The 55,397-nt window shown below is 61.7% G+C and carries 56 protein-coding genes (1 of these 56 running past the window's edge); 28 read left to right on the top strand and 28 right to left on the bottom strand.

The window, feature by feature from the left end:
* From flhA to HU765_RS10410, 6 genes are all read right to left on the bottom strand, one after another.
* Positions 1-1,832 carry the 5' portion of a flagellar biosynthesis protein FlhA gene (gene flhA / locus HU765_RS10435; protein ID WP_186552037.1) on the bottom strand. Its footprint begins 298 nt before the window's first position, so 1,832 of the gene's 2,130 nt are visible here — the first part of the coding sequence; the start codon lies at positions 1,830-1,832; its stop codon lies beyond the left edge, outside the window.
* 274 nt (positions 1,833-2,106) lie between these two features.
* Positions 2,107-2,358, bottom strand: coding sequence for a YfhL family 4Fe-4S dicluster ferredoxin (locus tag HU765_RS10430; RefSeq protein WP_046487844.1), 252 nt, complete (start codon positions 2,356-2,358; stop codon positions 2,107-2,109).
* Between the two features lie 162 nt (positions 2,359-2,520).
* Positions 2,521-3,000, bottom strand: coding sequence for a pantetheine-phosphate adenylyltransferase (gene coaD / locus HU765_RS10425; protein WP_042606545.1), 480 nt, complete (start codon positions 2,998-3,000; stop codon positions 2,521-2,523).
* A 115-nt stretch (positions 3,001-3,115) separates the two neighbouring features.
* Positions 3,116-4,711 carry a GMC family oxidoreductase gene (locus HU765_RS10420; protein ID WP_186620257.1) on the bottom strand — a complete coding sequence of 532 codons (1,596 nt, stop codon included), beginning with the start codon at positions 4,709-4,711 and terminating at the stop codon, positions 3,116-3,118.
* 123 nt (positions 4,712-4,834) lie between these two features.
* Positions 4,835-5,380, bottom strand: coding sequence for a twin-arginine translocation pathway signal protein (locus HU765_RS10415; RefSeq protein ID WP_186620255.1), 546 nt, complete (start codon positions 5,378-5,380; stop codon positions 4,835-4,837).
* A 30-nt stretch (positions 5,381-5,410) separates the two neighbouring features.
* Entirely contained in the window at positions 5,411-6,841 is a 1,431-nt protein-coding gene (locus HU765_RS10410) for a coniferyl aldehyde dehydrogenase (RefSeq protein WP_186620253.1), read from the bottom strand.
* Between the two features lie 148 nt (positions 6,842-6,989).
* Here HU765_RS10410 and HU765_RS10405 point away from each other — a divergent pair, with 148 nt between their 5' ends.
* Both HU765_RS10405 and HU765_RS10400 read left to right on the top strand, forming a co-directional pair.
* Positions 6,990-7,661: a TetR/AcrR family transcriptional regulator gene (locus tag HU765_RS10405; protein ID WP_186551217.1), complete on the top strand. Its 672-nt coding sequence runs from the start codon at positions 6,990-6,992 to the stop codon at positions 7,659-7,661.
* A gap of 33 nt (positions 7,662-7,694) precedes the next feature.
* The gene (locus tag HU765_RS10400) at positions 7,695-8,549 is read left to right on the top strand and encodes a sulfurtransferase (protein WP_186620251.1); all 855 of its coding nucleotides are present in this window, start codon (positions 7,695-7,697) and stop codon (positions 8,547-8,549) included.
* Positions 8,550-8,802: 253 nt separating this feature from the next.
* On the opposite strand, the gene HU765_RS10395 is transcribed toward HU765_RS10400, so the two are convergent.
* From HU765_RS10395 to HU765_RS10380, 4 genes are all read right to left on the bottom strand, one after another.
* The gene (locus HU765_RS10395) at positions 8,803-9,798 is read right to left on the bottom strand and encodes a hydrolase (protein WP_186620249.1); all 996 of its coding nucleotides are present in this window, start codon (positions 9,796-9,798) and stop codon (positions 8,803-8,805) included.
* A 121-nt stretch (positions 9,799-9,919) separates the two neighbouring features.
* Complete coding sequence (gene rsmD, locus HU765_RS10390) at positions 9,920-10,534, bottom strand: 16S rRNA (guanine(966)-N(2))-methyltransferase RsmD (RefSeq protein ID WP_186620247.1); 615 nt, start codon at positions 10,532-10,534, stop codon at positions 9,920-9,922.
* Positions 10,534-12,021 carry a pitrilysin family protein gene (locus tag HU765_RS10385; protein ID WP_186620243.1) on the bottom strand — a complete coding sequence of 496 codons (1,488 nt, stop codon included), beginning with the start codon at positions 12,019-12,021 and terminating at the stop codon, positions 10,534-10,536. The genes rsmD and HU765_RS10385 overlap by 1 nt, the downstream gene beginning before the upstream one ends.
* Entirely contained in the window at positions 12,014-13,369 is a 1,356-nt protein-coding gene (locus tag HU765_RS10380) for a pitrilysin family protein (protein ID WP_186620242.1), read from the bottom strand. The genes HU765_RS10385 and HU765_RS10380 overlap by 8 nt, the downstream gene beginning before the upstream one ends.
* A 344-nt stretch (positions 13,370-13,713) precedes the next feature.
* Between HU765_RS10380 and ftsY the strand changes: the two genes are divergently transcribed.
* The 4 genes from ftsY to rpoH all read left to right on the top strand — a co-directional run bounded on the left by ftsY (position 13,714) and on the right by rpoH (position 17,867).
* Complete coding sequence (gene ftsY / locus HU765_RS10375) at positions 13,714-15,207, top strand: signal recognition particle-docking protein FtsY (RefSeq protein WP_186620241.1); 1,494 nt, start codon at positions 13,714-13,716, stop codon at positions 15,205-15,207.
* Positions 15,204-15,875: a cell division ATP-binding protein FtsE gene (gene ftsE, locus HU765_RS10370; protein ID WP_003229148.1), complete on the top strand. Its 672-nt coding sequence runs from the start codon at positions 15,204-15,206 to the stop codon at positions 15,873-15,875. The genes ftsY and ftsE overlap by 4 nt, the downstream gene beginning before the upstream one ends.
* A complete protein-coding gene (gene ftsX, locus HU765_RS10365; RefSeq protein ID WP_053124717.1) occupies positions 15,872-16,897 on the top strand; it encodes a permease-like cell division protein FtsX in 1,026 nt (341 codons plus the stop codon). Before ftsE ends, ftsX begins: the two co-directional genes overlap by 4 nt.
* A 115-nt stretch (positions 16,898-17,012) precedes the next feature.
* The gene (gene rpoH / locus HU765_RS10360; RefSeq protein WP_016772717.1) at positions 17,013-17,867 is read left to right on the top strand and encodes an RNA polymerase sigma factor RpoH; all 855 of its coding nucleotides are present in this window, start codon (positions 17,013-17,015) and stop codon (positions 17,865-17,867) included.
* Between the two features lie 180 nt (positions 17,868-18,047).
* Here rpoH and mtgA read toward each other — a convergent pair whose 3' ends face one another.
* A complete protein-coding gene (gene mtgA / locus HU765_RS10355) occupies positions 18,048-18,770 on the bottom strand; it encodes a monofunctional biosynthetic peptidoglycan transglycosylase (protein ID WP_186551210.1) in 723 nt (240 codons plus the stop codon).
* Between the two features lie 74 nt (positions 18,771-18,844).
* Here mtgA and HU765_RS10350 point away from each other — a divergent pair, with 74 nt between their 5' ends.
* The 4 genes from HU765_RS10350 to trmB all read left to right on the top strand — a co-directional run bounded on the left by HU765_RS10350 (position 18,845) and on the right by trmB (position 21,087).
* Positions 18,845-19,225, top strand: coding sequence for a DUF423 domain-containing protein (locus HU765_RS10350; RefSeq protein ID WP_186620239.1), 381 nt, complete (start codon positions 18,845-18,847; stop codon positions 19,223-19,225).
* Positions 19,226-19,296: 71 nt separating this feature from the next.
* Entirely contained in the window at positions 19,297-19,497 is a 201-nt protein-coding gene (thiS, locus tag HU765_RS10345) for a sulfur carrier protein ThiS (RefSeq protein ID WP_186620238.1), read from the top strand.
* Between the two features lie 60 nt (positions 19,498-19,557).
* The gene (locus tag HU765_RS10340) at positions 19,558-20,352 is read left to right on the top strand and encodes a thiazole synthase (RefSeq protein WP_007964131.1); all 795 of its coding nucleotides are present in this window, start codon (positions 19,558-19,560) and stop codon (positions 20,350-20,352) included.
* 9 nt (positions 20,353-20,361) lie between these two features.
* Entirely contained in the window at positions 20,362-21,087 is a 726-nt protein-coding gene (gene trmB, locus HU765_RS10335; protein ID WP_024014663.1) for a tRNA (guanosine(46)-N7)-methyltransferase TrmB, read from the top strand.
* A gap of 131 nt (positions 21,088-21,218) precedes the next feature.
* On the opposite strand, the gene HU765_RS10330 is transcribed toward trmB, so the two are convergent.
* The 9 genes from HU765_RS10330 to HU765_RS10290 form a co-directional block, all read right to left on the bottom strand.
* A complete protein-coding gene (locus HU765_RS10330) occupies positions 21,219-21,542 on the bottom strand; it encodes a DUF3392 domain-containing protein (RefSeq protein ID WP_007913629.1) in 324 nt (107 codons plus the stop codon).
* A gap of 33 nt (positions 21,543-21,575) precedes the next feature.
* A complete protein-coding gene (hemW, locus tag HU765_RS10325) occupies positions 21,576-22,781 on the bottom strand; it encodes a radical SAM family heme chaperone HemW (RefSeq protein WP_238344683.1) in 1,206 nt (401 codons plus the stop codon).
* The gene (rdgB, locus tag HU765_RS10320; protein WP_186620237.1) at positions 22,778-23,374 is read right to left on the bottom strand and encodes an RdgB/HAM1 family non-canonical purine NTP pyrophosphatase; all 597 of its coding nucleotides are present in this window, start codon (positions 23,372-23,374) and stop codon (positions 22,778-22,780) included. Before rdgB ends, hemW begins: the two co-directional genes overlap by 4 nt.
* The gene (locus tag HU765_RS10315) at positions 23,371-23,805 is read right to left on the bottom strand and encodes a DUF4426 domain-containing protein (protein ID WP_186620231.1); all 435 of its coding nucleotides are present in this window, start codon (positions 23,803-23,805) and stop codon (positions 23,371-23,373) included. Before HU765_RS10315 ends, rdgB begins: the two co-directional genes overlap by 4 nt.
* Before the next feature lie 26 nt (positions 23,806-23,831).
* Positions 23,832-24,452 carry a methionine biosynthesis protein MetW gene (metW, locus tag HU765_RS10310; protein WP_034153662.1) on the bottom strand — a complete coding sequence of 207 codons (621 nt, stop codon included), beginning with the start codon at positions 24,450-24,452 and terminating at the stop codon, positions 23,832-23,834.
* A gap of 7 nt (positions 24,453-24,459) precedes the next feature.
* A complete protein-coding gene (locus tag HU765_RS10305) occupies positions 24,460-25,599 on the bottom strand; it encodes a homoserine O-acetyltransferase (protein ID WP_186551063.1) in 1,140 nt (379 codons plus the stop codon).
* A gap of 229 nt (positions 25,600-25,828) precedes the next feature.
* The gene (locus HU765_RS10300; RefSeq protein ID WP_186620229.1) at positions 25,829-26,419 is read right to left on the bottom strand and encodes a YggT family protein; all 591 of its coding nucleotides are present in this window, start codon (positions 26,417-26,419) and stop codon (positions 25,829-25,831) included.
* A 10-nt stretch (positions 26,420-26,429) separates the two neighbouring features.
* A complete protein-coding gene (gene proC, locus HU765_RS10295) occupies positions 26,430-27,248 on the bottom strand; it encodes a pyrroline-5-carboxylate reductase (protein ID WP_186620227.1) in 819 nt (272 codons plus the stop codon).
* A 23-nt stretch (positions 27,249-27,271) separates the two neighbouring features.
* Positions 27,272-27,958, bottom strand: a complete 687-nt coding sequence (locus HU765_RS10290) for a YggS family pyridoxal phosphate-dependent enzyme (protein WP_186620225.1) — start codon at positions 27,956-27,958, stop codon at positions 27,272-27,274.
* Positions 27,959-28,014: 56 nt separating this feature from the next.
* Here HU765_RS10290 and HU765_RS10285 point away from each other — a divergent pair, with 56 nt between their 5' ends.
* A complete protein-coding gene (locus tag HU765_RS10285; protein WP_186552284.1) occupies positions 28,015-29,049 on the top strand; it encodes a type IV pilus twitching motility protein PilT in 1,035 nt (344 codons plus the stop codon).
* A 148-nt stretch (positions 29,050-29,197) separates the two neighbouring features.
* Here the strand turns inward: HU765_RS10285 and HU765_RS10280 are convergent, their stop codons facing one another.
* Positions 29,198-29,815 carry a C40 family peptidase gene (locus HU765_RS10280; RefSeq protein WP_186620223.1) on the bottom strand — a complete coding sequence of 206 codons (618 nt, stop codon included), beginning with the start codon at positions 29,813-29,815 and terminating at the stop codon, positions 29,198-29,200.
* A 248-nt stretch (positions 29,816-30,063) separates the two neighbouring features.
* On the opposite strand from HU765_RS10280, the gene HU765_RS10275 reads away from it, so the two are divergent.
* Entirely contained in the window at positions 30,064-30,498 is a 435-nt protein-coding gene (locus HU765_RS10275; RefSeq protein WP_186620221.1) for a TM2 domain-containing protein, read from the top strand.
* A gap of 151 nt (positions 30,499-30,649) precedes the next feature.
* Here the strand turns inward: HU765_RS10275 and HU765_RS10270 are convergent, their stop codons facing one another.
* The 7 genes from HU765_RS10270 to gshB form a co-directional block, all read right to left on the bottom strand.
* Complete coding sequence (locus HU765_RS10270) at positions 30,650-31,921, bottom strand: dihydroorotase (protein WP_186620219.1); 1,272 nt, start codon at positions 31,919-31,921, stop codon at positions 30,650-30,652.
* Entirely contained in the window at positions 31,918-32,922 is a 1,005-nt protein-coding gene (locus tag HU765_RS10265; protein ID WP_016772736.1) for an aspartate carbamoyltransferase catalytic subunit, read from the bottom strand. Before HU765_RS10265 ends, HU765_RS10270 begins: the two co-directional genes overlap by 4 nt.
* Before the next feature lie 27 nt (positions 32,923-32,949).
* A complete protein-coding gene (gene pyrR, locus HU765_RS10260) occupies positions 32,950-33,456 on the bottom strand; it encodes a bifunctional pyr operon transcriptional regulator/uracil phosphoribosyltransferase PyrR (RefSeq protein ID WP_186552288.1) in 507 nt (168 codons plus the stop codon).
* Positions 33,457-33,537: 81 nt separating this feature from the next.
* Positions 33,538-33,975 carry a Holliday junction resolvase RuvX gene (ruvX, locus tag HU765_RS10255; protein WP_041476809.1) on the bottom strand — a complete coding sequence of 146 codons (438 nt, stop codon included), beginning with the start codon at positions 33,973-33,975 and terminating at the stop codon, positions 33,538-33,540.
* On the bottom strand, positions 33,975-34,547 hold the full coding sequence (locus tag HU765_RS10250) for a YqgE/AlgH family protein (RefSeq protein ID WP_186552289.1): 573 nt from the start codon (positions 34,545-34,547) through the stop codon (positions 33,975-33,977). Before HU765_RS10250 ends, ruvX begins: the two co-directional genes overlap by 1 nt.
* A 171-nt stretch (positions 34,548-34,718) precedes the next feature.
* A complete protein-coding gene (locus HU765_RS10245) occupies positions 34,719-35,618 on the bottom strand; it encodes an energy transducer TonB (RefSeq protein ID WP_186620217.1) in 900 nt (299 codons plus the stop codon).
* 107 nt (positions 35,619-35,725) lie between these two features.
* The gene (gene gshB / locus HU765_RS10240) at positions 35,726-36,697 is read right to left on the bottom strand and encodes a glutathione synthase (RefSeq protein ID WP_186620215.1); all 972 of its coding nucleotides are present in this window, start codon (positions 36,695-36,697) and stop codon (positions 35,726-35,728) included.
* Positions 36,698-36,922: 225 nt separating this feature from the next.
* On the opposite strand from gshB, the gene pilG reads away from it, so the two are divergent.
* The 16 genes from pilG to madM all read left to right on the top strand — a co-directional run bounded on the left by pilG (position 36,923) and on the right by madM (position 55,338).
* Positions 36,923-37,327: a twitching motility response regulator PilG gene (gene pilG, locus HU765_RS10235; RefSeq protein ID WP_016772743.1), complete on the top strand. Its 405-nt coding sequence runs from the start codon at positions 36,923-36,925 to the stop codon at positions 37,325-37,327.
* Positions 37,328-37,387: 60 nt separating this feature from the next.
* Entirely contained in the window at positions 37,388-37,753 is a 366-nt protein-coding gene (gene pilH, locus HU765_RS10230) for a twitching motility response regulator PilH (RefSeq protein ID WP_039757553.1), read from the top strand.
* Between the two features lie 10 nt (positions 37,754-37,763).
* Complete coding sequence (locus tag HU765_RS10225) at positions 37,764-38,303, top strand: chemotaxis protein CheW (protein ID WP_186620213.1); 540 nt, start codon at positions 37,764-37,766, stop codon at positions 38,301-38,303.
* A 225-nt stretch (positions 38,304-38,528) separates the two neighbouring features.
* The gene (locus HU765_RS10220; RefSeq protein WP_186620211.1) at positions 38,529-40,577 is read left to right on the top strand and encodes a methyl-accepting chemotaxis protein; all 2,049 of its coding nucleotides are present in this window, start codon (positions 38,529-38,531) and stop codon (positions 40,575-40,577) included.
* Between the two features lie 11 nt (positions 40,578-40,588).
* Positions 40,589-46,510: an Hpt domain-containing protein gene (locus HU765_RS10215; protein ID WP_186620209.1), complete on the top strand. Its 5,922-nt coding sequence runs from the start codon at positions 40,589-40,591 to the stop codon at positions 46,508-46,510.
* Positions 46,503-46,973: a chemotaxis protein CheW gene (locus HU765_RS10210; protein WP_186620204.1), complete on the top strand. Its 471-nt coding sequence runs from the start codon at positions 46,503-46,505 to the stop codon at positions 46,971-46,973. Before HU765_RS10215 ends, HU765_RS10210 begins: the two co-directional genes overlap by 8 nt.
* A 536-nt stretch (positions 46,974-47,509) precedes the next feature.
* Positions 47,510-47,875: a DUF6124 family protein gene (locus HU765_RS10205; RefSeq protein ID WP_186620203.1), complete on the top strand. Its 366-nt coding sequence runs from the start codon at positions 47,510-47,512 to the stop codon at positions 47,873-47,875.
* 248 nt (positions 47,876-48,123) lie between these two features.
* On the top strand, positions 48,124-49,794 hold the full coding sequence (gene mdcA, locus HU765_RS10200) for a malonate decarboxylase subunit alpha (protein WP_186620202.1): 1,671 nt from the start codon (positions 48,124-48,126) through the stop codon (positions 49,792-49,794).
* Positions 49,794-50,654, top strand: a complete 861-nt coding sequence (locus tag HU765_RS10195) for a triphosphoribosyl-dephospho-CoA synthase (RefSeq protein ID WP_186620199.1) — start codon at positions 49,794-49,796, stop codon at positions 50,652-50,654. The genes mdcA and HU765_RS10195 overlap by 1 nt, the downstream gene beginning before the upstream one ends.
* A complete protein-coding gene (locus tag HU765_RS10190; RefSeq protein WP_056786420.1) occupies positions 50,654-50,953 on the top strand; it encodes a malonate decarboxylase subunit delta in 300 nt (99 codons plus the stop codon). Before HU765_RS10195 ends, HU765_RS10190 begins: the two co-directional genes overlap by 1 nt.
* On the top strand, positions 50,946-51,797 hold the full coding sequence (locus HU765_RS10185) for a biotin-independent malonate decarboxylase subunit beta (protein WP_186552300.1): 852 nt from the start codon (positions 50,946-50,948) through the stop codon (positions 51,795-51,797). The genes HU765_RS10190 and HU765_RS10185 overlap by 8 nt, the downstream gene beginning before the upstream one ends.
* Complete coding sequence (gene mdcE / locus HU765_RS10180) at positions 51,794-52,579, top strand: biotin-independent malonate decarboxylase subunit gamma (RefSeq protein ID WP_186620198.1); 786 nt, start codon at positions 51,794-51,796, stop codon at positions 52,577-52,579. The genes HU765_RS10185 and mdcE overlap by 4 nt, the downstream gene beginning before the upstream one ends.
* The gene (locus HU765_RS10175; RefSeq protein ID WP_186620197.1) at positions 52,573-53,193 is read left to right on the top strand and encodes a malonate decarboxylase holo-ACP synthase; all 621 of its coding nucleotides are present in this window, start codon (positions 52,573-52,575) and stop codon (positions 53,191-53,193) included. Before mdcE ends, HU765_RS10175 begins: the two co-directional genes overlap by 7 nt.
* Positions 53,190-54,110: a malonate decarboxylase subunit epsilon gene (mdcH, locus tag HU765_RS10170; RefSeq protein WP_186620196.1), complete on the top strand. Its 921-nt coding sequence runs from the start codon at positions 53,190-53,192 to the stop codon at positions 54,108-54,110. The genes HU765_RS10175 and mdcH overlap by 4 nt, the downstream gene beginning before the upstream one ends.
* Before the next feature lie 65 nt (positions 54,111-54,175).
* Complete coding sequence (gene madL / locus HU765_RS10165) at positions 54,176-54,568, top strand: malonate transporter subunit MadL (protein WP_016772756.1); 393 nt, start codon at positions 54,176-54,178, stop codon at positions 54,566-54,568.
* A gap of 5 nt (positions 54,569-54,573) precedes the next feature.
* Positions 54,574-55,338 carry a malonate transporter subunit MadM gene (gene madM / locus HU765_RS10160; protein ID WP_186620195.1) on the top strand — a complete coding sequence of 255 codons (765 nt, stop codon included), beginning with the start codon at positions 54,574-54,576 and terminating at the stop codon, positions 55,336-55,338.
* Positions 55,339-55,397 lie beyond the last annotated feature (59 nt).

Genomic DNA, 55,397 nt, shown 5'->3' with positions numbered 1-55,397 from the left:
AATGTGATCACAGGCAGCTCGGACTCAGTGCCTACAATGCTTTGGACGATGGCGCGGGATACGCCAACCCGTACAGCGGCCACCAACGCGGCGGTATCTTGACTCTTGGCGGCGTTGTTGGCGATGGCTTCCGCGATGCTGCGAATGTCGCGCACCGGCACGTGTTCGGCGAGCAGCGCTTGCAGGACTTTGAGCAACTGCGACAGCGAGACCACGCCTGGCACCAGCTCTTCAGCCAGTTTCGGCGAGCTTTTGGCCAGCAACTGCATGAGTTGCTGCACTTCTTCGTGGCCGATCAGCTCACTGGAATGTTTGTACAGAATCTGGTTCAAGTGCGTGGCGACCACGGTGCTGGCGTCGACCACGGTGTAGCCGAGCGATTGCGCCTGGGCGCGCTGGCTGATTTCGATCCACACCGCCTCCAGGCCGAAAGCCGGATCTTTGGCGTTGATGCCGTTGAGCGTGCCGTAGACCTGCCCCGGGTTGATCGCCAGTTCGCGGTCCGGATAGATCTCGGCTTCGGCCAGGATCACACCCATCAGCGTCAGGCGATAGGCGCTTGGCGCCAGGTCGAGGTTGTCGCGGATGTGCACGGTCGGCATCAGGAAGCCCAGATCCTGCGAGAGCTTCTTGCGCACGCCCTTGATCCGCGCGAGCAATTGCCCGCCCTGGTTGCGATCGACCAGCGGGATCAGCCGATAACCGACTTCCAGGCCAATCATGTCGATCGGCGTCACGTCGTCCCAGCCCAGCTCTTTGGTTTCCATGGCGCGGGCCGGCGATGGCAGCAGCTCCTGCTGACGCTTGACCTCTTCCAGCGCAACGACCTTGGCGACGTTCTGCTTTTTCCAGAACAGGTATGCACCACCGGCAGCCAGCGCAGCCATGCTCAGGAAGGAAAAGTGTGGCATGCCCGGCACAAGGCCCATCACCGCCATCAAACCAGCCGCCACCGCCAGCGCTTTGGGCGAGGCGAACATCTGGCGGTTGATCTGTTTGCCCATGTCTTCCGAGCCGGAAGCACGGGTCACCATGATCGCTGCCGCTGTTGATAACAACAGTGATGGCAATTGCGCCACTAAACCGTCACCGATGGTCAACAAGGCGTAAACCCGGCCGGCATCGCCGAAGGTCATGCCGTGCTGGAAGATACCCACGGCCATGCCGCCGATAAGGTTGATGAACAGAATCAACAGACCGGCGATGGCGTCACCACGGACGAACTTGCTGGCACCGTCCATCGAACCGTAGAACTCAGCCTCTTGGGCGACTTCCTGACGGCGCGACTTGGCCTGGTTCTGATCAATCAAACCAGCATTGAGGTCGGCGTCGATCGCCATTTGTTTGCCGGGCATCGCATCGAGGGTGAACCGCGCGCTCACCTCGGAAATTCGCCCGGCGCCCTTGGTGACCACGACGAAGTTGATGATCATCAGAATCGCGAACACCACGATACCGACCACGTAGTTACCGCCGATCACCACCTCACCGAAGGCTTGAATCACCTTACCGGCGGCGGCGTGGCCGTCCTGACCGTGGAGCATTACCACGCGCGTAGACGCTACGTTCAGCGCCAGACGCATCAGCGTTGCCACCAGCAGAATCGTCGGGAACACGGCGAAATCCAGCGGCCGCAGGGCATAGACGCAGACCAGCAATACCACGATCGACAACGCAATGTTGAACGTGAAAAACACGTCCAGCAGGAACGGCGGGATCGGCAACATCATCATCGCCAACATGACCAACAGCAGCAACGGCACGCCCAGATTGCCCCGGCTGAGGTCGGCAACGTTTGTGCGAGCAGTGTTGATTAACTGAGAGCGATCCACCGGTTTTCCCCGTTCCTTTAAAGCAAACTTTTGACGCCCCGAACGGGCGCAGGGCGGCTATTGCAAGAAGCCTTCCAACTTTTGCCGGGGAGATAAAATGGAGAGATGAACACGCCCCTCTGTAGGAGTGAGCCTGCTCGCGATAGCGGTGTATCAGTCAACACACGTTTAGCTGACATACCGCTATCGCGAGCAGGCTCACTCCTACAGTTGAAACCCGTTCCAATGTAGGAGTGAGCCTGCTCGCGATAGCGTCGGTAAAGGCGCTGAAGGCTCAGGCCTTGCCCGTGATCTTGCGGTACTTCGCCATCAACTGCTCTTCCGTCTCCGGATGGGCTTCGTCCAGCGGAATGCAATCCACCGGGCAGACCTGCTGGCACTGCGGTTCGTCGTAGTGGCCGACGCACTGGGTGCACAGGTTCGGGTCGATCACGTAGATCTCTTCGCCTTGGGAGATGGCGGCGTTCGGGCACTCGGGTTCGCAGACGTCGCAGTTGATGCAATCGTCGGTGATGATCAGGGACATGCTAACTCCAGCCGGGGCGGCACGCCCGGGCGCTATAAATCAATGCGCACAATTGTGCCGCATTGGCGCTCGCAGTGCACGCGGGGGCGATCAAGGGCGCTCGGCTGCGATCATTTCAGGATCAAAAGATCGTCTGATCGCAGCCCGAGCCTTCGGCAGCGCTTACTTTTTAAAGCGCAGGGTCAATGCGTCGGCCACGGCCGGGTGAACGAACTTGCTGATATCGCCACCCAGCGCGGCAATTTCCCGCACCAGTGTCGACGAAATGAACGAGTAACGCTCCGACGGGGTGAGGAACAGGCTCTCCACATCCGGGGCCAACTGGCGGTTCATGTTGGCCAGCTGGAACTCGTACTCGAAGTCCGACACCGCGCGCAGGCCGCGCAGGAACACGTTGGCGTTCTGCTCCTTGGCAAAATGCGCGAGCAGCGTCGAGAAACCGACCACTTCCACGTTCGGCAGGTGTCTGGTGACCTCGCGAGCCAGTTCGACCCGTTGTTCCAGCGGGAACAGCGGGTTCTTTTTCGGGCTGGCGGCGACCGCAATGATCACGTGATCGAACAGGCGCGAGGCGCGTTCGACCAGATCGCCATGGCCCTTGGTAATAGGGTCGAAGGTACCTGGGTACAACACTCGGTTCATCGCGTCGTCCTGGCGGGAGTCCGTTGGGGAGTCGGATGGTATCGCAGCCTTCCCGGTCGGCCAAGTCGCCTGTTGGGTAAGAAAGCACTATAGACGATGGCAATATCGCGAAAATTCATGGGTTTTGCAGCCGGTCGACAAGCGCCGTGGCCAGTTGCGCGGTCAGGCCATACACCGACAACTGCGGGTTGGCGCCGATGCTGGTGGGGAACAGCGAGCCGTCGTGAATCGACAGATTACTGAGCTGATGATGGCGACCGAGGCTGTCGGTGACCGCGTTTTTCGGGTCCTCACCCATCGTGCAGCCGCCCATGACGTGGGCGCTGCCCAGTCGCGTGCGGTACAGCTCGAGACTCAGGCCATCGATCAGGGTGCGAGCTTCGCCAAGGGTCTTCACGTAACGCGCATCGGCGTGCATCGGCATGACCGATTGCGCGCCACCGGCGAACTGGATTTCGGCCATGACGTGAAAGGCCCGACGCAGCCCCTCCCAGGCGTAGGGCGAAACCTGATAGTCGAGCACTGGCGAACCGTCGCTGCGCAATTCAACCGAGCCACCAATGCTGTCAGGGTGAAAACCGTCGCGCAGCAACGCGAGCATCGCGTGGGTGTGTGGCAGATCGCCTATGTGTTGTGCGTTTTCCTGACCAAAACCACCGAGTAAGGTGGCCGCGAGCGCCGGGTGCAGCGGCGGTACTTCCAGCTTGAACGCCATCGGTCCGGTGGTGCCGTCCTTCCACTGAAAATGGTCGGAATAAATCGATTGCGGCGCGCCGTAAAACGGATTGACCACATCGGCGAAGCGCGCGGCGGACATGTTCACCGGATGCAGAAAGGTTCGCTTGCCCAGGCATTTATGCGGATCCGGGGCATCTGAGCGCAGCAACAGCGCCGGGCTGTTGATGCCGCCGCCGGCCAGTACGTAGTGCCGCGCCTTGACCGTGATGCGGCGTCCGGTCGGTTCGACGCAGCGTTCGTCCATCGCCACGCAATGCAGGCCGGAGACCTTGTCGCCGCTGATCAGCAGCTTTTCCACCCGCGCCAGATATAGCAGCTCGCCGCCCTTTTCCAGCGTTGCGGGGATGGTCGTGACCATCATCGATTGCTTGGCGTTGCTCGGGCAGCCCATGCCGCAATAACCGAGGTTCCAGCAGCCGCGTACGTTGCGCGGAATCACGTGCCAGCTGTAGCCGAGCTGTTCGCAGCCTTTGCGGATCACGTCATTGTTGGCGTTGGGCGGAACCCTCCACGGGGCCACGCCCAAGCGCTGTTCCATCTTTTCGAACCACGGCGCCATCTCTGCCGGGCTGTGGCCTGTGACGTTGTGTTCTTTGGCCCAGTGTTCGAGGGTCGGCTCGGGCGTGCGGAAACTCGACGTCCAGTTGATCAGCGTCGTGCCGCCGACTGCGCGGCCCTGCAGGATGGTGATCGCGCCGTCCTTGCTCATGCGGCCGATGCCTTCCTGATAGAGGCTGCTGTAGGCCTCGTCTTCGAGCAGTTTGAAGTCGGAACTGGTTTTCAGCGGGCCTTCTTCGATCAACAGGACCTTGTAGCCGGCCGCGCTGAGGATTTCCGCCGTGGTGCCACCGCCGGCGCCGCTGCCGATGATTGCCACATCGGCTTCAAGGCTGAGGTCGTCGGTCAGTTGCGCGCCGTTGTAAGTTTTCCAGCCTCGGGCGAGGCCTTCGCGGAAGGGGTCGGGTACGGGCATCGATCAGGTTCTCTGGTTTTTATTGTTTTTTGAGGGCCTCTTCGCGAGCAGGCTCGCTCCCACATTCTGAAATGCATTTTTCCTGTGGGAGCGAGCCTGCTCGCGAAAGCCGCGACGCGGTTGTCAGACCTTCGGCGGCCCGGGATAACCGCAATGAGCCCAGGATTCGGCGCGGGTATACCAGGCCATCATCACCATTTGCTGTAACGAGCTATGGCCCATGCGCAGCAGGCTCAACGAACTGTTTTCCCAGCGCTCGAGAAAACTGCGCATCGCTTCGGGACTGGCATTTTCCCAACTGCCCCAAATGCCGGTCAGCGGACCACGGGTCACGGCCATGCCCAGCACGTCGAATAGTTGCCGGGTGAGCTTGAGCATTTCCGGCGACAGGCGATCAAGGCTGTAGTCCAGCGACTTGAGCGTACCGTCCACCGCAGCGGGCATGTTCGCCGCGACCACGGCGCCGTCAAGCATCACCGGGATCAGTGCGCGCAAAAACAACAGGTCGCCGTCGCGCAGCGCGACGAAGCCGTTGGCCATAACGCTTGAAGAGCAGCCGCTGAGGCTCGCCCCAAGCCCGGCGGTGGCGAGAAACGCCGTGGCGCCGAGGCTGAATTTCAGCAGGCCACGGCGCGACAGGGCAGGTGTTTCGGTCAGGCTTGGGTGCATTGTTTTTATTACCCGGGCAGTGACAGCTATTTAGCGGATGAACAGCTTCTGGATCAGCTTCTGGATCGATGTGCCGTACGGCGGGTAAATCAATCGCGCCGCGTTGAAGCGCTGTTTGATCAACACACCTTTGGCCTTGCTGAAAGTCAGAAAACCTTCGTGGCCGTGGTAATGCCCCATGCCTGAAGGGCCGATGCCGCCAAACGGCATGTCGTCTTGTGCCACATGCAGCAAGGTGTCGTTGAGGCACACGCCGCCCGAATGGGTTTCGTGCAGCACGCGCTGCTGTTCGCGTTTGTCGTAGCCGAAGTAGTAAAGAGCCAGAGGACGAGGCCGTTGATTGATGTAAGCAAATGCCTGCTCCAGATCCCGATACGGCACGATCGGCAGCAGCGGACCGAAAATTTCGTCCTGCATCACGGTCATCTCGTCGCTGACATTCAACAGCACGCTGTGCGGCATGCGTCGGCCCTGGCCTTGCTCGAACAACGGAATCAACAGCGCACCCTTGCTGGTCGCGTCGCTGACATAGCCGTTGAGGCGCGCCAACTGGCGGTCGTTGATGATCGCGGTGTAATCGGCGTTGTCCGCCAGGCTTGGGTAAAAGCCCTGCACGGCTTGGCGATAGGCCTCGACGAAGGCACCGATGCGGTCTTCCGGCACCAGCACGTAATCGGGGGCGACGCAGGTCTGTCCGGCATTGAGGGTTTTGCCGAAGGCGATACGCTCGGCGGCGTCCTTGAGGGGGACCTCGCGGGACACGATGGCCGGGGACTTGCCGCCCAGCTCCAGGGTGACCGGGGTGAGGTTTTCTGCGGCGGCGCGCATGACATGTTTGCCGACGCTGGTGGAGCCGGTGAACAGCAGGTGATCAAAGGGCAGGCGCGAGAACGCCACGCCGACATCGGCCTCGCCGAGCACTACACAGACCAGGTCTTCGGGGAAGATCCGCGCGAACAGTTGCTTGAGCAGCAGTCCGGTGGTCGGGGTCGATTCGCTGAGCTTGAGCATCACTCGATTGCCCGCCGCCAATGCGCTGGCCATCGGGCCGACGGCCAGGTACAACGGGTAATTCCACGGCACGATCACACCGACCACCCCCAGCGGTTGATACACCACTTTCGCTGAAGCGGGCTGGAAAGCAGCACCGACCTTGCGTCGCGACGGTTTCATCCAGCCCTTGAGGTGGCGGCTGGCGTAGTGAATGCCGTGCAGGCTCGGCATCAGTTCGGCGAGCAGGGTTTCATCGGCGCTGCGATGGCTGAAGTCGGCGCTGATGGCCTCGATCAATGCCTGACGCTCGCTGCTCAACAGTTCGCGCAATGCCTTCAGCCATTGCTGGCGCTGTGCGGCGGGTGGCATCGGGTTGAGTGCATAAGCGGCGCGTTGCGCTTCGAACAACCGATCCAGCTCGTCCAGGGGCTGTTGCAACGTCTGCAGATAAGCAATGTCGGCGGTCATCGAAGGCTCCGGATTTTATTGTAGTGGAGGACTTTTTAGAGTCTATGCTCTAGAAAGTCAAATGACTTCCCGGCGCAGCAGTGTTTTATCCATTTCCGGTTAGGTCGTAAGATGCTCCGTCTACGCACTCTGAATTAAAGCTCAAGCCATGGCCCCACGAATAAAAACCAGCGAGCGCATCGTGCAGAACAGCCTGGAGCTGTTCAATCAACAGGGCGAGCGCAGCATCAGTACCAACCACATCGCCGCGCACATGGAGATTTCTCCGGGCAACCTGTACTACCACTTCCCTAACAAGCAGGCGATCATCGCTGTGCTGTTCAGCGAGTACGAAGCGCTGGTAGACAGCTTCTTGCGTCCGCCGCAGGGGCGCGCGGCAACCGTCGAAGACAAGCGTTTCTATCTCAAGGAATTGCTGTCGGCGATGTGGCGTTACCGTTTTCTGCACCGCGATCTCGAACATCTGCTCGACAGCGACCCGGAACTGGCCGCGCGTTACCGACGCTTTTCCCAGCGCTGCGTGATCCAGGGCGCGGCGATCTACGAAGGTTTCGTCGCCGCCGGGATCCTGAAAATGGATCGCGTGCAGATCGAATCGCTGACCCTCAACGCCTGGATCATCCTGACGTCGTGGGTGCGTTTTCTGTGCACCACCCGGGAGAATTCCAATCACCTCAGCGAACAGGCGGTAAAGCGTGGCGTGTACCAGGTGCTGGTGCTGGAGGCGGGATTCGTCACCGAGCAGGCGCGTGAGCAAGTCAATGCCCTGTTCGACGAGTTCTACGTACCGCTGGCCCAGGCCCTCGAAGACGTGCAGTAAACGGTAGTGTTGAAAGCCACCAGGAGCCCCGTTATGCCGATAGCGCAATTGATCAGCCCGCAAGCCCTCGATGCCCGCAAAGAGCAGCCGGGGCTGGTGATTCTCGATTGTCGTTTCGCCCTCGAAGATCCGGACTACGGCCAACGCAGCTACGCCGAAGGGCACATTGCCGGGGCGAGCTTTGCGGACCTGGAGCGTGACCTCAGCGGTAAGGTCGAGAAGGGCGTAACGGGTCGCCATCCATTGCCGGAGCCGGCAGCCTTGATCGAGCGCCTGCAAGCCTGGGGCATCAGCAATGACAGCGAGGTGGTTTTGTATGACGACGGCCCGGGCGCATATGCCGCGCGGGCGTGGTGGTTGCTGGCGTGGCTGGGCAAGCGTGACGGTGTGTTTATCCTCGATGGCGGGCTCAAGGCCTGGCACGCGGCTGGCCTGCCGCTGAGCCTGGATCCGCCAAGCGTGACGCCGGGCAGTTTCACCGGTCAGCCTGACATGCGCCTGCTGCTCAGCGCCGAACAATTGCAGCAGCGCCTCGGCCAACCGACGCTGACCCTGCTCGACGCCCGGGCCTTGCCGCGCTTCAAAGGCGAAGTGGAACCAATCGATCCGGTTGCCGGACATATTCCCGGTGCGCAATGCGCGGCATTCACCGACAACCTCGGGAGCGACGGGCGATTCCTGCCGACGGATCAGCTCAGACAGCGCTTTGCCGTGAAGCTCGGTGAGCGTTCGCCAGCGGACCTGGTTGCCTATTGCGGTTCCGGAGTAACGGCGTGTCACAACCTGTTCGCGCTGTGCCTGGCGGGCTATCCGCTGGGCGCGCTGTACGCCGGGTCGTGGAGCGAGTGGATCAACGAGCCTTCGCGCGGCATTGCCACCGGCGCATAACCACCACAAACCTCCTGTAGGAGTGAGCCTGCTCGCGATAGCGGTTTGTCTGTGAATTCAGCGCTGATTGACACACCGCTTTCGCGAGCAAGCCCGCTCCCCCATAGTCTTGTGCCACAACGCAAAGTCTGATCAAAGCGCAAATCCGTGTGGGAGCGGGCTTGCCCGCGAAGGCGTCGGCACGTCCAGCATGATTGCTGACGGACACACCGCATTGCGAGCAGGCTCACTCCTACAAGAGGTTACTCGGCGCTCACAGACCAGCGGCGGCCAGCCACTGCGGGATACGCCGCTCCAGGTAATATCCGGGCTGACGAACCGAGCCGTCGACGAAACCGACGTGACCGCCACGCGTTTGCAATTCGAACTGCGTACAGTCCGACAGCTCAGCCGCTTGCGGCAGGCTGTGGGGGAACACGAACGGATCGTCCGCGGCCTGAATGATCAGGGTCGGCGTGCGAATTTCGCCGAGGTAGTAGCGGCTTGACGCGCGGCGGTAGTAATCCTCGGCGTCGGTGAAACCGTGCAGTGGCGCCGTCACCCGGCCGTCGAAGTCCCAGAACGTGCGCATGTTTTCCAGCGAGCCGAGCGCCGCCAGTTTTGCCAGCCCGTCCTCACGCCCGTCGTGCTGGAACTGGCGTTGCTTGTTCTTGATGTAAGCGACCATCTCGCGCATGAAGTGCGCCTGATAGACCCGGGAAAAACCCTGACCGATACGGTCGGCACACTGATCAAGGCGGAACGGCACCGACACCGCCACCGCGCCGAGTACGCCGCTGGCGCTGCCGGTTTCGCCCAGATGTTTGAGCAGCACATTGCCGCCCAGTGAATAGCCAACCGCGTACAGCGGTGCCAGCGGGCGCTTGGCGCGCAGGTGTTGGATGGCTTCGGCGAGGTCTTCGCTGGCGCCGGAATGGTAGCTGCGTGGCAACAGGTTCGGTTCGCCGGAACAACCGCGCCAGTTAAGCGCGACGCTGGCCCAGCCCTGATCGGCCAGTGCCTTTTGAATGCCCGCCACGTAGGGCGAATTGGACGAACCCGTCAGGCCATGCAGCACCAGTACCAGCGGTGCCTCGGCGCTGTGCGGGCCGTGCCAGTCGAGGTCGAGAAAGTCGCCATCTTCGAGCCATAAGCGCTCTCGTTCACGTTCGATGTGCACCGTCTTGCGCCACAGCGGCCCCCACAAGGTTTGCAAGTGTGGATTGCCGAGGCCGAAGGCGGGGATAAACCGTTCTGAAGAGGCGGACACGATGGTTCTCGATGCAGCGATGTGATGAGGCCCACAAGGCCGATAGTCAATTTTCGGAATACACAGGCTCATTGTGGCGAGGGAGCAAGCTCCCTCGCCACAGGTACTTGCTCGCCTTGGACTAATCGGCGATGTCTGCCGTGCGCTGCCACAGCGCGTAGTAAACCCGCCCCGACTTCTGTTCACGGTGCAGGCGCCAGTTGCCCGGCAGGCCCAGAGTCGAGGGCGCTGTCTCGCTTTCAGTGTAGATCCACGAATCCGCCGCCAGCCACTGACGTTCTTCCAGCAATGTGCAAACCGCTGGCAGCAGGTTCTGGTTGAACGGCGGGTCGAGGAACACCAGATCGAACGGCGTCGCGGTCTGGGTTTCCAGATAGCGCAGCGCGTCGGCGGTCTGTACCTGACCGTTGGTGCAGCGCAGGGTGCCAAGGTGTTCTTTGAGACTGGAGACGGCAATGTTGCTGGCATCCAGCGCCTGGCCCATGGCCGCGCCACGGGACAGCGCTTCGAGAAACAGCGCGCCGCTGCCGGCGAACGGATCGAGGACTTTGGCCCCCTCAACATACGGCGCGAGCCAGTTGAACAGGGTTTCACGCACGCGATCCGGCGTCGGGCGCAGGCCCGGTGCGTCAGGGAAGCTGAGTTTGCGGCTGCGCCACTGGCCGCCAATGATGCGCAGCTGATTCACGCCGTTGTGCACGTTTTGCGCAGGTTTTTTCGCTGGTCGAGTGGCCATTAATGCTCCGGAACCCCGAGCGGTTGCTCGGCAGGTTTATCAGATGGGGCCGGTAACGGCTCTTGCGGCACGGTCGGGCCGGCGGTAACGATGACCATTTTATCCGTGCTCAGGTGTTTGTTCAGGGCCTCGCGGACTTGTTCCACGGTCAGGCTCTGGGACTGACGCATGAAGTCGTCCAGATAGCTCAGCGGCAGATTATAGAAGCCCATGGCGCCGAGTTGGCCAACGATATCGGCGTTGCTCGCGGTGGACAGCGGGAAACTGCCGGCCAGCTCGCGTTTGGCGTCGTCGAGCTCTTTCTGCGTCGGCCCGCTTTTCAGGTAATCGGCGAGTACGTCCTGCACCAGTTTCAGCGTGCCTTCGCTCATTTGCGCGCGGGTCTGCAGATTGATCATGAACGGGCCGCGGGCTTGCATCGGGCTGAACGCCGAGTACACGCCGTAGGCCAGGCCGCGTTTCTCGCGCACTTCGCTCATCAGGCGCGTACCGAAACCGCCGCCACCGAGAATCTGGTTGCCCATCGACAGCGCCGCATAATCCGGATCGTCACGGTCGATGCCCAGTTGCGCGAGCATCAGGTTGGTTTGCTTGGACGGGAATTCGATGTGGCTGACGCTGGCCTTCGGTTCCTGCGGCTGAGCGATCGGCGCCAGCGCCGGGCCTTTCGGCAGGGCGGAGGAGACCTGATTGGCGATCGCCTCGGCTTCGGCCCGCGACAGGTCGCCGACCAGAGCGATCACCGCGTTGCCCGCCGCGTAGGCCTTGGCGTGGAACTCGCGTAATTGCGCGAGGCTGATCTTCGGCACGCTCTGCGGGTTGCCGTCGCTCGAATGCGCGTACGGGTGATCGCCATACAAGCGCTTCATCAGCTCCAGGCTGGCCAGTTTGCCGGGGTTCTGCTTCTGGTATTCGAAACCGGCGAGCATCTGGTTCTTGATGCGCGCGAAGGAGTCCGCCGGGAAGGTTGGTTTGCCGACCACTTCGGCGAACAGCTTCAACGCAGGTTCACGTTTATCGGCGGCACTCAGGCTGCGCAGGGAGGCCAGCGCCATGTCCTTGAACGCACCGTTACCGAAATCGGCACCGAGGCCTTCGAAACCCTGAGCGATGGCGCCGACGTCTTTGCCGGCGATGCCTTCGTTGAGCATGGCGTTGGTCAGCACCGCGAGGCCAGGGGCGTTGCCGTCCTGACTGCTGCCGGCGGCGAAAATCAGGCGCATGTCGAACATCGGCAGCTCATGGGCTTCGACGAACAGCACTTTCGCACCTTCGGCGGTGTTCCAGGTCTGCACGTCTAGCTTGCGGCTGGCGGGGGCCTTGCCGTCGAGCTCGGCGAGCGATTGCAGTTTCTGGCTGGTTTTGGCGTTATCCAGTGCTTCGCTGGCATGGCTGTCAGCGCTTGGCGACAGGTACACCGCAGCAGAGCCAATCACGGCCACGCCGATCAGGCCGAGCAACAGGCGTGGGGATGTGCGCTTACTCATGAGTCGTCTCCAGTGGCAGGACGTGGGCGACGCTGAGACGTTCGCGGGTGAAATACTTTTTCGCGGCGTTCTGGATGTCTTGCGGAGTCACGCTTTCCAGATCGGCCAGTTCAGTGTCCATCAGCTTCCACGACAGACCGACCGTTTCCAGTTGACCGATAGCGGTGGCCTGGCTGGTGATCGAATCACGTTCGTAGACCAGACCGGCGATGACCTGGGCGCGCACACGTTCCAGCTCTTCGGCAGACGGCGCGGTGGTTTTCAACTGATCGAGCAGTTTCCACAAGCCGGCCTCAGCCTGAGCGAGGGTCTTTTTCTTCTGCGTATTCGGCGTCGCCGACAAGGTGAACAGGCTGTCGCCACGGGTGTAGGCGTCATAGTCCGACGAGCCGCCGGAGACCAGTTCTTCGCCGCGCTCCAGTTGTGTCGGGATGCGCCCGCTGTAGCCGCCGTCGAGCAGGGCGGAGATCAGGCGCAAGGCGTTCACCGAACGCTTGTCTTCAGCCGTCGCAATGCTCGGCACGTTGAAACCGAGCATCAGGCTTGGCAGCTGGGTTTGCACGCGCAGGGTGATCTGGCGTTCGCCGGGCTCGGCCAGTTCCAGCGGCTTTTTCGCCGCCGGCACGTCGCGCTTGGCGACCGGACCGAAATAGCGCTGGGCGAGGGTTTTCACTTCGTCCGGGGTGACGTCACCGACCACCACCAGCGTGGCGTTGTTCGGCGCGTACCAGGATTGGTACCAGTGGCGCAGCTCTTCGACCTTCATGCGTTCCAGGTCGGCCATCCAGCCGATGGTCGGCGTGTGGTAGCCGCTGGCCGGGTAGGCCATGGCCTTGTAGCGCTCGTAGGCCTTGGACATCGGCTTGTCATCGGTGCGCAGGCGGCGCTCTTCCTTGATGACTTCGATTTCCTTGGCGAACTCGTCGGCGGGCAGGCGCAGATTGGCCATGCGGTCGGCTTCCAGCTCGAAGGCCACGCCGAGGCGGTCGCGGGCCAGCACTTGGTAATACGCCGTGAAGTCGTCGCTGGTGAACGCGTTCTCTTCGGCACCGAGGTCGCGCAGGATCAGCGAGGCTTCGCCGGGGCCGACTTTTTCGCTGCCCTTGAACATCATGTGTTCGAGCGCGTGGGACAGGCCGGTCTGGCCCGGGGTCTCATAGCTGGAGCCAACCTTGTACCAGATCTGCGAAACAACCACCGGCGCACGATGGTCCTCGCGCACGACAACCTTGAGGCCGTTGTCGAGGGTGAATTCATGGGTCGGTTGCGGGTCGGCCGCCAGGGCCGAAAGGGGCAGGCAGACTGCGCTGAGCAGCAGGCCGGCAGCGCGGCGGGCTAGAGCATTCATTCGTTTTTCAACCTGTTGGGCTGCCCGCTTGGTCTTAGCCTAGGCGGGCGAGGAGGTGCTAGGATACTGATCCGTTTTACCGGCGACCACGTCTATCAGGTTCAGCGACCTGACAAGGCTGAATGGGTTTGCGGCACAAAGCAGCGGTTTGGCAACCAGACGCTGCCTTTTCGCCGATTTTCACCGGTATAGACCATCGTTAAAACGATCCTTGAGGTGCTTCGGGTGCCTCGACAAAATGTTGCGCGTGAACAAGCTGGATGAAACACAGTCTGTTCTGCATCGAATATTTATTTGCCGGGGCGCCCTGTTGGCGCGTCGCTACCGTGAGATAGCCGTCCTCCATGTTTGGTTCCAACGACGACAAGAAGACCCCAGCTGCGGCTGGCGAGAAGAAAAGCCTGTTCGGATGGCTGCGGAAGAAACCGCAGGAAACCGTCGTCGAACAGCCGCCCGCGATTCCTGAGCCGGCTCCGGCGCCAGCACCTGTAATAGAAGAAGAGCCGGCACCGATTGTTCTGCCGATCGCCGAGCCGGTGCTGCAACCGCAGGCAGAAGCCGAGCCTGAAACGCCGGCCGCTGCCGAGTTGCCGCTGACGTCCGCCGCCGAGCCGAGGCTGACCTTGCCGGTAGCGGAAGAGCCGGCTGCCTTCGTCGAAGAAGCTGCGCCGCAGGTGACGTCAGTGACTCCAGCGCCGGTTGCCGTGGTTGCTGCGGAGCCTGAGCCTGCACCGGTTGTTGAGCAAGCGCCGGCCATTTCCGAGCCGAACACACGGGTTGCCCAGCCGTCCGAGCCTGAGCCTGCACCGATTGCCGCTGCGTCAGTTACCCCGGTTGCGACTGCAGTCGTGCCGGTTGAAGCCCCCGTAGAAACGCCGGTCGAAACCCCGCGCAGCGAAGAAACCAAGGCCGGTTTCTTCGCCCGCCTCAAGCAGGGTCTGTCGAAGACCAGCGCGAGTATCGGCGAGGGCATGGCCAGCCTGTTCCTTGGGCGCAAGACCATCGACGATGAACTGCTCGACGACCTCGAAACCCGCCTGCTCACCGCTGACGTAGGCGTCGAAGCCACCACGCAAATCATTCAGCGCCTGACCCAGAAGGTTGCGCGCAAGGAGCTGGCTGACGCCGACGCGCTGTACAAATCCCTGCAGGCCGAGCTGGCAGCAATGCTCAAACCAGTCGAACAGCCGCTGAAAATCGCCTCGCAGAACAAGCCGTTCGTGATTCTGGTGGTTGGCGTCAACGGCGCCGGCAAAACCACCACCATTGGCAAGCTGGCGAAGAAGCTGCAACTGGAAGGCAAGAAAGTCATGCTGGCCGCCGGCGATACCTTCCGTGCCGCGGCCGTGGAGCAATTGCAGGTCTGGGGCGAGCGCAACAAGATCCCGGTCATCGCTCAGCACACCGGTGCTGACTCCGCGTCGGTGATCTTCGACGCCGTGCAGGCCGCCAAGGCCCGTGGCATCGACGTACTGATCGCTGACACCGCCGGGCGCCTGCACACCAAAGACAACCTGATGGAAGAGCTGAAAAAGGTTCGCCGGGTCATTGGCAAGCTCGACGCCGACGCGCCGCACGAAGTGCTGCTGGTGCTCGACGCCGGTACTGGCCAGAACGCCATCAACCAGGCCAAGCAATTCAACCAGACCGTCGAACTGACCGGGCTGGCGCTGACCAAGCTCGACGGCACCGCCAAGGGTGGGGTGATTTTCGCCCTGGCCAAGCAGTTCGGCCTGCCGATCCGCTACATCGGTGTCGGCGAAGGCATCGACGATTTGCGTACCTTTGAAGCCGAACCCTTTGTCCAGGCACTGTTTGCCGAGCGGGAGCGTTCATGATTCGTTTCGAACAGGTCGGTAAGCGCTACCCGAACGGTCACGTCGGCTTGCATGAGCTGAGCTTTCGAGTCCGTCGTGGCGAGTTCTTGTTTGTCACCGGCCACTCCGGGGCCGGTAAATCCACGCTGTTGCGCCTGTTGCTGGCGATGGAACGCCCGACCAGCGGCAAACTGCTGCTCGCCGGGCAAGACCTGAGCACCATCAGCAACGCGCAGATCCCGTTTTTGCGCCGGCAAATCGGTGTGGTGTTCCAGAATCATCAGTTGCTGTTTGATCGCACGGTGTTCAACAACGTCGCCTTGCCGCTGCAGATTCTCGGCCTGTCCAAGGCCGAAATCGCCAAGCGCGTCGATTCGGCGCTGGAGCGCGTTGCGCTGTCGGATAAAACTGATCTGTACCCGGGCGACCTGTCCACTGGTCAGCAACAGCGCGTCGGCATTGCCCGCGCCATTGTTCACCGCCCGGCCTTGCTGCTGGCGGATGAGCCGACCGGTAACCTCGACCCGCGTCTGGCCGCCGAAATCATGGGCGTGTTCGAAGACATCAACCGTCTGGGCACCAGCGTGCTGATTGCCAGTCACGACCTGGCGCTGATCGCGCGCATGCGTCATCGCATGCTGACTCTGCAACGCGGCCGCTTGATCGGCGACGGGGAGGCCGGGGTATGAGTGCAACACGCAGTCCGAAGGTTTCCGAGCGCGTGGCCCCGAAGGCCGCCGACCCGCAACCGCAGAAAAAGAAAAAACATGACGATGACGACGGTCCGGACTTTGCCACGCTGTTCCGCGCCTGGATTGAAAGCCATCGCGCCAGCCTGCTCGACAGCCTGCGCCGTCTCGGCAAACAGCCGATCGGCAGCTTCTTCACCTGCATGGTGATGGCCGTTGCGTTGAGTCTGCCGATGGGGCTTTCGCTGTTGCTTAACAACGTCGAGCGTCTCGGTGGCTCCTGGCAGCGCGCGGCACAGATTTCGCTGTACCTGCAACTCGACGCAAGTCCCGAGCAGGGCGAGTCACTGCGTGAGCAGATCAAAGGCATGCCCGGCGTCGCTGATGCCGAATATGTCGGTCGCGATCAGGCACTGGAGGAGTTCCAACAGCAGTCCGGCCTGGGCGAAGCCCTGCGTGAGTTGCCTGAGAACCCTTTGCCGGGTGTGGTTTTAGTCACACCGAACGAAGTCGACAAGCCGACACTCGAAGCATTAAGACAAAAACTTTCCGAGCTGCCCAAGGTACAACAGGCGCAACTTGATCTAGTCTGGGTCGAGCGTCTGGCCGCCATCCTCAAGCTGGGCGACCGCTTTGTCTTCGGTCTGACTGTGCTTTTGGTGTCTGCATTACTTTTGGTGATAGGCAATACCATTCGTCTTCATATTGAAAACCGCCGCACCGAGATAGAAGTGATTAAACTCGTCGGCGGCACTGACAGTTATGTGCGCCGCCCTTTCCTTTATATGGGCGCGTTGTATGGCTTCGGTGCAGGGCTGTTGTCCTGGGGCGTTTTGGCGTTCGGCCTGAACTGGCTGAACGATGCGGTGGTTGGACTGGCCGGCTTGTACGGCAGTGATTTCGCCCTGGCCGGCGTGCCAGTGGCCGACGGTCTGTCGCTCTTGCTTGGCGCGGTGCTGTTGGGTTATATCGGTGCATGGATTGCAGTCGCACGTCATCTCAGGGAGCTGGCGCCGAAGTAGAATCTTTTTTGCGCGTGATTGACCTTGCGGTTTTTATGGGAACTTGTACCTGAGTTCCCGGTCAATTTTTCGCAGTGCCGAGAGGCACGAGTATGTGAGTGGGAGGTTTTTTCGTATGACCAATTCTTTGCAACCTGCGTATGCGTTGGTTCCGGGTGCGAACCTGGAAGCTTACGTGCACACCGTCAACAGCATTCCATTGCTGACGCCGGAGCAGGAGCGTGAACTGGCCGAGAGTCTCTACTATGAGCAGGATTTGGGGGCGGCTCGGCAGATGGTGCTCGCCCACCTGCGTTTTGTCGTACACATTGCCCGTAGCTATTCCGGCTACGGTCTGGCTCAGGCTGACCTGATCCAGGAAGGTAACGTCGGCCTGATGAAGGCCGTGAAGCGTTTCAACCCGGAAATGGGTGTGCGTCTGGTGTCGTTCGCCGTGCACTGGATCAAGGCGGAAATTCACGAGTTCATCCTGCGCAACTGGCGCATTGTGAAAGTCGCGACCACCAAGGCCCAGCGCAAGCTGTTCTTCAACCTGCGCAGCCAGAAGAAACGTCTGGCGTGGCTGAACAACGAGGAAGTCCACCGTGTGGCGGAAAGCCTCGGCGTCGAGCCGCGGGAAGTGCGTGAGATGGAAAGTCGTCTGACCGGCCATGACATGGCCTTCGACCCGGCTGCAGAGGCCGACGATGACAGCGCTTTCCAGTCGCCGGCCAACTATCTGGAAGACCACCGGTACGACCCGGCGCGTCAACTGGAAGATGCCGACTGGAGCGACAACTCGAACACCAACCTGCACGAAGCCCTGGAAGTGCTGGACGAGCGCAGCCGTGACATCCTCTATCAGCGCTGGCTGGCTGAAGAGAAAGCCACGCTGCACGACCTGGCGCAGAAGTACAACGTGTCGGCCGAGCGAATTCGTCAGCTCGAGAAGAGCGCGATGAACAAGCTCAAGTTGTCGATCGCCGCGTAACTGGCGAATCAGTAACAAAAAACGCCCCGATCAGCGATGATCGGGGCGTTTTGATTTCCGGTTCCACACAAAACCCCTGTAGGAGTGAGCCTGCTCGCGATAGCGGTGTATCAGGCAACATCTTCGTTACTGACAAACCGCTATCGCGAGCAGGCTCACTCCTACACTGGATCTTCAGTGTTATTCCGACCAAGGCGCGCGCCGCGAATCATTCAACCCCAGCAAGTAACTGTCCCCACCCAACTGACTCATCTGCTGCCGAATCCAACCAGCCCGGCGAGACACATAACCAGTCGGATGACTCGCGCTCCACACCCGCGGATTGGGCAGCACCGCCGCCAGGTAACTCGCCTGCTGGCGCGACAACGACCTCGCGCTCACGCCAAAGTGATGCCGGGCCGCCGCTTCAGCGCCAAACACGCCGTCATCCCATTCGACGCTGTTCAGGTACACCTCAAGAATTCGCTGCTTGGGCCAGAACACCTCGATCAGCGCGGTGAACCACGCTTCCAGGCCCTTGCGCAGATAGCTGCGGCCAGACCACAGAAACAGGTTTTTCGACACTTGCTGACTCAAGGTGCTGGCGCCGCGAATCGAGCCGCCCAGTTCGTTATGGGCCAGTGCGGCCTGGATCGCGCGCAGATCGAAGCCCCAATGCTCGGGAAATTTCTGGTCCTCGCCGGCTATCACAGCCACCTTGAGGTCGTCGGAGATCTCGTCCCACGGCTTCCAGCTGCGTTGCAGATCGATCGGCTCACCGTCGACCCAGGACTCGATCTTGCGTTCGACCATCAACGCCGTTCCCGGCGGTGGCACAAAGCGAAACACCAACACCAGCAAGACACTGCCACCGGCGAACCAGAGCAGGGCCTTTGTGAGACGACGGAAAATTGAACGCAGCATAGAGATGGCTTGGCCGAACCCGTGGAGCGGGCCATTATACAGACCCTGCCGAACGCGTCTGACTGGAGTTCCCCATGCTGCGTGGCTTTTTGATGCTGGCCGCTTTTTTCGGCTTTACCGGTGTGGCGCTGGGCGCCTTTGCCGCCCATGGCCTTAAAAACCGTCTGACCCCGGAATACCTGGCGATTTTTCACACCGGCGTCACCTACCAACTGGTGCACACACTCGCATTGTTCGGCGTCGCGCTGCTGGCCACGCAGATACCGGGGCGACTGGTGACCTGGGCCGGCGTTTCCTTCACGGTCGGCATTTTGCTTTTCTCCGGCAGCCTGTATCTGCTGACCACCACCGGCATCAGCAAGCTCGGCATCATCACCCCGTTCGGCGGCCTCGCGTTTCTCATCGGTTGGGTTTGCCTCGGCCTCGCCGCTTGGCGCTTGCAGCTAACCGCTTGACGCTTGGTACTGACCTTTAGGTCATGATCGGGCTAGAATGCCAGCCCCTAAAAATGATGGCGGCGTTGTGCATGCACATTCAGTTGAACGGTGAGCCCTTTGAATTGCCCGACGGTGAAACCGTTGCGGGCCTGATCACCCGTCTGGAATTGACCGGACGCCGGGTGGCGGTCGAGCTCAATCTGGACATCGTCCCGCGCAGCCAGCATGCCGATACCCCATTGAACGACGGCGATAATGTCGAAGTCGTCCACGCCATCGGCGGCGGCTGATCGCCCCGGCCCGCAAGGGCAAGCATTCTGCAAGACCCTCACCCTTGAAGAGGATTTCCCATGAGCATCGTTCGTAGCGACAAGCCTTTTGTGCTGGCCGGTCGTACTTACCAGTCGCGTTTGCTGGTTGGTACCGGCAAGTACCGTGACATGGAAGAAACCCGCCAGGCCATCGAAGCCTCGGGCGCCGAGATCGTCACCTTCGCCGTGCGCCGCACCAACCTGGGCCAGATCGAAGGCGAGCCGAACCTGCTCGAAGTGCTGTCGCCGGATCGCTACACCTTCCTGCCGAACACCGCCGGTTGCTACGACGCCATCGAAGCGGTGCGCACCTGCCGCCTCGCTCGTGAGCTGCTCGATGGCCACAACCTGGTGAAGCTGGAAGTGCTGGCCGACCAGAAAACCCTGTTCCCCAACGTGATCGAAACCCTCAAGGCCGCCGAAACGCTGGTCAAGGAAGGCTTCGACGTGATGGTCTACACCAGCGATGACCCGATCATCGCCCGGCAACTGGCGGAAATCGGCTGCATCGCCGTGATGCCGCTGGCCGGTCTGATCGGTTCCGGTCTGGGCATCTGCAATCCGTACAACCTGCAGATCATCCTTGAAGAAGCGAAGATCCCGGTGCTGGTCGATGCCGGCGTCGGCACCGCTTCCGACGCGACCATCGCCATGGAACTGGGTTGCGACGCCGTACTGATGAACTCGGCCATCGCCCACGCCCAGCAGCCGGTAATGATGGCCCAAGCCATGCAACACGCGATCGTCGCGGGCCGTCTGGCGTACCTCGCCGGCCGCATGCCGAAAAAACTCTATGCCAGCGCCTCTTCGCCGCTGGATGGTCTGATCAAGTAAGAGCCATTGATGACTGAATCGAACGACACGCCTGTCCAGCCGGACGAAGGCGACGAGCGCCAACACCGTCGCATCAAGAGTTTCGTGATGCGCGCCGGGCGCATGACCGAAGGCCAGCAACGCGGCCTGGATCAGGGCGCGCCGCTGTACGTGCTGCCGCTGGCCGATGCGCCGGTCGATTACGACCAGGTGTTCGGCCGCTCGGCACCGCGCTCGCTGGAAATCGGTTTCGGCATGGGCCACTCGCTGCTGGAAATGGCCGCGGCGGCGCCGGAGCAGGATTTTATCGGCGTTGAAGTGCACCGTCCGGGTGTCGGCGCGCTGCTCAATGGCGTACTGACCCAAGGTCTGACCAATCTGCGGGTCTACGATTGCGATGCGATCGAAGTGCTCAACCGTTGCATCGCCGACAACAGCCTCGATCGCCTGATGCTGTTCTTCCCCGATCCGTGGCATAAAAGCCGTCACCACAAACGCCGTATCGTCCAGGCCTCGTTTGCCGAACTGGTGCGCAGCAAGTTGAAGGTCGGCGGTATTCTGCACATGGCCACCGACTGGGAACCGTACGCCGAGTACATGCTGGAAGTAATGAACGTCGCCCCGGGCTACCGCAACCTCGCCGAAGACGGCAAGTGCGTGCCGCGCCCGGCCGAACGCCCGATCACCAAGTTCGAACGCCGCGGCGAACGACTGGGGCATGGCGTGTGGGATCTGAAGTTCGAAAAGATCGCTTAAGCATCACGCAACAAAAACTGTGGGAGCGGGCTTGCTCGCGAAGGCGTCGTTTCAGACAACACTAATGTTGAATGATCTACCGCTTTCGCGAGCAAGCCCGCTCCCACAGTTGTTTTGGGGTGTTAGCGGACTCAGCGGCGATCAGCGACTACGCCAATCAACACCAGCACCACCAGCAACACCGGCGCGAGGCTGTAGTTGTTGAACTGGCTCAAACCCTTGATCACCCACGGCGTGGCGTAGATCAGCGCGGCGCCGCTGCCTATCACACATAATAGGGCCATCAATGGCACGCGCAGGGCGCCGGCGATGCTGCCCAGGCGTTGCTCGACCCAGCCTTTGAAATCGGCGCCAAACAGCACCAGCAGGCAACCGACCAGCGCCAGAGCGATTTCCGAGAGGTTGCTGCGGCTCCAGCGGGAGACAGTGGCGAGCAGGTCGAGTATCAAATCCATGGGTTTTCCTTGGGCTGCCGTTCGGGGTTGGGCTCAGTTCAAAAATTGTTGCAGCAAATCATTGAGGAACAACTGGCCGCGTTCGGTGGCCGCCAGACGTGACGGTTCGACCTGCAACAGACCGCTTTGTTCGGCCTCTCGCCGGCCTTCGGCAAGCGTGTCCAGAGACAGACCGGTACGCTCGCTGTACAGGCGCGAGTCCACCCCGGCGGTCAGACGCAGGGCATTCATCAGGAATTCGAACGGCATTTCGTCATTGCTCAGCGATTTCTCGCCGGCCTGAAAGCTTTTCGTCGGATTCAGATAGTCTTTCGGCAGGCGGGTCTTCCAGGTCCGCACAATGCGCCCGTCCGGATGACTCAGCTTGCCATGCGCACCGGCGCCGATGCCGATGAAATCGCCGAAGCTCCAGTAATTGAGGTTATGCCGCGCCGGCCGCCCGGCCTGGGCATACGCCGACACTTCGTATTGCGCGTAACCATGCTCGGCCAGCAGCGCCTGCCCGGCCTCCTGAATGTCCCACAGCGTGTCGTCTTCCGGCAGCACCGGCGGCTGATTCCAGAACACCGTGTTCGGCTCCAGCGTCAGCTGATACCACGAGATATGCGTCGGATTCAGCGCGATGGCCTGACGCAGGTCGCTCAACGCATCGTCCAGCGATTGACCGGGCAAACCGTGCATCAAGTCGAGGTTGAAGTTGTCGAACCCGGCCTGCCGCGCCATGCCGGCAGCGCGCACCGCTTCGTCGCCGTTGTGAATTCGGCCCAGCGCCTCAAGCTTTTCCTGCTGGAAACTCTGGATGCCGATCGACAGGCGATTGATGCCCAACTGACGGTACGCCACGAACTTCTCTTGTTCGAAGGTGCCCGGGTTAGCCTCAAGGGTGATTTCGATATCGCTGGCGAACGGGATGCGCTGCTCGACACCCTTCAGCAAGCGTCCGAGCGCCTCGGCACTGAACAGACTTGGCGTGCCACCACCGAAGAAAATCGAGCTGATTTCACGGCCATAAACAGCGTGCAGATCCTCATCGAGATCGGCCAGCAACGCGTCGACGTATTCCTGCTCCGGCAGCACGGGGCTGGCGGTGTGCGAGTTGAAGTCGCAATAAGGGCATTTGCGCACACACCACGGGATGTGGATGTACAGCGCCAGGGGCGGCAAGGTTGGCAGCGGCGCCCGAGGCGAAGACGCGGCGCCGCCGAAGATCAGCGACGACGCGGAAGAATCAGTGGTCATTTCAGGCCCAGACGCTGGCGCAGCAGATCCATTGCACGGGCGCGGTGGCTGATCTGGTTCTTGTCGGCCGGGCTCAACTCGGCACTGGAGCAGTCGCGCTCCGGCACCCAGAACAACGGGTCATAACCGAAGCCGTGTTCGCCGCTGGCAGCGGTGAGGATGCGCCCGTGCCACAGACCTTCGCAGAGGATCGGCAGCGGATCGTCGGCATGCCGCACCAGCGCCAATACGCAAACGAATTGCGCGCCACGCTCGGCTTGGGGCACGTCTTTCAGCGCATCGAGCAGTTTGGCGTTGTTGGCCGCATCGCCCTTGCCGTCGGCATAACGCGCCGAATAGATCCCCGGCGCGCCGCCGAGGAAATCCACCGCCAGCCCGGAATCGTCGGCCAGTGCCGGCAAGCCGGAGATACGCGCGGCGTTGCGTGCCTTGAGAATGGCGTTCTCGACGAACGACAGACCGGTTTCTTCCGGCTCGACCTTGCTCCACTCGCCAATTGAACGCAGTTGCACCGATTCGCCGAGCATGGCCTGAAGTTCTTTGAGTTTGCCGGCGTTATGGCTGGCCAGTACGAGCTGCTTGATGTTCATCATTCGCCGGGGAAGAGTTCTTGGTTGAAGTGGATAGTGTGGGTCTTGTCGCCGTTCTGCACCTTGATTTCAAAGGTGCGGGTTTCCTGCTGCGGCACCGGGTACTGGGCGATGTAGTAGATCGCGCCCTGCTCGGTGACCTGGCGAAAACTCAGCGGCACGCTTTGGCTGGTCAGGTCTTTGACCGTGCCGGTGACGCTGGCGATCAGCGGTTTGCCGTGCTTCATCACCGAAACGTTGATCACGCCCTGATGCTTGCTGCGGATCAGCTCGGCAGCCTTGGCGATGTCTGGTTGCAGGAACGTCGAATTGAAGGTGTTGTAGTGCACCGTGATGTCGCCAAAGGTTTCCTTGCGTTCACCCTTGATGACGTCCGCCGCGATGGCGCCAGCGCTCAGGCAGGCAGTGAGTAACAACAACGCTAGACGACTCATGTTCGTGCTCCTCGAAATGGCTCGGCTCAGACCGCGACCTTGTGGTCCGCCAGTTGCGGGCTGCTGACGCGGTAGATACCGATTTCACCTAACAGATTAGGCCATAGCTTACTGGCCCACCCGTGGCGGTGCTGTTGATCCACGGCAAGCCGATCAATGACCTTCGCATCACGTTCGCGGCACAGTTCTTCGAAATCCTCGAACGTGCAGAAGTGGATGTTCGGCGTGTTGTACCAGGTGTAAGGCAGAAATTCCGACACCGGCATGCGGCCCTTGCTCGCCAGGTACCAGCGGCAGCGCCAGTGGCCGAAGTTCGGGAAAGTGATGATGCACTGGCGGCCGACGCGAAGCATTTCGTCGAGGATCTTGTCCGGGTAGTGCACGGCTTGCAGGGCCTGGGTCATGACGACGATGTCGAAACTGTTGCTGGCGAAGTTGCCCAGCCCTTTGTCCAGGTCCTGCTCAATGACGTTGATGCCCTTGGCCACGCACTCGGCGATGTTCTCGGCGTCGTTTTCCAGGCCATAACCGGTGACGTTCTTGTTGTCGCGCAGCCAGGTCAGCAGTTCGCCGTCACCGCAACCAAGGTCGAGGACGCGGCTGCCGGCGGGGATCCATTCCTGGATGATTTCCAGATCAGCTCTCATGGCTTTCTCACAACGAAATGCGGTTCATGTAATTGCCGAACGCCTGCAAATAACGCGGGATCGGAATCAGGAAGGCGTCGTGGCCCTGCGGCGCGTCGATTTCCAGGTAGCTGACGTCTTTGCGCGCGGCCATCAGCGCGTCCACCAATTCCCGCGAACGGGCCGGGGAGAAGCGCCAGTCAGTGGTGAATGACATCACGCAGAATTTCGCCGTGGCGTTTTCGAAGGTTTTTGCCAGATCATCGTCGAAGTTCGCCGCCGGATCGAAGTAGTCCAGCGCCTTGGTCATCAGCAAGTAGGTATTGGCATCGAAACGACCGGAGAACTCCTCGCCCTGATAGCGAAGGTAGCTTTCGACCTGGAACTCGACACTGTGGAAGTCGTAGTTAAGCTTTTCGCTCTTCAGGCCCCGGCCGAATTTCTCGCCCATGGAGTCATCGGACAGGTAGGTGATGTGCCCAACCATGCGCGCCAGCATCAGGCCGCGCTTGGGGATCACGCCCGCTTCCTGGAACGAGCCGCCATGGAATTCCGGGTCGGTGAGGATCGCCTGACGCGCGACTTCGTTGAAGGCGATGTTCTGCGCCGACAGCTTCGGCGCCGAAGCGATGGCCAGGCAGTGACGCACGCGATCCGGGTAGGTGATGGTCCATTGCAGCGCCTGCATGCCGCCGAGGCTGCCGCCGATGACCGCCGCCCACTGGCCAATGCCGAGCACGTCAGCGAGACGCGCCTGGCTGTGCACCCAGTCTTCCACGGTGAGCACCGGGAAGTCGGCGCCGAACGGCTTGCCGGTCTCCGGGTTGACGCTGCTCGGGCCGGTGGAGCCGTTGCAGCCGCCGAGGTTGTTCAGGCTGACCACGAAGAACTTGTTGGTGTCGATCGGCTTGCCCGGGCCGATGCAGCTGTCCCACCAACCGGGCTTGCGGTCATCGACGCTGTGATAACCGGCGGCGTGATGATGGCCGGACAGGGCGTGGCAGATCAGCACGGCGTTGCTCGCCTGCGCATTGAGCGTGCCGTAGGTTTCGTAGATCAGGTCATAGGCGGCCAGCGAACGACCACAGGCCAGCGCCAGCGGTTCGCTGAAATGCGCGGTTTGCGGCGTTACCAGACCAACAGAATCGGGGGGAAAGGCAGTTGGCATCGACCCTGCTCTCGTTGAAATGAGGCGTAAGTCTAAAGACCGGGGGGGTTAGCGGCAAGCAACGATCGGGTCTGCGGTTATTCAGCTATATCGAGGTGTGCCCATCGCGAGCAGGCTCACTCCTACAGGGGGAACGCATTCCAAATGTAGGAGTGAGCCTGCTCGCGATGAACGATGACACGGTCAACTCGCCGGACGCTAAAAATCCGGGAGCTTCTACCCAAGCGGTTTACATCAGCAGACGCAGAATCTCCGGCATCATCGTCATCGCCGCCAGATTGTTGATGACCAGCATGTCGATCAATTTCAGCGCGAGGAAAGCGAAGATCGGCGAAAGGTCCAGGCCGCCCAGGTTCGGCAGGAAGCGGCGGAACGGCGCCAGTGCCGGTTCGCAGATCTGGTTGACCAGTTCGGCGCCCGGATTGTGGCTGCCCGGTGCGACCCACGACAGGATCACGCTGATGATCAGGGCGAAGAAGAAAATCTTCAGGAACAGCGCGGTGACACCGATCAGCGACCAGATCAACAGTTGCAGCGGATTGCCGGTGGTGCCATAGGTCAGCAGCAGGGTCAGCGCCATCAGCAGCAGTTGCACCAGGATCGCCAGCACCAGCGACGACATGTCGAGGCCGAACAGGCTCGGGATGATCCGGCGCAGAGGCTTGAGCAGCGGCTGGGTGGCTTTGACGATGAACTGGCACAGCGGGTTATAAAAATTCGCCCGCACCAGTTGCAGGACGAAGCGCATCAGCACGATCAGCAAATACAGGCTGCCGAGGGTTTGCAGCACGTAAACCGCTGCGGTGTTCAATCCGATCATGAAAGGCTCCTTATTTGCCCAGTTGTTCGGCCATTTCGGCCGAGCGGTGCGCGGCGGCGCCGAGTGCGGTTTCGACCAGCGCTTCGAAGCCGCCAGCCTGGAATGATTTGATCGCCGCTTCCGTCGTGCCGTTTGGCGAGGTCACGCGGCGGCGCAGTTCGGCGGCGTCAACGTCGCTGGACACCGCCATGTGCGCGGCGCCCAGCGCGGTTTGCGCGGTCAGCTGTTCAGCGATTGCCTTGGGCAGGCCGAGTTTCACGCCGGCAGCGGTCATGGCTTCGATCAGCAGGAAGAAGTACGCCGGGCCTGAGCCTGAGACCGCCGTGACTGCGTCGAGTTGCTGTTCTTCTTCCAGCCACAGGGCGATGCCAACGGCGGACAGTAGCTCTTCGGCTTGCTGACGCTGCTCGGCGGTTACCTCGTCGGTGGCGTACAAGCCGCTGACGCCCTGACGCAGCAGCGCCGGGGTATTGGGCATGCAGCGCACGATCGGCTGCTCGCCGAGCCACGCGGTCATGCTCGCACAGGTGATGCCGGCGGCAATCGACACCACCAGTTGATGCGGCTTCAGGCTCGGGCGGAGCGCCTCGCACACGGCTTTCATCGCCTGTGGCTTGACCGCCAGCACGATGACATCGACGCCGTCGATGGCCTGGGCATTATCGGCAAAGGTTTCGATGCCGTGTTCGGCGCTGACTTTGGCGCGGGTTTCTTCGCCCGGATCGCTGGCGCGGATCTGCGCCGCTTCCAGACCCTTGGCGCGCAAGCCGCCAATCAGACTGGCCGCCATGTTGCCCGCACCGATAAACGCAATACGTGTGTTGCTCATGTGTGGTCCTTATCTGGAAACGTTCAAGACTGGGAATAATCTCTGGCGCCAAACAGCGCGGTACCGATCCGCACCCAGGTGGCGCCTTGGGCGATGGCCGACTCGAGGTCGTGGCTCATGCCCATGGACAATGTGTCGAGTGGCAGATTGAGGCTCGCCTGCAATGTCTGCACGGCGGCGAAGGCAGCATCTTGCTCGGCGCGCGCTTCGGTCGGCTCGGGAATCGCCATCAAACCGCGCAAGTGCAAACGCGGTAGTTGGCTGATGGCCTCGGCCAGCGCTGGCAGATCGGCCGGGGTGCAGCCGGATTTACTCGCTTCGCCGCTGACATTCACCTGAATGCAGATGTTCAGCGGCGGCAGCTCGGCCGGGCGTTGTTCGGACAGGCGTTGGGCAATTTTCAGGCGATCCACGGAGTGCACCCAGTCGAAATGCTCGGCAATCGCGCGAGTCTTGTTCGATTGAATGGGGCCGATGAAGTGCCAGATCAAGGGCAGGTCGGCCAGTTCCAGCTGTTTGCTCAAGGCCTCCTGCAGGTAGTTCTCACCGAAGTCGCGCAGGCCGGCGGCATAGGCTTCACGCAGGGCCTGGGCAGGTTTGGTCTTGCTCACGGCGAGTAGCTGGACGCTGTTTTCAGGTCGTCCGGCAGCGGCAGTCGCGGCCTGAATGCGTGAACTAACGAGGGCGATGTTGTCTGCTATCGTGGACATCAAGAGGCGCCGGCGGTCTGTAGGTTCGCGGCATTCTACTGGAATTGAGGGACGCTATGGATATCACTGAACTGCTGGCCTTCAGCGCCAAACAGGGCGCTTCCGACCTGCACCTGTCGGCCGGCCTGCCGCCGATGATCCGTGTCGATGGTGATGTGCGGCGGATCAATCTGCCAGCGCTGGACCACAAGCAAGTACACGAATTGATCTACGACATCATGAACGACACCCAGCGGGTCGACTTCGAGAAAAATCTGGAAACCGATTTTTCCTTCGATGTGCCCGGTGTCGCGCGGTTTCGGGTCAACGCGTTCAACCAGAACCGTGGCGCTGGCGCGGTGTTCCGCACCATTCCGTCGAAAGTGCTGAGCATGGAAGACCTCGGCATGGGCGATGTTTTCCGCAAGATCACCGATGCGCCGCGCGGGCTGGTGCTGGTGACCGGGCCGACCGGCTCCGGCAAATCGACTACGTTGGCGGCAATGATCGATTACCTGAACACCCATCGGCATCACCACATTCTGACCATTGAAGATCCGATCGAATTTGTTCATGAATCGCGCAAATGCCTGATCAATCAGCGCGAAGTTCATCGCGATACCCGCAGTTTCGCTACGGCGCTTCGTTCGGCGCTACGTGAAGATCCGGACGTGATTCTGGTTGGCGAGATGCGCGATCTGGAAACCATTCGCCTGGCGCTGACCGCCGCTGAGACCGGACATCTGGTGTTCGGCACGTTGCACACGACCTCGGCGGCCAAGACCATCGACCGCGTGGTCGACGTGTTTCCCGGGGACGAGAAGTCCATGGTCCGTTCGATGCTGTCGGAGTCATTACTGGCGGTGGTGTCGCAGACGCTGATCAAGAAGATCGGCGGCGGGCGGGTGGCGGCGCACGAAATCATGCTGGGGACGTCGGCGATCCGCAATCTGATTCGAGAAGACAAGGTGGCGCAGATGTATTCAGCGATTCAGACCGGTGGGTCGTTGGGCATGCAGACACTGGACATGTGCCTGAAGGATCTGGTGACCAAGGGCTTGATCAGCCGCGAGCACGCGCGGGAAAAGGCGCGTACCCCGGATAATTTCTGAGGGTCTGTGGTGCGGCTGCCGGCCCCTTCGCGAGCAGGCTCGCTCCCACATTAAACCGCATTCCTTCAGCTGGAATGCTGTCACCTGTGGGAGCGAGCCTGCTCGCGAAGAGGCCGGTACTGCTGGAGCTAATCCTGGATCAATCAGATCAGCGCTGAACTACGCGCAACTGCTGTTGCTCTTTCGGCAACACCCGCTTGGCCATGACGTAGTGCTTCTGCCAGTACGGCTTGTTCAGCGTGTCGATGCTTACCGCTTTGCCGCGGCGCGGGGCGTGGATGAAGCGGTCGTTGCCCAGGTAGATGGCAACGTGATTGACCCGACGGCTCTTGATGTTGAAGAAAATCAGGTCGCCCGGCTTCAGATCCTTGCGCTCGACTTTCTCGCCGTGACCGCTGGCCATGGCATTGGAGGTGCGTGGCAGGTCGAAGGTGGCGTCGTTGAACGCGTATTTCACCAGGCCGCTGCAATCAAAGCCTTTACTTGGGCTGCTGCCGCCCCAACGATAAGGTGTACCGAGAACGTTCACCGCACGGCTCAGCACGTTACTGCTTTCCTTGCTCGCCATCGGTGGCACCAGCTTGCTGTGGCTCTTGCTGCTCAGCGTGGTGGTTTTGCTCTTGCTGCTTTTGCTCGAAGGAGCCGAAGCATGGGATTTAGGGGTGAAGCCGTTGACGTTGGGAAGACGTTGCTCACGATTGGTGGCGTGGGCGGCCAGTGGCATTAATAGGCAAATAGTTAGCCATGTCTTGAAAAATGGTCGCATTAGGCGTGGCTCTTGAGTGGTAGCGCGCAACTTTATAACAGCTTTTTTTGCCGCTCCGAGGCCGTTCATCGATTCCTTCGGCTTGCTACGGAACCAAAAAAGCACAAAAAGTACGCAATTGTCCGACAGAAGTCAGGTTCTACAAGGGTTTCGCGCTAGCAACGGTAACATTTGCCATACGTCGGGCACCTGTAAAAAAGTCACAAAGAAATGAAGAATATTTATCTATCGAGTGCAATGAGGTCTTAATGAACAGCTATCAGCTACCCCGTGTGCAGGAAAAAGACACCCACAGCAAAGTCATCGGCTATCTGCTGTGGATTTTCGGCTTCACCGGCGCGCACCGCTTTTATTACGGCAAGCCGGTGACCGGGACGATCTGGTTTTTCACCTTCGGTTTGCTGGGGATTGGCTGGCTGATCGACGTGTTTCTGATCCCGGCGATGGATCGCGAAGCAGACCTGCGCTTTACCGCCGGGCCGATCGAGTACAACGTCGCGTGGATCCTGCTGACCTTCCTCGGTGTGTTCGGCGTGCACCGGATGTATCAGGGCAAATGGATCAGCGGTTTGCTGTATCTGCTGACGGGCGGGTTGTTTTTTCTCGGCGTGCTGTATGACTTCTGGACGCTGAACGATCAGGTGTCGGTGCGTAACGCGCAGAATCGCGGCGCCTTCCAATAAGTTGTGGCGAGGGGATTTATCCCCGTTGGGCCGCGAAGCGGTCCTGAATCTGAGAACGCGGTGGATATGATCCACCGCGCGCGATGGCTTCGCGACTGCTTCGCAGCCGAACGGGGATAAATCCCCTCGCCACAAGTTCCTCAGCAGCAGGTTATGCCTGGTGGGTGATCCGCCCATCCACCAGCGTATAGCGCACCAGCCCCGGCAGACTGTGGCCGATGAACGGGCAGTTCTCGCCTTTCGACAGCCACTGCTCACCCGCCACCGTCGATGCCTTCGGATCGAACAACACGATATCCGCCGCACCGCCCACTGCCAGTTTGCCCGCCGGCAAGCGCAGCGCTTGCGCCGGGCCTGCGCTAAGACGCGCCAGCAGCGTCGGCAGATCGAGCAAACCATCCTCCACCAGCGTCATCGCCAGTGGCAGCAACAGTTCAACACTGCTGATGCCCGGCTCGGTCGCGCCGAACGGTGCCAGTTTGGCGTCGCGCTCGTGGGGCTGGTGATGGCTGGAGATCGCCGAAACCACGCCGGACTTGACCGCCTCGCGCAGGCCATCGCGGTCAGCACGGGTACGCAGCGGCGGTTGCACGTGATAGAGGCTGTTGAAGTCGATCAGCGCTTCGTCAGTCAGGATCAACTGATACAGCGCGACATCGGCGGTGACTTTCAGGCCACGGGCCTGCGCCTGGGCGATCAACGCCACGCCGCGAGCGCTGGTCAGCTGGCTGAAGTGCGCACGCCCGCCGGTTTGCTCGACCAGCAGCAGATCGCGAGCGAGCGCCACGGTTTCGGCGGTTTCCGGGATGCCCGGCAGGCCGAGGAAACTGGCGACGGCGCCTTCATGGGCCAGACCGCCCTCGGCCAGGTCGTGATCCTGCGAGTTGAAAATCACCGTCAGATCGAAGGTCGCCGCGTATTCCAGCGCCCGGCACAGGGTGCGGCTGTTGCGGAAACTCTCCAGACCGTTGCCGAACGCCACGCAACCGGCGTCACGCAAGGCCACCAGTTCGGCCAGTTGCTCGCCGTCCAGGCCTTTGCTGAGTGCGCCTATCGGGAACACCTTGGTGTTGCCGGCTTCGCGGGCGCGGTCGAGGATCAGCTCAGCCACGGCCGAGGTGTCGAGCACCGGTTTGGTCTTCGGCGGGCAGCACAGGCTGGTCACGCCACCGGCAGCGGCGGCGCGGGTTTCGCTGACGATCGAGCCTTTGCGGCTGTAGCCCGGCTCGCGCAGGGCGACGTTGAGGTCGACCAGGCCAGGCGCGGCGACCAAGCCTTTGGCATCGATGGTTTCTACTGCGCTGAAACCGGCCGGCGCGGCGCCAAGGGCGACGATCTTGCAGGCTTCAACGTGGATGTCGGTGATTTGATCCAGGCCGCTGCTTGGATCGATGACGCGTGCGCCGAGGATGCTGAGCTTCACTGGGCGTTCTCCTGCTCGAATTGACGTTGCGCAGTCTGCCCGCTCATGGCCATGGACAGCACGGCCATACGAATCGCGATGCCGTAGGTCACCTGATTGAGGATCACCGAGTGCGGACCATCGGCCACCGCCGATTCGATCTCCACGCCACGGTTGATCGGCCCCGGGTGCATGACGATGCAATCCGGTTTGGCCCCGGCCAGTCGCGCGGTGGTCAGGCCGAACAGGCGGTAGAACTCGCCCTCGCTCGGCAACAGGCCGCCGGTCATACGCTCACGTTGCAGGCGCAGCATGATCACCACGTCGACGTCTTTCAGGCCTTCGGCCATGTCGGTGTAGACCTTGACGCCGTATTGCTCGATGCCGATCGGCAGCAGGGTTTTCGGCGCAATTACGCGGATGTCCGGGCAACCGAGGGTTTTCAGCGCAAGCATGTTCGAGCGCGCCACCCGCGAATGCAGGATGTCGCCAACGATGGCCACCGAGAGATTTTCGAATCCGCCCTTGTGCCGACGGATGGTGAGCATGTCGAGCATGCCTTGCGTCGGGTGCGCATGACGGCCATCGCCGCCGTTGATGATCGCCACTTGCGGGCAGACATGCTCGGCGATGAAGTGCGCAGCGCCGGAATCGCCGTGGCGCACAACGAACATGTCGGCGGCCATGGCTTCAAGGTTGCGCAAGGTATCGAGCAACGTTTCGCCCTTGCTTGCCGACGATGTCGACACGTTCAGGGTGATCACGTCCGCCGACAGCCGTTGGGCTGCCAGTTCAAACGTGGTGCGGGTGCGCGTGGAGTTTTCGAAGAACACGTTGCACACGGTCTTGCCGCGCAGCAACGGGACTTTTTTCACCGCCCGTGCACCGACTTCGAGGAACGAGTCGGCAGTGTCGAGGATTTCCGTCAGCAACTCGCGGCGCAGGCCATCGAGCGAGAGGAAGTGGCGCAGTTGGCCCTGATCATTGAGCTGCAGCGGGCGCTTGGTATCTAGAGGCGTCATCGCGAGGGGGACTCTCAATAGGGCGGATTAAAGGGTGACGTCTTGCAGTTCAAGCGTCAGCGGCTCGGGGCCGGACAGCTTGACCCGCTGGTTGGCGGCCAGTGTCAGGGTGGCGCCGACCACGTTCGGGCGGATCGGCAGCTCACCGGCGTCCAGATCCAGCAGGCAGACCAGGGTGACGCTGGCGGGGCGGCCGTAATCGAACAGTTCATTCATGGCGGCGCGGATGGTCCGACCGCTCATCAGCACGTCGTCGATCAGCACCAGATGCTGGCCTTCGATCTCGAAGGGCAGGGCGGACGGGCGCACTTGCGGGTGCAGGCCGTTCTGGCTGAAGTCGTCGCGGTAGAAGGACACGTCCAGCGTGCCCAGTGGCGCATCGCTGGCCAGCTCTTTGAGCAGTGCCTGCGCGACCCAGATGCCGCCAGTGCGGATGCCGATGTAACGCGGTTCGCTGATGTCACGCTGGGCAAGGTGCGCCTTGAGGCGGGTCGCCATCTGGCTGATCAGATCGGCGGGATTGGGCAGGCTCATGGTTGCTCCTTCGTGAATCCGGGCCGCGTCCTGCCGGACGAAGCTCGGTTTATAACCAAAAGAAAAGCGCCGAAGCGCTTGTCAGGATTCAAACAATGCAGTGTTTTCATCGAGCCAGCCCTGCAACAGCAGAGCGGCGGCGATGGCGTCCACCGGGTTGTCGCGGTAACTGCCTTTCTGCCCGCCACGCACCAGCCGCTCGCCTTTGGCTTCAAAGGTGGTCAGGCGTTCGTCGTGAGTATAGAAAGGCAGGTTGTAGCGGCCGTTGAGGCGTCGGGCGAACTTCTCGGCGCGTACGCACATGTCGCTGGGCGTGCCATCCATGTTCAGCGGCAGGCCGACCACCACGGCGTCGGGCTTCCATTCTTTTATCAGCGCTTCGACCTGATCCCAGTTCGGCACGCCGTTCTGCGCTTTCAAGGTGCACAGCTCGCGGGCCTGGCCGGTAATGACCTGGCCGACCGCGACGCCGATCTGTTTGGTGCCATAGTCGAAGCCGAGAATCAGGCGCAGGGCCATCAGGCGTGACCTGCCTGGCTGGTCAACAGATTGAGGTCGACCCCCAAATGCCGCGCCGCCGCTTCCAGGCGCAACTCGCTGCTGGTATTGAAGAGGATGTCGGCGTTATACGGGCAGGTCAGCCAGGCGTTGTCGGCCAGTTCGGCTTCCAGTTGCCCGGCTTCCCAGCCCGCGTAGCCGAGGGTGATCAGGCTTTTCGACGGGCCGACGCCATCAGCGATGGCGAACAGCACGTCCTGCGACGTGGACAGGGCCAGGTCGCCTTCCAGCTGCGCGGTGGCCTGGAAGATCTGGCCGGCGGGATGCAGGACAAAGCCGCGATCGGTCTGCACCGGCCCGCCGATGAAGATCGGCACATGCTCGCACAGGGCCGGCGGCTCGATGTCCGGGCGCAGTTGTTCGAGGATGTCGGCCAGACTCAACTCTTGCGGCCTGTTCACCACCAACCCCATCGCGCCATTGGCCGTGTGCTCGACGATGTAGGTCAAGGTGTGGGCAAAATTCGGGTCGGCCATGTGTGGCATGGCGATCAGGAAGTGATGCTTGAGGTAGCTGGGGCTGACGTTTTTCATGTGCGCTAGTGTGGCGTTCGAGCGGCGAACTGACAAGCTGGAGATGTAAGCAACACACCGATCAACTGTAGGAGTGAGCCTGCTCGCGATAGCTGAGTGTCAGCCAAATATTCAGGTTCTGGCACACCGCTATCGCGAGCAGGCTCACTCCTACAAGGGATTTGCGGTGTGTCAGTTGCTGGAGAGTCTGTCGCCCCGGGCAAATTTCCAGGTGCGGATGATTTCCAGGCGGTCGATATCCGACAGATCCCCGGTAAACGGTGCAAACGGCGCGGCCAGACGGACGATGCGTTGCGCCGCCTGATCGAGCAGCGGCTGGCCGGAGGATTCGAGCACCAGCACTTCATACAGCGAACCGTCGCGGTTGATCGAGACCATCAGACGCAAATTGCCGTAGATCTGTTTGCGCCGTGCCTCTTCGGGATAATTGAGGTTGCCGATGCGCTCGACCTTCTTGCGCCAGTCGTCCTTGTACCAGGCGCCTTTGTCGCGCATGGTCGAGGCGGCGCTCAAGCGGTGGATGCGCGGGCGTTTGGCGTACAGCTGTTGTTCCTTGGCCAGTTCCGCTTCGAGGCTGGCGATGTCGCTGGACAGCTGTGAGCTGTCGAACGTCGGCGCGTCGACTGTCGGTTTGACTTCGGTTTTGCTTTCTTCTTTTTTGGTCGGCGCTTTTTTCGGTTTCGGCGCGACGGTGGTCACCGCTGCCTTGGGCGCAGCTTCCTGCACTTCTGGCTTGGCGGCCGGCGGCGGGGTGACTTTTTTGACCTGGTTGTCCTGGAACGGGGCGACCTCGGTGGTCTTGGGAATCGCCTTCTTGTCCAGCGTGCCGCTGCCTTCCTGATTTTCCTGGGCGAGGAAATCAGCCTTCTCAGGTTTCTTCTCGGCCTTGAAAGTGGCCAGGGTGATTTCCAGGGTTTTGCTGATCTGCTGCGGCTCGACCATGGTGAAGCCGACACCCAGCAGCAGCGCCAAATGAATCAGCGCCGCGAGAAACAGGGTAAAACCGAGGCGATCGGCCGGGCGCACGCCACGATGGGCGAGTTCAGCGGGCAGATCGGACGGGAGGGTCATGACAAAAAAACCAACATCGCGTTTTTCAGAGGCTGCGCATGATAACGCAATGTTGGTTTCGCGCCTTGGGCTTCACGCTTCAAGCGACAGACTGCATGTGACGTGCATCAAGCTTGTGGCTTTTTGCCGGCCGCTTGCAGCTTTTTATCGATGGCATCCATCAGCATGCCGCCGATATCAGTGCCAAACGCATTGTCGATTTCGCGGATGCAGGTCGGGCTGGTGACGTTGATTTCGGTCAGGTGTTCGCCAATCACGTCGAGGCCGACGAACAGCAGGCCTTTCTCGCGCAGGGTCGGGCCGACCTGGGCGGCGATCCAGCGATCCTTGTCGCTCAACGGACGCGCTTCGCCACGGCCGCCGGCAGCGAGGTTGCCACGGGTTTCGCCCTGGGCGGGAATGCGCGCCAGGCAGTAATCCACCGGCTCGCCGTCGATCATCAGGATGCGTTTGTCGCCGTCCTTGATCGCCGGCAGGTAGGCCTGGCCCATGATCTGCTGGCCGCCGAGCGCGGTCAGGGTTTCCAGGATCACTGACAGGTTCGGGTCGCCGGCACGATGGCGGAAAATCGAAGTGCCGCCCATGCCGTCGAGCGGCTTGAGGATCACGTCACCGTGTTTCGCCGCAAACTCGCGCAACACGTCGGCGCGGCGGCTGACCACGGTCGGCGGCGTGCACTGCGGGAACAGCGTGGCGAACAGCTTTTCATTGCAGTCGCGCAGGCTCTGCGGCTTGTTGACCACCAGCACGCCGGCGGCTTCGGCCTGCTCCAGCAGATAAGTGGAGTAGACGAATTCCATGTCGAACGGCGGATCCTTGCGCATCAGGATCACGTCCAGGTCGCTCAGCAGATGGTCCTGCTCGGCGTCCAGTTCGAACCATTTTTCCGGATTGGCGAACACTTTCAGCGGCTTCATCCGCGCCCGTGCCTGGCCTTCGCCCTGATACAGGTCGCGCTGCTCCATATAGAACAATTCCCAGCCACGCTTCTGCGCGGCCAGCAGCATGGCCAGCGAGCTATCCTTTTTATAGGAGATGCTGGCGATAGGGTCCATGACAATCCCGACGCGAACGCTCATTGGGTTTTCCTCGAAATTTGGCTACCGGATCGGTATTGAAAAAGTGCCGCCAGAGTGGCGCCGGGCGTGTTTCGGGTCAAGGAAAAACCCGTCGATAGATTGCATCTGGAGACTGTGCTAAAAAGGCTGGCAGAGCGCGCCGCCCCTTGGCTATCAAGGGTTTGGGGCCAAAACTCACAGCAAAACGGACAATTTGATTCGCAAAGGCGACGGTAGAACCCTCTTATGGAACAGCAGTCCAGCGCCTTGAAGGTCATGGTGATCGACGACTCGAAAACGATTCGCCGCACCGCCGAAACATTGTTGAAGAATGTCGGTTGCGAAGTGATCACCGCCATCGACGGTTTCGATGCGCTGGCGAAGATCGCCGACCACCATCCGGGGATCATCTTTGTCGACATCATGATGCCGCGTCTGGATGGCTATCAGACCTGCGCCTTGATCAAGAACAACAGCGCCTTCAAGGCCACGCCGGTGATCATGCTGTCCTCCAGGGACGGGCTGTTCGACAAGGCCAAGGGGCGGATTGTCGGTTCTGATCAATTTTTGACCAAGCCGTTCAGCAAAGAAGAACTGCTCAATGCGATCCAGGCCCATGTTCCGGGCTTCGCCGCTGTTTTGCCGCAGTAAGACACGCACAGTGACGCTCGGCCAGCGGGCCGGCAGTCGACCAGAAAAATGGGGAAGACCATGGCACGTATCCTGATCGTCGATGATTCGCCGACTGAAATGTACAAACTGACCGGCATGCTCGAAAAGCACGGCCATGAAGTACTCAAGGCCGAGAACGGCGCCGATGGCGTGGCCCTGGCCCGCCAGGAAAAACCCGATGCGGTGCTGATGGACATCGTCATGCCCGGCCTCAACGGTTTTCAGGCGACCCGTCAGTTGACCAAGGACGCCGACACCGCACATATCCCGGTAATCATCATCACCACCAAGGATCAGGAAACCGACAAGGTCTGGGGCACCCGTCAGGGCGCCAAGGACTATCTGACCAAACCGGTCGACGAAGACACCCTGATCAAGACCCTCAACAACGTGCTCAAAGGCTGATCGCGCGATCATGAGCGAATCGCTGACCGCGTTCGAACTGCTCTGGCAGATCGACCAGCGCTGCCGCTTGCTGGCGGCGGACCTGCCGTCGCAAGCGGCACGCCAGGATCGCTGGAGCGGCATCGGCTTTCGCCTTGGCGAGCATTGGTATGTGGCGCCGATGGGCGAAGTCAGCGAAGTGCTGCACGAGCCGCGCTTCACCCAGTTGCCCGGGGTCAAACCGTGGGTCAAGGGTGTGGCTAATCTGCGCGGGCGGCTGCTGCCGATCATGGACCTGTGCGGGTTCTTCGGTCATGAGCTGTCGCCACTGCGTAAGCAACGGCGGGTATTGGTGGTGGAACACGGGGATGTGTTTGCCGGGCTGATGGTCGACGAGGTCATTGGCTTGCAGCATTTCGAGCAGGGCAGTTTCGAGCCGCTGTCGATCAGCAAGCGCCAGGGTTCGAAGGCCGAGTTCGTCAAAGGCTATTTCCGTCGCGAACAGAACTGGCGGGTGTTCAGCCTGTTTGCACTGGCCAAGTCCCCGGTGTTCATGGGTGTTGCGATATAGCAGGAACAACACAGTACCCATGTGGACGCGGGCCATGTGGCGAGGGGATTTATTCCCGTTGGGTCGCGCAGCGGCCCCAAAATCTGCAACGCCTGACCACTGTCAGCGCATGCGATGTTTTTGCGACTGCTTCGCAGCCGAACGGGGATAAATCCCCTCGCCACAAGGCTCGCTCCCACAGGGATTGCAGCAGGCCTCAAAGGTGTGGGTTAAAGGCGAGGACCGATGACAATAGCAAAAACAGGCAAGTCGGCAGAAGGATCGCGCAGTCGCGCGCAGATCATCGTGCTGTTTATCGCACTGATCGTGTTCATCATGCTGCTGTTCGCCAACTTCGCCTACCTCAACACCCAGGCGAACTACGACAAGCAGTACATCGGCCACGCCGGTGAGCTGCGCGTGCTCTCGCAACGCATCGCCAAAAACGCCACCGAAGCGGCGGCGGGCAAGGCGGCAGCATTCAAATTGCTCAGCGATGCGCGCAACGATTTTGCCCAGCGCTGGGGTTATTTGAAAAAAGGCGACCCGAACACCGGGCTGCCGCCGGCACCGGCTGCCGTGCGCCCGGAAATGCGCGCGGTGCAACTGGACTGGGAACGCCTGCTGAAAAACACTGACGCGATCCTCACCAGCGAGCAGACCGTGCTGTCGCTGCACCAGGTCGCCGCGACCCTGGCCGAAACCGTGCCGCAGTTGCAGATCGAATACGAAAAGGTCGTGGAAATTCTGCTCCAGCGCGGCGCTCCGGCGGGCCAGGTGGCGATGGCCCAGCGTCAATCGCTGCTGGCCGAGCGCATCCTCGGCGCGGTCAACACCGTGCTGGCCGGCGACGAAAACTCCCAGCAGGCCGCCGACGCGTTTGGTCGTGACGCCACACGTTTCGGTCAGGTGCTCAATGGCATGTTGCAGGGCAACCCGGCGCTGAAAATCAGCCAGGTCGAAGACCGCGACGCCCGCGCGCGTTTGAGCGAAATCTCCGAACTGTTCCAGTTCGTCTCCGGCTCCGTGGATGAAATCCTCGAAACCTCGCCGGAGTTGTTCAAGGTGCGCGAATCGGCCACCAACATTTTCAGCCTGTCGCAAACCCTGCTCGACGAAGCCTCGCACCTGGCCACCGGTTTCGAGAACCTCGCCAGCGGGCGCAATACCGACACCATCGGTGGCTACGTGCTGGGCTTGCTGGCGCTGGCCTCGATCATTCTCATCGGTCTGGTGATGGTCCGCGAAACCAATCGCCAGTTGCGCGAGACCGCCGAGAAAAACGAGCGCAACCAGAACGCGATCATGCGCCTGCTCGACGAGATCGAAGACCTCGCCGACGGCGACCTCACCGTGACCGCTTCGGTGACCGAAGACTTCACCGGCACCATCGCCGACTCGATCAACTATTCCGTCGACCAGTTGCGTGATCTGGTCGCGACCATCAACCTCACCGCCGGCCAGGTCGCCGCTGCCGTGCAGGAAACCCAGGCCACCGCCATGCACCTGGCGCAGGCCTCGGAGCAACAGGCCCAGCAGATTTCCGAAGCGTCGACGGCGATCAGTGACATGGCCGAGTCCATCGATCAGGTTTCAGCCAACGCCGCCGAATCGTCGGCGGTGGCCGAACGTTCCGTGGAAATTGCCAACAAGGGCAACGAGGTGGTGCACAACACCATCCACGGCATGGACAATATTCGCGAACAGATTCAGGACACCGCCAAGCGCATCAAGCGCCTTGGCGAGTCGTCCCAGGAAATCGGCGACATCGTCAGCCTGATCGACGACATTGCCGACCAGACCAACATCCTCGCCCTCAACGCGGCGATTCAGGCGTCGATGGCCGGCGATGCCGGGCGCGGTTTTGCCGTGGTTGCCGACGAAGTCCAGCGTCTGGCTGAGCGATCCTCCGCCGCCACTCGGCAGATCGAAACACTGGTGCGGGCGATTCAGGCCGACACCAACGAAGCGGTGATTTCCATGGAGCAGACCACCACCGAAGTGGTGCGCGGCGCGCGACTGGCGCAGGATGCCGGTGTGGCCCTGGAAGAAATCGAAGGCGTTTCGAAAACCCTGGCGGCGCTGATCCAGAGCATTTCCAACGCGGCGCAGCAGCAGACGTCTTCGGCCGGGCAGATCTCGCTGACGATGAACGTGATCCAGCAGATCACCTCGCAGACCTCGTCGGGCTCCACGGCCACCGCTGAGAGCATCGGCAATCTGGCAAAAATGGCCAGTCAGTTGCGTCGCTCGGTATCCGGTTTCACCCTGCCGGCGACGACAGACAAAGCGTGAGTGGAGTGGTTATGGGGGATCGGCACGACTATGTGGCCCTGGAGTGGGTCAAGGGCGAAATTGCCGAAACGCTGAGGCTGGCGCATCAGGCGATCGAAGCCGTGCTTGATGATCCGCAGGCCTTTCCCGGGCTGGACGAGTGCCTGGCATACGTTCATCAGGTGCACGGCAGTCTGCAAATGGTCGAATTCTACGGCGCCGCGTTGCTTGCCGAAGAAATGGAGCAACTGGTCGAGGCCTTGCAGCAAGAACGCGTGCTGCACCGCGACGAAGCCCTGCATCTGTTGCTGCAAGCCATGGGGCAACTGCCGACGTATCTCGACCGCGTGCAAAATGCCCGCCGCGACCTGCCGCTGGTGGTGTTACCGTTGATCAATGACCTGCGCAGCGCTCGCGGTGAAAGCCTGCTCTCGGAAACCAGTCTGTTCAGCCCGCAGTTGCCCGAACCGGCACCGCTGAGCGCAGAGGCGCTGGCCCTGCTCGAACCGCCAGAGCTGGCCAATGTGCTGCGCAAACTGCGGCAGATGCTGCAGATGGCTCTGGTCGGTCTGATGCGCGAACAGGACGATCAGACTCACCTCGATTACCTGAGTAAAGTCTTCACTCGCCTTGAGACGCTGAGCGGCGATTCGCCCTTGAGTCCGCTGTGGCACGTCGCCTCGGCGCTGGTCGAGGGCATGCGCGAAGGCGCCATCGGCAATAGCCCGGCGCTGCGCAGTCTGTTCAAGAATGCCGACAAAGAGCTTAAGCGCCTGCTCGAACAAGGCATGGCCGGACTCAACCAGCCGCCCCCGCCAGAACTGCTCAAAAGCCTGCTGTTCTATATTGCCAAAGCCGAACATCCCACCGGGCAGATGCTGACCATGAAAGATCGCTACTCCCTGGACGACGCGTTGCCCGACAGCGCGATGGTCGATGAAGAACGCGCGCGCCTCGCCGGGCCTGATCGCGATGCCATGCGCTCGGTGCTGGCTGCGCTTTGCGAAGAGCTGGTGCGGGTCAAGGAGCGCCTCGACCTGTTCGTGCGCAGCGACCGCCAGCACGCCTCGGATCTCGACAGTCTGCTCGCACCGCTGCGGCAGATCGCCGATACCCTCGCGGTGCTGGGTTTCGGCCAGCCGCGCAAAGTCATCATCGACCAACTGGCGGTAGTGCTCAGCCTCGCTCAGGGCCAGCGCGAACCGAACGACGCGATCCTCATGGACGTTGCCGGGGCTTTGCTCTACGTCGAAGCGACGCTGGCCGGCATGGTCGGCACAGTGGAAACGCAAAGCGCCGACGACGCGCGCCTGCCGACCACCGACCTGACACAGATCCACCAGATTGTGATCAAGGAAGCGCGCATTTGCCTGCAACAGGCCAAGGACATGATCGTCGACTACATCGACGCCGATTGGGACCGCCAGCATCTGCAACCACTGCCCGACCTGCTCACCCAGGTGCGCGGGGCGCTGGCGATGATTCCGCTGACGCGTGCGGCGAGTCTGGTCGAAGCCTGCAATGGTTTTATCCGCGAGCATTTGATGCTCGATGCCCACGAGCCCGGTTGGGAACAACTCGATCACTTGGCCGATGTGATCAGCAGCCTCGAGTATTACCTCGAACGCCTTAGCGATGACCCACAGGCTCCCGCCGAGCATCTGCTCGATGTCGCCCGGAACGGCCTTGCCAGTCTCGGCTTCTTTCCAAGCGAGCAGCCCGGCGAGGCGCAGGTGCCGGTGCTCGACGAGGTGCTTAGCCCCAGCGAAGCGCGGGTCATGCAGGATCTGCAAACGCTCGATGATCCCGAAGTCGTGCAGTCGCTGGCCGAAGTGCTGGCCAGTCCGCTGTCGGCGCTCAATCCGCCGGCACGCACGACCCCCGGCAGCCTGATGCCGCCGCCGGCTGACGAAGAACCGGTCGACGATGAGCTGCGCGAGGTGTTCCTCGAAGAGACCGACGAGGTTCTTGAAGTCCTCCACGAATACCTGCCGCGCTGGACCGCCAATCCGCAGGACCGCGCCGCGCTGACTGAACTGCGCCGCGCCTTCCACACCTTGAAGGGCAGCGGGCGTATGGTCCGCGCGTTGGTCCTCGGCGAACTGGCCTGGGCCGTGGAAAACCTGCTCAACCGCGTATTGGAGCAAAGCGTCGAACCCGGCGCAGTGCTGCGCGAGTTACTCGACGACACAGTGTTGCTGCTGCCCGAGCTGATCAGCGAATTCGCCACCCATCGACAGCGTCAGCGCAGCGACGTCGACCAGCTCGCCGCCCGCGCCCATGCGCTGGCCAAGGGCGATGAGCCGCTGGCCGCCGAAGACACCGATGACGTCGCCGCGCTCGATCCGTTGTTGCTGGAGATCTTCCGCAACGAAGCCGAAACCCACCTCGCCAGCCTCAACCGTTTCCTCGATCAGGCTGCCGAGCACGTGCCGTTGCAGGCCAGCGATGAGCTGCAACGCGCGCTGCACACGCTCAAGGGCAGCGCCTCGATGGCCGGTGTGTTGCCGATGGCTGAACTCGCCGCGTCGCTGGATCAACTGGCCCGGGAATTCAAGGCGCACCAGTTGCCGCTGGACCTTGATGAAGTGGAGTTGCTGCTTGAAGCCGAGGGCCTGTTTCGCGTCGGCCTGCGTCAGCTCAAGCACGATCCGCTGGCGCCGATTGTCGGCGCGCAATCGCTGATCAAGCGCACCGATGCGCTGCTTGCCGAGCGTCTGCAAGCGAACTTCGAGTCTCCCGACACCGGCTTGCGCGTCAAGCGCGATCCGCAACTAATCAACAACTTCCTCGCCCAGGGCATGGACATCCTGCTCGACGCCGAAAGCCTGTTGCAGCGCTGGCAGCAACACCCCGGCGAGCGCCAGGAACTCAGCGCCTTGCTCGATGAACTGACCACCCTGGGCGAGGGCGCGCACCTCGCCGATCTGTCGCCGGTCGACGGCTTGTGCGAAGCCTTGCTCGACCTCTATGGCGCGGTGGAAGAAAGCAGCCTGGCGGTCAGCGAGCGGTTTTTTCACGAGGCGCAACTCGCCCATGAAGCGCTGATCAACATGCTTGACGAACTCGCCGCCGGCCAGGAAATCATCGCGCAACCGGCGCGGATCCATGCCTTGCAGAATCTGCTCGATGAAGGTCTCGATCCGTCGGCCATGGGCCTGATTCGCAGCGATGGCAGTCGCACGCTGAGCATTCACGAACTGGGCAGTGCCACCGCGCAATTGCAGCAGTCCTCTGACGCTGCGGACGCAGACGACGAGATCGTCGAGATCTTTATCGAAGAGGCCGTCGATATTCTCGACAGCGCCAGTCAGGCGTTGGGGCGCTGGCTCAGCGACACGGATAACACTGCGCCGCTGTCCTCGTTGCAGCGCGATTTTCACACCCTCAAGGGCGGCGCGCGGATGGCCGAGGTCGAGGCCATCGGCGATCTGGCTCAAGAGTTGGAAAGCCTTTACGAAGGCCTGGCGGACCGACGCTATAGCCACAGCGAAGCCCTTGGCCGCTTGTTGCAGCAGAGCCATGCGCGTCTGGCGCTGCTGGTTGAGCAGTTGCAAAACCACCAGCCGCCGAACCCGGCGCAGGACCTGATTGAAGCCATTCGTGAGCTGCGCCAGGGCCAGACCGTCGGCGCTACAGCGTCCGCGCCAGCCGATCACGACAGCGCCGGGCACGATCCGGAGTTGCTGGAGATTTTCCTCGAAGAAGGCTTCGACATCATCGAAAGCTCCGGCGCCGCGCTGCTGCGCTGGCAGGCCGAGCCAGGCAATCGTCAGGAAGTGGAAACCCTGCTGCGCGATCTGCACACCCTCAAGGGCGGTGCGCGGATGGTCGAGATCGGCCCGATCGGCGACCTTGCCCATGAGCTGGAATTTCTTTACGAAAGCCTCTCCACCGGTGCGTTGCAGCCCTCGGCAGAATTATTTGCACTGGTGCAGCGTGGGCATGACCGACTGGCGCAAATGCTCGATGGCGTGCGTGCCGGCCAGCCTTGTCCGCCAGCCGATCGGCTGATTAGCGCGATCCAGAATTTCAGCCATCCAGCGCAGGTCGAAGCGCCGCCGGCACCGACGCCTGCCTTGACCTCTGCGCCCAAGCCCGAGGCTGCGCCGCCGACCGCCGATGCCGCCGCGGACATGGTCAAGGTGTCCTCCGAGCTGCTCGATGAGCTGGTCAATCTGGCCGGGGAAACCTCGATTTTTCGCGGACGAATCGAACAGCAAGTCAACGATGCGCAGATTGCCCTCAACGAGATGGAAACCACCCTCGAGCGCATGCGCGATCAGTTGCGCCGCCTCGACACCGAAACCCAGGGGCGGATTCTCAGCCGTCAGCAAGTCGACGGCGAACGCCTCGGTTACGAAGAGTTCGACCCGCTGGAAATGGACCGTCATTCGCAGTTGCAGCAACTGTCGCGGGCGTTGTTCGAATCTGCTTCGGATTTGCTCGACCTCAAGGAAACCCTCGATCGGCGTAATCACGACGCCGAGAACCTGTTGCAGCAACAGGGGCGGATCAACACCGAACTGCAGGAAGGCCTGATGCGCACGCGCATGGTGCCGTTCGAACGCATGGTGCCGCGCCTTAAACGCATCGTCCGTCAGGTCGCCGAAGAACTGGGCAAGGATGTCGCGTTTGTTGTCGGCAATGCCGATGGCGAGATGGACCGTAACGTCCTCGAACGCATGGCCGCGCCGCTGGAGCACATGCTGCGCAACGCCGTCGATCACGGCCTCGAATCCGCTGAAGTGCGGCTGGCGGCAGGCAAACCGGCGCAAGGGCAAATCACCCTCGACCTGTCCCGCGAGGGCGGCGACATCGTGTTCGACATCCGCGACGACGGCGCCGGGGTGCCGCTGGAAGCCGTGCGGCGCAAGGCGATCAAGCGCGGTTTGCTGGCGCCCGACGCCGAAATCAGTGACCGCGATGTGCTGCAATTCATCCTCCAGCCGGGTTTCTCCACGGCGGAAAAGATCACCCAGATTTCCGGGCGCGGCGTTGGTATGGACGTGGTCCATGAAGAGGTGCGCCAGCTCGGCGGCAGCATGAGCATCGATTCGGTGCCGGGGCAGGGCGTGCATTTTCGCATTCGCCTGCCGTTCACTGTGTCGGTCAACCGCGCGCTGATGGTGCAGTGCGGCGAGGACCAATATGCGATTCCGCTGAACACCATCGAAGGCATCGTGCGCGTGTTGCCGAATGATCTGGAAGGGCATTTCCGTCACGATCCGCCGCGCTACCAATACGGCGGCCAGCGCTATGAGCTGTGCTACCTGGGCGAGCTGTTGAAAACCGCGCCACGGCCAAAGCTGCTCGGGCTGAATCAGCCATTGCCGGTGCTGCTGGTGCACTACAACGACCGGCACATTGCGGTGCTGGTGGACGCCATGGCCGGCACTCGCGAAATCGTGGTCAAGAGCCTCGGCCCGCAGTTCGCGGCGGTGCAGGGCGTGACCGGGGCGACGATACTCGGCGACGGTCGGGTGGTGCTGATCCTCGACCTGCTCGCGCCGATCCGTGCGATGCAGGCGCGGCTGGCGCAGGAACCGGCGCGCGGGGAGATCGACAGCGAACCGCACAAGCCGCTGCTGATCATGGTCGTCGATGACTCGGTGACGGTGCGCAAGGTCACCAGCCGCTTGCTCGAACGCCACGGCATGAACGTGCTGACCGCCAAGGACGGCGTCGATGCGATGCTGCTGCTCGAAGAGCACATGCCGGACCTGATGCTGCTTGACATCGAAATGCCACGCATGGACGGTTTCGAAGTCGCCACTCAGGTGCGCAACGACGAACGCTTGCAACACCTGCCGATCATCATGATTACCTCGCGCACCGGGCAGAAACACCGCGACCGCGCCATGGCCATCGGCGTCAACGATTACCTTGGCAAGCCGTATCAGGAATCGGTGCTGCTGGAGAGCATCGCCCAGTGGAGCAAGAAACATGCATGAACACCGGCACAACCCGCGCACCAGCCAACTCACCGGGCTGCTGCTGCCGCTGGCCGATCGCAACCTGATCCTGCCCAACGTCGCCATCGCCGAGCTGATCGACTACCAGGCCAGCGCCTTCGACCTCGACACGCCGCCGTGGTACCTGGGTCGGGTGACCTGGCGTGAACGGCAGATTCCGTTGATCAGTTTCGAGTCTGCGTGCGGGCAGAAAATCGTTATTGGCGAACGGGCGCGGATCGTGATTCTGAATGCCTTGGGCGGTTTGCCGGAGCTGAAATTCTTTGCGCTGCTGGTGCAGGGGATTCCTCGGTCTTACAAGCTTGATAGCCAGTTGAGTTACGTTGACGTGCCGTTGTGTGGGCTGGAGCAAGCGGCGGTGCAGGTGGGGGATCAGGTGGCGAAGGTGCCGGATTTGTTGGGGCTGGAGCGGTTGTTGGTGGAGGCTGGCCTAGTGGGCTGATCCTGAGTTTTGATCGCACCGACTGGCCTCATCGCGAGCAGGCTCACTCCTACAGAGGGGCTGCGGTGCATGAAGATTTTGCGGCCGGACGCAGATCCATTGTAGGAGTGAGCCTGCTCGCGATTACGCCAGTCGCATCACCAAGTTCCCACAGGTAGATCCTCAATTCCTGTAGCTCAATAAACACCAATCCTTACCGGCGTTTAAAGACACCCAGTGTTACGCCCCTCCAGCCTACAAATCCTTGCGCCGCTGCCTACGCCTGCGCCAGAATCCGCCGGCTTGTGCGCCCAGGGCTTGCTGCGTAACGTGGATCGGGTCACTGATTCCCAGTGATCGGGTTTAGTAGCCCGCGGTAATTCAGCTGGTCGTGCATTCATCACAGGTGTTCCGCATCTGAGCTTGATGGTGGCTGTACGTAGGGCGCTTCGGCGCGCCGGCTTAAGCTGAGTTCCCCGGTCTACTAACCTGCGTACAGCTGCCTCCCTTTCGTTTAGTAGCCAAGGGGTTGGCGCTCAACAACGGGAACACAGCTCATGTTCAAAGTAACGCCCAACCCGCCGGCCACAGACCCGGCATCTCCCTACGAATCCCCCGACTCAAAGAAATTCCACGAAGCCGCCGAGCGCGCCCTCGACCATTACCTCGGCCCGCCCAGCGCTGACTTCATGGCCCCGCCGTACACCCCCAACACGCTGTACATGGCCAACCCCGACGCCGACACCGAATCACTGCTGGCCGATGCCTGTGAAACCCTAGGTTCGGCAACGGTGATGCTGCATGACCATGCTGCCTCGCTTGAAGGTTCCCAGCGCAAGACCCTGCAGGGTATCGCGCAGATTGTGATGGTGGCGGAGATGGCGGTGAATCGGGTGCTGGACAACTTGGTGCCCACTGACTGAGATGTGGTGAGCCCACCGACGCCATCGGCCAGCCCGCGCACCTTGTCCAGGCGGCGCTGCTTCTCATCACGCCGCCGCGTCCAGGCTCACTCCTACAGGGGAACGCATTCCAACTGTAGGAGTGAGCCTGCTCGCGATAGCTATTCCGAACGTTACGCTCGGCGTAATGATTCACCACCCAGCTTGATTGATGCCCGTCCCGCACACGCCTAACTTGGCTCCACGACAGCGAACCCCGTGGAGTGAGCATGACAACAACAATTTCCCCCGACTCGCGCTGGACGCGGCGGCGTGATGAGAAGCAGCGCCGCCTGGACAAGGTGCGCGGGCTGGCCGATGGCGCGGTGTTGCCCAGCGACAAGATCGTCGCCGCGCTCGAAGCGTTGATCCATCCTGGCGACCGCGTGGTGCTGGAGGGCAACAACCAGAAGCAGGCGGATTTCCTCTCGCGCTCGCTGGCCAAGGCCGACCCGACCAAGCTCCACGATCTGCATATGATCATGCCCAGCGTCGGCCGCTCCGAGCACCTTGATCTGTTCGAACGCGGCATCGCCCGCAAGCTCGATTTCTCCTTCGCCGGTACTCAAAGCCTGCGCATCAGCCAGTTGCTGGAAGACGGCTTGCTGGAAGTCGGCGCGATCCACACCTACATCGAACTCTACGCCCGCCTCGTCGTGGATCTGATCCCCAACGTCGTGCTTTCGGCCGGGTTCATGGCCGACCGCGCCGGCAATATCTACACCGGCCCGAGCACCGAAGACACCCCGGCGCTGATTGAGCCGGCCGCGTTCAGCGATGGCATCGTCATCGTCCAGGTCAACCAATTGGTCGACGACGTCAGCGAATTGCCCCGCGTGGACATACCCGCCTCATGGGTCGATTTCGTCGTGGTGGCCGACAAGCCGTTCTACATCGAACCGCTGTTCACCCGCGATCCACGGCACATCAAGCCTGTGCACGTGTTGATGGCGATGATGGCGATTCGCGGGATCTACGAAAAGCACAACGTGCAGTCGCTCAACCACGGCATCGGTTTCAACACCGCCGCCATCGAACTGATCCTGCCGACTTACGGTGAATCCCTCGGTCTGAAAGGCAAGATCTGCCGCAACTGGACCCTCAACCCGCACCCGACGCTGATCCCGGCAATTGAGAGCGGCTGGGTCGAAAGTGTGCATTGCTTCGGCACCGAGCTGGGCATGGAAAACTACATCGCCGCTCGGCCCGACGTGTTCTTCACTGGCCGCGATGGCTCGCTGCGCTCCAACCGTATGGTCTGCCAACTGGCCGGACAATACGCGGTGGACCTGTTTATCGGCGCGACATTGCAGGTCGATGGCGATGGCCATTCCTCGACCGTAACCCGTGGTCGGCTCGCCGGTTTTGGTGGCGCGCCGAACATGGGCCACGACCCGCGTGGCCGCCGTCACGGCACCCCGGCGTGGCTGGACATGCGCCACGGCGATGCGCCGCAACCGATGCTCGAGCGCGGCAAGAAACTTGTCGTGCAAATGGTCGAGACCTTTCAGGAGGGCGGCAAACCGACCTTCGTCGAAACCCTCGACGCGGTCGAAGTGGCGAAGAAAAGCGGCATGCCGCTGGCGCCGATCATGATCTACGGCGACGACGTCACCCACTTGCTCACCGAAGAAGGCATCGCCTATCTGTACAAGGCGCGCTCGCTGGAAGAGCGGCAGGCGATGATCGCAGCGGTTGCCGGGGTTACCGCCATCGGCCTGCGCCACAACCCGAAAGACACCGAACGCATGCGCCGCGAAGGCCTGATCGCGTTGCCCGAAGACCTCGGCATTCGCCGTACTGACGCCACTCGCGAGTTGCTCGCGGCGAAAAGCGTCGCTGATCTGGTCGAGTGGTCCGGCGGCCTTTACAACCCGCCCGCCAAATTCAGGAGCTGGTAATGCACGCACTCAACCTGCAAGCGAAGCCGCTGTCACTGGCTGAACGCCTGGCCGATCTGGCGGTGGACGCGCTGATCGACGAAGCCGATTTGTCGCCAAAACCGGCACTGGTGGATCGTCGCGGCAATGGCGCGCACACCGACCTGCACCTGGGCCTGATGCACGCTTCGGCGTTGGCGTTGTGGCCGGCGTTCAAGGAAATGGCTGAAGCAGCGGTCGAAATCGGCGAAGTCGGTTTGCCGCTGCGCGAAGCCATTGGCCGCATCGGTCGTGAAGGCGAACAAGCCATGCTCGCCACCACCAACGGCGTCAACACCCATCGCGGCGCGATCTGGGCGTTGGGATTGCTGGTCACGGCAGCAGCCCTGCAACCGAAATCCGCTACGGCGTTTTGTGCAGCACGCTTGGCACTGCTCGACGACCGCTATGCACCGAAACCGTTAAGCCACGGTGCACAAGTCGCCCAGCGCTACGGCGCACGCGGTGCCCGGGAAGAAGCGCAACTGGGCTTCCCGTCCGTGCTGCAACGCGGCCTGCCGCAACTGCACAAAAGCCGCGCCAACGGCCACGGCGAACAGAACGCCCGGCTCGACGCCTTGCTCGCAATCATGACCGAGCTGGCCGACACCTGCGTGCTCTACCGCGCCGGCGAACCCGGCCTGCACGCCATGCAACGCGGCGCACAAGCGGTGCTCGATGCCGGTGGCAGCGCCAGCCTCAGCGGTCGCCGCCGACTGCATGAACTCGATCAACAACTCATCGCATTGAATGCCTCGCCCGGTGGCGCCGCCGACTTGCTCGCCGCCACGCTGCTGCTCGATCGCATCGAGCGCGACGGCATTGTTCAGGGAGCGTTTTGATGGAAAGCCTATCGTTTGAATTCCCCGCCGGGCAGCCGCCACGTGGGCGTGCGCTGGTCGGTTGTGTCGGCTCGGGTGATCTGGAAGTGCTGATCGAACCGGGCCTGGCCGGCAAGCTGACCATCAACGTGCAGACTTCGGTCAACGGCGCACAGCAGCGCTGGCAGCACCTGTTTGCACGGATGTTCGACGGCACCACGCCGCCGGCGATGGCCATCGACATCCACGATTTCGGCGCGACGCCGGGGGTGGTGCGCTTGCGTCTGGAACAGGGTTTCGAGGAGATCGGCCATGACTGACAGCGCAGCGCTGCTCAACAAACACAGCTTCGTCGAACTCGGCGCGCGGCAACGGGCGAAAGCCTTGCTCGACGCCGGGACCTTTCGCGAACTGCTCGATCCGTTTCAACGGGTGATGTCGCCATGGCTTGAACGCCAGGGCGTGGTGCCGCAGGCCGACGACGGCGTGGTGATCGCCAAGGGCAGTCTCGACGGTTTGCCGGTGGTGATCGCCGCGATTGAAGGCGCTTTTCAGGGTGGCAGCCTTGGCGAAGTCGGCGGGGCGAAGATCGCCGGTGCGCTGGAACTGGCCGCCGAGGACAACCGCAACGGCATCCCGACCCGCGCGGTGTTACTGCTGGAAACCGGTGGCGTGCGTTTGCAGGAAGCCAACCTCGGGCTGGCGGCGATTGCCGATATTCATGCGGCGATCGTCGATTTGCAGCAATACCAGCCGGTGGTCGGTGTGGTCGCCGGCAGTGTCGGTTGCTTTGGCGGCATGTCGATTGCTGCGGCGCTGTGCAGTTATTTGCTGGTAACCCAGGAAGCACGCCTCGGCCTGAACGGTCCGCAAGTGATCGAGCAGGAAGCAGGGATCGAAGAATACGATTCCCGTGACCGGCCATTCATCTGGAGCCTGACCGGCGGCGAACAGCGCTTCAACAGCGGTCTGGTGGATCGTTATGTCGGCGATGACGTGGCGCAGATTCGTCAGCAGGTCGGCGAACTGCTCCAGCAAGGCTTGCCGGCGCAGCCGCGCAGTCAACGCGCCGAATGGTTTCTGCAACGCCTCGGCAGTTTGAACACTGACCGGCAAATCGAACCGGCGGTGGTTCGCGATCTGTATCAAGGAGAGCGCTCATGAATAGTTATTCACTGCGCGGTTTGCGCTGGTTCAACGCGCTCAGCGCTGGCGCCAGTGTCGTCGAAGGTTTGCCGCCCTCATTGAAGGTGGCTGATGCTGAGCTCGGGCGATTCATCGCTGTGGTCGCAGACCCGGACAATCGTTTTCCCCGCGCCCGAAACGGTGAGGTCGGTTTGCTCGAAGGCTGGGGTCTGGCGAAGGCTGTGGATGAAGCGATCAGTGCCGACCGCGACAGCGCACAGAAGCGCCCGATCATCGCCATCGTCGATGTACCGAGCCAAGCCTATGGTCGGCGCGAAGAGGCCCTCGGCATTCATCAGGCGCTGGCCGGCGCGGCGGACAGTTATGCCCGTGCCCGGTTGGCTGGGCATCCGGTGATTGCGCTGTTGGTGGGCAAGGCGATGTCCGGGGCGTTTCTGGCGCATGGTTATCAGGCCAATCGCATCATTGCCCTGCGCGACCCCGGTGTGATGGTGCATGCGATGGGCAAGGCTTCGGCGGCGCGGGTGACGTTGCGCAGCGTTGAGGAACTGGAAGCGCTGGCCGCCAGCGTGCCGCCGATGGCTTACGACATCGACAGCTACGCCAGCCTCGGTCTGCTCTGGGAAACCCTTTCGGTGCAGCAGATCGAACAGCCGACGGCGGAAGATCTGGCACGGGTGGTCGAGTGCCTGAAGCAAGCGATCAGCGATGTCAACAGTACCGATTTGAAAGGGCGCCTTGGCGCGAACAATCGTGCTGCTTCAAGCCATGTTCGCGAACTGCTGAGGGCGCAGTGGTGAACAGGTTTCTGGCCCACGACCTGCTCTGGGGAATGACGCCTGCGCAGTTGCCGGCAGATGCGCCGCACTGGGCCGTCGAGTCGCTAGCCGCCGGGCAACCGGTGGTGGTGCGGCGGGCGTTGAGCGCTGAAGGTTTTGTCGCCGTCGGTGTGCGTGGGGTTGCGCGTGAGCAGCGACTGGCGGCGTTCATGGCGGTTGACTCGGTTACGCGGCGGGTCAGTCCTGAAGCGTTGAGTCATGTTGATTGCCAACGTGATTTGCCGGTCATGCACGCGCTGAGGCAAGTGCGCCCGCTGCTCGACGATTGCGGTTGGGTCTGGGGTGTCAGCGGCAGTGTCGGGTTTGAATTGGCCAGCGGATTTGTTGCGATGCATGAGGCGAGCGATCTTGATTTGATTTTGCGTACGCCGCAGAGGATTACCCGTCATCAGGCAAGCGAACTGGCCGAGTTGCTTGATCAAGCTGTGTGCCGCATCGACTTGCAATTGCAGACGCCATTCGGCGCGGTCGCCTTGCGTGAATGGGCCAGCGGTTCGGCACGGGTGCTGCTGAAAAATGCACATCAGGCTGAATTGGTAGTTGATCCGTGGAACCCGCAGGAGCAGGCAGCGTGAGCAGTTTGCTGGCGTTTCCCGGTCAGGGCGCACAGCGCGCGGGCATGCTCCAGCGTTTGCCAGGGGAAACGCTGGCCGAGGCCAGTGATGTGCTCGGCGAGGACGTTTTGCTGCTCGATTCTGCCGAGGCGCTGCGCACAACAAGGGCGGTTCAACTGTGCCTGCTGATCGCTGGTGTTGCGGCATCGCGGCAGTTGCTTGCGGGCGGACTCAGCGTTGATTACGTCGCCGGCCTGTCCATCGGCGCATACCCCGCGGCGGTGGTGGCGGGGGCTTTGGGTTTCAGCGATGCGCTGCATCTGGTCAGCCTGCGCGGTGAACTGATGCAGCAAGCTTATCCACAGGGGTACGGCATGACCGCCATCATCGGCTTGCAGTTGTCCACCGTCGAAACGCTGCTGGCCCAGGTGCACAGCGAAGAAACACCGGTGTATCTGGCGAATATCAACGCCGATAACCAAGTGGTGATCGCCGGCAGCGACCCGGCCATGCAAACGGTAGCGGAGCTGGCGCGCAGCCGTGGCGCCGGACTGGCGAAACGTCTGGCCGTGAGCGTGCCATCGCACTGCCCGCTGCTGGAAAAACCGGCGCAGGCCCTTGCGGAAGCCTTCGCCAAGGTCGAACTGAAAACCCCACGGATTGCCTATCTCAGTGGTAGCCGTGGTCGCCCTGTGACCAAAGTAGAAGCGCTGCGCGACGACCTCGCCTGCAACATGTGCCGCGTGGTGGATTGGCGCGGCACCGTGCAAAGCGCCTACGAGCGCGGCGTGCGTTTACACATCGAACTGCCGCCCGGTGCGGTGCTGACCGGGCTGGCGCGCCGGGTGTTCGAGCAGGGCACCGTCACTGCCTTCGACAGTGCCCGCCTCGATACCTTGCAAGCGCTGTTGCGAGAGGACGGTGGCCGCCAACTCTAAAACCGCCGACTCAAGCTTCGAACAACAAAAACAACATTCGACGATGCACATTGAGGACTACAACAATGATTATTTACGGTGTGGCGTTTCTCGCCTTTTGTACGCTGGTGGGTATCTGGGTCGGTGAATTGCTCGGCAAGCTGATCGGCGTGCCGGCCAATGTCGGCGGCGTCGGTATTGCGATGCTGCTGTTGATCGGCCTGGGCAGCTACCTCTACAAGAGCGGCTGGCTCAAGGGCAAGACCGAGCAGGGCGTCGAGTTCTGGAGCGCGATCTACATCCCTATCGTCGTGGCCATGGCGGCGCAGCAGAACGTCTACGGCGCACTGAAGGGCGGGCCGATGGCGATTCTCGCCGGTACCCTCGCCGTAGTAATCGCTTTTGCCTTGGTGCCGGTGCTGACACGCATGGGCAACAAGCAAGAGACGCCGATTGCTCCTGCCAAGACTGCGGGGTAATCGCCATGTACGAATCAATGATGAAAGTGATCACCGGCTACGGGTTGATCAGCGGCTTTTTGATTGTCGGCCTGACCATGTGGGTGTCCTACTGGATGTCCAACACGTTCACCAAGGGTCGTTTGCACGGTTCGGCGATCGCCATTCTGCTCGGGCTGGTGCTGTCGTATGTCGGCGGTGCGCTGACCGGTGGGCAAAAGGGTGTGGTGGATATTCCGCTGCTGTCCGGCATCGGTCTGCTGGGGGGCGCAATGCTGCGGGATTTTGCGATTGTCGCCACAGCATTCGGGGTCAGTGTCGATGAGCTCAAGCGCGCCGGATTTGTCGGTGTGCTGGCGTTGTTCGTGGGCGTGGGCACTTCGTTCGTGGCCGGGGTCGGCGTGGCGATGGCGTTCGGTTACACCGATGCGATCAGCCTGACCACCATTGGCGCAGGCGCCGTGACTTACATCGTCGGCCCGGTGACCGGCGCGGCGATCGGCGCCAGTTCCGAAGTCATGGCACTGTCGATTGCGGCGGGCTTGATAAAGGCGATTCTGGTAATGGTGATGACACCCTTCGTGGCACCGATGATCGGCCTGAACAATCCGCGCAGTGCGGTGATCTTCGGCGGCTTGATGGGTACCTCCAGCGGTGTGGCCGGCGGGCTGGCGGCGACTGACCCGAAACTGGTGCCTTATGGGTGCCTGACGGCGGCGTTCTATACAGCGCTTGGGTGTCTGCTCGGACCTTCGCTATTGTTTCTGGCGATGCGCGGGTTGATGGGCTGACGCTTTCGCGAGCAGGCTCGCTCCCACAGTTGGAATGCATTTCCCTGTGGGAGCGAGCC

Source organism: Pseudomonas sp. SWRI81, assembly GCF_014268545.1.
Classification (GTDB): domain Bacteria; phylum Pseudomonadota; class Gammaproteobacteria; order Pseudomonadales; family Pseudomonadaceae; genus Aquipseudomonas; species Aquipseudomonas hamedanensis.
This window is presented reverse-complemented; position numbering and strand designations above follow the sequence as displayed.

What these genes read in the sequence shown, in the direction of transcription:
- hemW (WP_238344683.1), bottom strand. Translation starts at nt 22,781, where the DNA reads ATGACCACTGATTCTTCCGCGTCGTCGCTGATCTTCGGCGGCGCCGCG.
- HU765_RS10380 (WP_186620242.1), bottom strand. Translation starts at nt 13,369, where the DNA reads ATGAATGCTCTAGCCCGCCGCGCTGCCGGCCTGCTGCTCAGCGCAGTC.
- HU765_RS10185 (WP_186552300.1), top strand. Translation starts at nt 50,946, where the DNA reads ATGACTGACAGCGCAGCGCTGCTCAACAAACACAGCTTCGTCGAACTC.
- ruvX (WP_041476809.1), bottom strand. Translation starts at nt 33,975, where the DNA reads ATGGCCCTGCGCCTGATTCTCGGCTTCGACTATGGCACCAAACAGATC.
- HU765_RS10275 (WP_186620221.1), top strand. Translation starts at nt 30,064, where the DNA reads ATGAACAGCTATCAGCTACCCCGTGTGCAGGAAAAAGACACCCACAGC.
- HU765_RS10190 (WP_056786420.1), top strand. Translation starts at nt 50,654, where the DNA reads ATGGAAAGCCTATCGTTTGAATTCCCCGCCGGGCAGCCGCCACGTGGG.
- ftsE (WP_003229148.1), top strand. Translation starts at nt 15,204, where the DNA reads ATGATTCGTTTCGAACAGGTCGGTAAGCGCTACCCGAACGGTCACGTC.
- HU765_RS10220 (WP_186620211.1), top strand. Translation starts at nt 38,529, where the DNA reads ATGACAATAGCAAAAACAGGCAAGTCGGCAGAAGGATCGCGCAGTCGC.
- ftsX (WP_053124717.1), top strand. Translation starts at nt 15,872, where the DNA reads ATGAGTGCAACACGCAGTCCGAAGGTTTCCGAGCGCGTGGCCCCGAAG.
- HU765_RS10415 (WP_186620255.1), bottom strand. Translation starts at nt 5,380, where the DNA reads ATGCACCCAAGCCTGACCGAAACACCTGCCCTGTCGCGCCGTGGCCTG.
- rdgB (WP_186620237.1), bottom strand. Translation starts at nt 23,374, where the DNA reads ATGATGAACATCAAGCAGCTCGTACTGGCCAGCCATAACGCCGGCAAA.
- HU765_RS10350 (WP_186620239.1), top strand. Translation starts at nt 18,845, where the DNA reads ATGCTGCGTGGCTTTTTGATGCTGGCCGCTTTTTTCGGCTTTACCGGT.
- HU765_RS10340 (WP_007964131.1), top strand. Translation starts at nt 19,558, where the DNA reads ATGAGCATCGTTCGTAGCGACAAGCCTTTTGTGCTGGCCGGTCGTACT.
- HU765_RS10265 (WP_016772736.1), bottom strand. Translation starts at nt 32,922, where the DNA reads ATGACGCCTCTAGATACCAAGCGCCCGCTGCAGCTCAATGATCAGGGC.
- HU765_RS10290 (WP_186620225.1), bottom strand. Translation starts at nt 27,958, where the DNA reads ATGTCCACGATAGCAGACAACATCGCCCTCGTTAGTTCACGCATTCAG.
- HU765_RS10205 (WP_186620203.1), top strand. Translation starts at nt 47,510, where the DNA reads ATGTTCAAAGTAACGCCCAACCCGCCGGCCACAGACCCGGCATCTCCC.
- madL (WP_016772756.1), top strand. Translation starts at nt 54,176, where the DNA reads ATGATTATTTACGGTGTGGCGTTTCTCGCCTTTTGTACGCTGGTGGGT.
- madM (WP_186620195.1), top strand. Translation starts at nt 54,574, where the DNA reads ATGTACGAATCAATGATGAAAGTGATCACCGGCTACGGGTTGATCAGC.
- HU765_RS10245 (WP_186620217.1), bottom strand. Translation starts at nt 35,618, where the DNA reads ATGACCCTCCCGTCCGATCTGCCCGCTGAACTCGCCCATCGTGGCGTG.
- pilH (WP_039757553.1), top strand. Translation starts at nt 37,388, where the DNA reads ATGGCACGTATCCTGATCGTCGATGATTCGCCGACTGAAATGTACAAA.
- HU765_RS10305 (WP_186551063.1), bottom strand. Translation starts at nt 25,599, where the DNA reads ATGCCAACTGCCTTTCCCCCCGATTCTGTTGGTCTGGTAACGCCGCAA.
- mdcE (WP_186620198.1), top strand. Translation starts at nt 51,794, where the DNA reads ATGAATAGTTATTCACTGCGCGGTTTGCGCTGGTTCAACGCGCTCAGC.
- proC (WP_186620227.1), bottom strand. Translation starts at nt 27,248, where the DNA reads ATGAGCAACACACGTATTGCGTTTATCGGTGCGGGCAACATGGCGGCC.
- metW (WP_034153662.1), bottom strand. Translation starts at nt 24,452, where the DNA reads ATGAGAGCTGATCTGGAAATCATCCAGGAATGGATCCCCGCCGGCAGC.
- HU765_RS10330 (WP_007913629.1), bottom strand. Translation starts at nt 21,542, where the DNA reads ATGGATTTGATACTCGACCTGCTCGCCACTGTCTCCCGCTGGAGCCGC.
- gshB (WP_186620215.1), bottom strand. Translation starts at nt 36,697, where the DNA reads ATGAGCGTTCGCGTCGGGATTGTCATGGACCCTATCGCCAGCATCTCC.
- HU765_RS10300 (WP_186620229.1), bottom strand. Translation starts at nt 26,419, where the DNA reads ATGATCGGATTGAACACCGCAGCGGTTTACGTGCTGCAAACCCTCGGC.
- HU765_RS10225 (WP_186620213.1), top strand. Translation starts at nt 37,764, where the DNA reads ATGAGCGAATCGCTGACCGCGTTCGAACTGCTCTGGCAGATCGACCAG.
- pilG (WP_016772743.1), top strand. Translation starts at nt 36,923, where the DNA reads ATGGAACAGCAGTCCAGCGCCTTGAAGGTCATGGTGATCGACGACTCG.
- trmB (WP_024014663.1), top strand. Translation starts at nt 20,362, where the DNA reads ATGACTGAATCGAACGACACGCCTGTCCAGCCGGACGAAGGCGACGAG.
- rsmD (WP_186620247.1), bottom strand. Translation starts at nt 10,534, where the DNA reads ATGGCCACTCGACCAGCGAAAAAACCTGCGCAAAACGTGCACAACGGC.
- rpoH (WP_016772717.1), top strand. Translation starts at nt 17,013, where the DNA reads ATGACCAATTCTTTGCAACCTGCGTATGCGTTGGTTCCGGGTGCGAAC.
- ftsY (WP_186620241.1), top strand. Translation starts at nt 13,714, where the DNA reads ATGTTTGGTTCCAACGACGACAAGAAGACCCCAGCTGCGGCTGGCGAG.
- thiS (WP_186620238.1), top strand. Translation starts at nt 19,297, where the DNA reads ATGCACATTCAGTTGAACGGTGAGCCCTTTGAATTGCCCGACGGTGAA.
- HU765_RS10410 (WP_186620253.1), bottom strand. Translation starts at nt 6,841, where the DNA reads ATGACCGCCGACATTGCTTATCTGCAGACGTTGCAACAGCCCCTGGAC.
- HU765_RS10280 (WP_186620223.1), bottom strand. Translation starts at nt 29,815, where the DNA reads ATGCGACCATTTTTCAAGACATGGCTAACTATTTGCCTATTAATGCCA.
- HU765_RS10400 (WP_186620251.1), top strand. Translation starts at nt 7,695, where the DNA reads ATGCCGATAGCGCAATTGATCAGCCCGCAAGCCCTCGATGCCCGCAAA.
- mdcA (WP_186620202.1), top strand. Translation starts at nt 48,124, where the DNA reads ATGACAACAACAATTTCCCCCGACTCGCGCTGGACGCGGCGGCGTGAT.
- HU765_RS10195 (WP_186620199.1), top strand. Translation starts at nt 49,794, where the DNA reads ATGCACGCACTCAACCTGCAAGCGAAGCCGCTGTCACTGGCTGAACGC.
- HU765_RS10285 (WP_186552284.1), top strand. Translation starts at nt 28,015, where the DNA reads ATGGATATCACTGAACTGCTGGCCTTCAGCGCCAAACAGGGCGCTTCC.
- coaD (WP_042606545.1), bottom strand. Translation starts at nt 3,000, where the DNA reads ATGAACCGAGTGTTGTACCCAGGTACCTTCGACCCTATTACCAAGGGC.
- HU765_RS10210 (WP_186620204.1), top strand. Translation starts at nt 46,503, where the DNA reads ATGCATGAACACCGGCACAACCCGCGCACCAGCCAACTCACCGGGCTG.
- HU765_RS10250 (WP_186552289.1), bottom strand. Translation starts at nt 34,547, where the DNA reads ATGAAAAACGTCAGCCCCAGCTACCTCAAGCATCACTTCCTGATCGCC.
- HU765_RS10405 (WP_186551217.1), top strand. Translation starts at nt 6,990, where the DNA reads ATGGCCCCACGAATAAAAACCAGCGAGCGCATCGTGCAGAACAGCCTG.
- HU765_RS10315 (WP_186620231.1), bottom strand. Translation starts at nt 23,805, where the DNA reads ATGAGTCGTCTAGCGTTGTTGTTACTCACTGCCTGCCTGAGCGCTGGC.
- HU765_RS10420 (WP_186620257.1), bottom strand. Translation starts at nt 4,711, where the DNA reads ATGCCCGTACCCGACCCCTTCCGCGAAGGCCTCGCCCGAGGCTGGAAA.
- HU765_RS10385 (WP_186620243.1), bottom strand. Translation starts at nt 12,021, where the DNA reads ATGAGTAAGCGCACATCCCCACGCCTGTTGCTCGGCCTGATCGGCGTG.
- pyrR (WP_186552288.1), bottom strand. Translation starts at nt 33,456, where the DNA reads ATGAGCCTGCCCAATCCCGCCGATCTGATCAGCCAGATGGCGACCCGC.
- HU765_RS10430 (WP_046487844.1), bottom strand. Translation starts at nt 2,358, where the DNA reads ATGTCCCTGATCATCACCGACGATTGCATCAACTGCGACGTCTGCGAA.
- mtgA (WP_186551210.1), bottom strand. Translation starts at nt 18,770, where the DNA reads ATGCTGCGTTCAATTTTCCGTCGTCTCACAAAGGCCCTGCTCTGGTTC.
- HU765_RS10215 (WP_186620209.1), top strand. Translation starts at nt 40,589, where the DNA reads ATGGGGGATCGGCACGACTATGTGGCCCTGGAGTGGGTCAAGGGCGAA.